We start from the raw sequence: 57,671 nt of genomic DNA on the forward strand, positions 1-57,671 counted from the left end.
TCGCGGCGATGCACGACCATGTCGACCATGCCGTGATCCTTCAGGTACTCGGAGCGCTGGAAACCGTCCGGCAGCTTCTCGCGGATCGTCTGCTCGATCACGCGCGGGCCGGCGAAGCCGATCAGCGCGCCGGGCTCGGCGATGTGGATGTCGCCAAGCATCGCGTAGGAGGCGGTAACGCCGCCGGTGGTCGGATTGGTCAGCACCACGAAATAGGGCAGGCCCGCCGCGCGCAGGCGCCGAACCGCGACGGTCGTGCGCGGCAACTGCATCAGCGAGAGGATGCCTTCCTGCATGCGCGCCCCGCCGGACGCCGCGAAGACGACATAGGGCGTCTTCTTGTCGAGCGCGGTCTCGGCGCCCTTCACGAAGGCTTCGCCCGCGGCCATGCCGAGCGAGCCGCCCATGAAGTGGAAATCCTGCACGGCCAGCGTCATCGGCAGGCCCTTGACCCGGCCATAGCCGATCTTGAAGGCGTCCTGCGCGCCGGTCTTGGCGCGGGCGTCCTTCAGCCGGTCGACATAGCGCTTCTCGTCGCGGAACTTCAGCGGATCGGTCGCGACTTCCGGCAGCGCGACGTCGAGCCATTTGCCGTCGTCGAAAGTCAGGCGCAGGCGCTCCGGCGCGGTGACGCGCATATGGTGCTCGGAGCCGGGGATGACATAGCCATTGGCCTCGACATCCTTGTGGAACACCATCTGCCCGGAATCGGGGCACTTGATCCAGAGGTTCTCCGGGCTCTCGCGCTTGAACAGCGTCTTGATGCGCGGCCGGACGACTTCGGAAATCCAGTTCATCGGATGAATCCCTGATGGGCTTGTCAGCGCTCGCGCGCCGTCACGCCGAAAATGGGGTCGCGCCTGCCGGCGGGCAAGCGACGCGACCGTTGAACGAAACCGGGCTCAGGCCGCCTTGGCGACGGAGCGGATGCCCTGGGCGAGCTCGCTGACCAGCGAGGTGACAGCCGAAACCGTCTTTTCCGTGGCCTTGCCCTGGTCATCGAGCGAAAGGCGGACCCGCTCGACAAGGGCCGAGCCGACGACGACGCCATCCGCCCGCCTGGCGATGGTGGCGGCGTCCTCGGCGGTCTTGACGCCGAAGCCGACCGCGACGGGCAGGTCGGTGTGGCGCTTGATCCGCGCGACGGCATCGCCGACCGCGCCGTAATCGGCGATGGCGCCGCCGGTCACGCCGGTGACCGAGACGTAATAGACGAAGCCGGAGGTGTTCTGGAGAACCTTGGGCAGGCGCTTGTCGTCGGTCGTCGGCGTCGCCAGGCGGATGAAGGAGACGCCGGCTTGCAGCGCCGGCAGGCAGAGCTCCTCGTCCTCTTCCGGCGGCAGGTCGACGACGATGAGGCCATCGATGCCGACGCGGCGGGCATCGGTCAGGAAGGCTTTGACGCCATAGGCGTAGATCGGGTTGTAATAGCCCATCAGCACGATCGGCGTGTCATGGCCGGCCTTGCGGAAGCTCTCGACCATGGCGATGGTCTTGCGCAGCGTCTGGCCGGCCTTGAGCGCGCGCTGGCCGGCGAGCTGGACGGGCACGCCGTCCGCCATCGGGTCGGTGAAGGGCACGCCGAGCTCGATCACGTCGGCGCCGGCTCCGGGCAGGGCCGCGAGGATCGCGCTGGAGGTCTCGAAATCCGGGTCGCCGGCGGTGACGAAGGTCACGAGCGCCGCCCGGCCCTCGCGGGCGCAGGCCTGGAAGCGGTTCTGGATGCGGGTCTGGCCGGTCTCAGTCATGCCGCTGCGGTTAGCATGATGCGTGCCGGCTGGCGAGTGGCTTGCGCGAAGGCTGAGCCTGCGCCACATCGGCCGGGCATGCGCACCTTCGACACGCCCCTTCCGATCGACGCTGTTCTCGGCGATCTCGTTGCCGCCCTGAGGGCGCGGCCGAACGCCGTGCTGGTCGCTCCGCCCGGCGCTGGCAAGACCACGCGCGTGCCGCTCGCGCTGCTCGACGAGCCCTGGACGAAAGGCGGCAAGCTGATCGTGCTCGAACCGCGCCGCCTGGCGGCGCGCGGCGCCGCGAACCGGATGGCGCAGACGCTGGGCGAACGCGTCGGCGAGACCGTGGGCCTGCGCGTGCGCCTCGGCTCCAAGATCGGCCCGAAGACGCGCATCGAGGTCGTGACCGAAGGCGTCTTCGCCAGGATGATCCTCGACGATCCCGCGCTGGACGGTGTCGCGGCGGTGCTCTTCGACGAGTTTCACGAGCGCTCGCTTGATGCCGATTTCGGCCTCGCACTGGCGCTCGATGCGCAGGGCGGCCTGCGCGAGGACCTGCGCATCCTCGTGATGTCCGCGACGCTCGACGGCGCTCGCGTCGCGAAACTGCTCGGCGAGGCCCCGGTGATCGAGAGCGAAGGCCGCGCCTACCCCATCGAGACGCGCCATCGCAGCCGCGACCCGCTGAAGCGCATCGAGGATCAGGTCACCGAGACGATCCTGCTGGCGCTCAACGAGCAGCCGGGCTCGCAGCTCGTCTTCCTGCCGGGCCAGGGCGAGATCCGCCGCGTCGAGGAGCGCCTGCGCGAAAGGCTGCGCGATCCTGTGGTCGAGATCGCTCCGCTCTACGGCGCGCTCGACCAGCGCGAACAGGACCGCGCCGTACTGCCGGCTCCGGCGGGCCGGCGCAAGATCGTGCTCGCGACCGCCATCGCCGAGACCTCGCTGACCATCGAGGGCGTGCGCGTCGTCATCGATTCCGGCCTCGCCCGCATTCCCGTCTACGAGCCCGATATCGGCGTGACCCGGCTGGAGACCCGCCGCGTCAGCCGCGCCGCCGCCGACCAGCGCCGGGGCCGCGCCGGCCGTACCGAGCCGGGAATCTGCTACCGGCTCTGGGAGGAGGCCGCGACCGGCGCGCTCGAAGCTTTCGCCCGGCCGGAAATCCTCTCGGCCGATCTCAGCCCGCTGCTGCTCGATTGCGCCGCTTGGGGCCTCAGTGATCCGACGACGCTGGCCTTCCTCGATCCCCCCCCGGCGCCCGCTCTCAAGGAAGCCCGCGCGCTCCTGAGCAATATCGGTGCGCTCGATGCCGACGGGCGGATCACGCCGGATGGACGCGCCCTGCAGGCGCTGCCGCTGCCACCGCGCCTCGCCCGCATGGTCGTGGCCGCCGCCCGCTTCGGGCAGGCGAACATGGCCGCCGATCTCGCCGCCGTGCTGGTTGAGCGTGGCCTCGGCGGCGACGCCATCGATCTCGCCGAGCGGCTGGAGCGCTTCAATCGCGAGCGCGGCGGGCGGGCCGGCGACATGCGTCGCCTCGCCGAAGGTTGGGCCCGAACTGCGGAGCGCAGCATCGGCAAGGATCAGGCTTCGGCCGGTGAAGCCCTGTCGTCCGGCCTCCTGCTCGCCTTCGCCTACCCTGACCGGATCGCCAAGGCGCGCGCGCTGGGCTCCGGCCAGTATCTCCTCGCCAATGGCCGCGGCGGCGCGCTGGAATCCTCGCAGCGCCTGGCACGCGAGCCCTATATCGTCGTGGCCGAGATGACCGGTGCGGCCCAGCAGGCCCGTGTCATGGCCGCTGCTGCAATCACCGAAGCTGAGATCGCGATGCTCGTCTCTCACGGTCTTGCTCCCTTCGCCATCGCGGAGCGCGAGGAAGCGAGTTTCGACCGCGCGGCGCGCGCCTTGCGTGTCCGGGCCGTGCGCCGCTACGGCGCGCTCTCGCTGTCGGAAAGGCCGCTTTCGGTGGCTGATACTTCGGAAAACGCGGAAGCGCTGGCCAGGGGCATCGCCGCGCTCGGCATCGGCCTCCTGCCCTGGACCAAGGGGCAGAACCAACTGCGCGAGCGCGCTGCCTTCCTGCGCAAGGCCGAGCCTGAGGCTGGCTGGCCCGACCTCTCCGATGAAGGCTTGGCACAAGAGCCGGAACTCTGGCTGGCGCCGCATCTCCTCGGCCGGACCTCGCTCGCCTCGATCCAGCCTCCCGATCTCGATTCGGCGCTGGCGAGCTTCCTGCCCTGGGAGATGAAGCGCCGACTTGATCAGGAGGCGCCGACCCATTTCACCGCCCCGACGGGCTCCTCGCTCGCGGTCGACTACGCCGCCGAGGCCGGCCCGACCATCTCGGTGCGCGTGCAGGAGCTTTATGGCCTCGCGACTCATCCCGCTCTCGCAGGCGGGCGGGTGCCTCTGGTGCTGGAGCTGCTTTCGCCAGCGCATCGGCCGATCCAGGTGACGCGCGACCTGCCGGGCTTCTGGCGTGGCTCATGGGCCGCCGTGAAATCCGAGATGAAGGGCCGCTATCCCCGCCATCTCTGGCCGGACGATCCCGCTGCCGCCCTGCCGACGACGCGGGCGAAGCCGAGGGGGACGTAAATCAACGTACTCGGCCGGTATTCGTTCTCTCCCTTCTCCCCTTGCGGGAGAAGGTGCCGGCAGGCGGATGCGGGGTCGCGCGACGCTATCCGTCATTGCGAAGAGCGAAGCGACGAAGCAATCCAGGGAGACCGGGTGAAACGCTTCGAGCCAGTCCTCCTGGATTGCCTCGCTACGCTCGCAAAGACGGTAAAGGTTGCGCGACCCCTCATCCGTCTCGGCTGCGCCGAGCCACCTTCTCCCGCAAGGGGAGAAGGGAGGCGGCCTCTCAATTCCCCATCCGGTCGCGCCATTGCCGCTCGCCGGCGAGGCAGGTGGCGTTGCTGCCGGCCTGCGCCTTGTGGACGGTCGCATCGGCCGGCGCCTCGGCGATTTCGCGGAGCAGCTTCGATTTCGTCGCCTCGACGAACTGGTGCTTCTCGCGGATCGGGATGACGAAGGCGCCGATGCCGGTGATGACGCAGTCGGTATAGTAGGCGTCGAGGTTGTCGATGTCGAAATAGCCGGCCTGTTTCAGCATCACCGGCAGGCCGTTGATGGCGATGCCCTTGGCGCCGGCTTCGTCGCGCGCGGTCGTGACCGGGCGTCCGTCATTGTTGGCGCCGTCACCGGAAATGTCGATCACGCGGCGCATCGCGGTGACGTTGGATTGTTCGAGCAATTGCATGCCGAGATCGATCGCGCCCGAGATCGAGGTCCGCCGGCCGCGCCGTGTCGGCGCCTCGGCCAGTTCCTCGGCGAAGGCGATCGCAGCAGCAGGGCCGTCGATCACCTTCCAGGGCCGGACGATGTGCTGGAAGCTGCTGCCGGCCCATTCGAAATAGGTCACGGCGATCTTGCCGACCGCCCCCTTGTTGATCGCGTCATGGAGCTGCTTCGAGCGGAAGGCCTCGATATAGCCGTTGCGCTGCAGGGCGAGCTCGTCGAGATCCATCGAATAGGAGATGTCGACCGCCAGCACGAGCGCGACATCGACCTCTTCGGGCGGCGCCCCCGCGGTCTGGGCTCGCGGCAGGGCAGGCTGCCAGAGCGCCGCCGCTGCCAGACATGAGAGACCGTACAGCCAGCGCCGCATTGCCACCTCCGCCATCCCTTTGCGAGACGCAGTGTGCGCTTGGCCGGGACGAGCGCCAAGCCGGAAAATCCGGCTAAGGGCGCCTGTTTCGATAGCAAATTCGCGAGCAGATGGGCTTGGAGCAGATTGATCTCCCTCAGAAACACCGGGTCATCCCGGCGACCGTAGGGAGACTCGGGATCCATTCCGGAGCGTTTCCTACGAAGGTTCCGGCATGGATCCCGGCTCTTCGCTCCGCTCCGGCCGGGATGACCCGCGTTTCTCGCGAAAATCTGTGGCCGCGGGCTCAGGCCGCCCGGCTGCCTTCGACGATGCCGATCGCGGCGGCAGCCGCCTCCTCGACGGTCAGTGCCGAGGTGTCGAGCACCACCGCATCCTCGGCGGCCTTGAGCGGGGCGTCGCTACGGCCGGAATCGCGGGCGTCGCGCCTGCGGATATCGGCGAGGATGCCGTCGATGGTGACGGCCTCGCCGCGTCCGACCAGTTCCTTGTGGCGTCGCGCCGCGCGCACCTCCGGCGTTGCCGTGACGAAGAGCTTGGCCGACGCCTCCGGGCAGATCACCGTGCCGATATCGCGCCCGTCGAGCACGGCGCCGCCGGGTTGCGCCGCGAAGCGCTGCTGTCGGGTCAGCAGCCCAGCGCGCACGGCCGGCATGGCCGCGACCACGGAAGCCGCCTCGCCGATCTCGCGGCCGCGCAACCGCTCCTCGGGAAAGGCGGTCTCGTCGAAGCTGCCGACGATTGCCTCGGCGGCTGCGGCGTCATGGATGTCGTGGCCGGCATCGAGCATGGCGCGCGCCACCATCCGGTAGAGCAGGCCGGTATCGAGATAGGGCAGGCCGTAATGCGCGGCGAGCCGGCGCGCGAGCGTGCCCTTGCCGGAGGCGGCAGGGCCGTCCACGGCGATGACGAGTCGGCTGGGGCGCGCCGCCGCGCTCATCCGATCTGGCCTCCGAGCCCGTTCATCAAGGACACGAAGCTCGGGAAGCTCGTCGCGATCATCAGCCCGTCATCGACCACGACCGGCTGCTCTGTCGCCAGCCCCATGACGAGGAAGCTCATCGCGATGCGGTGGTCGAGATGGGTCGCGATCGGCCCGCCGCCACGCACCGGCCCGCCGCCCGAACCCTCGACGATGAGGTCGTCACCCTCGATCCGGCAGGTCACGCCGGCAGCCTTCAATCCGGCCTCGACCGCGGCGAGGCGGTCGGATTCCTTGACGCGCAATTCCTGCAGGCCGCGCATCCGCGTCGTGCCGGTGGCGAAGGAGGCGGCCACCGCCAGCACCGGGTATTCGTCGATCATCGCCGGAGCCCGCTCCGGCGGCACCGTCACGCCCTTCAGGCTGGAGGCACGCACGCGCAGGTCGCAGACCGTCTCGCCGCCCTCGTTGGCCTCGCGTTCGACGGTGATGTCGGCGCCCATCTCGCGCAGCGTGGTCAGGAGCCCGGAGCGCAGCGGGTTGGTCATCACGCTCTCGATCAGGATGTCCGAGCCCGGCACGATCAGCCCCGCGACCAGCGGGAAGGCGGCCGAGGACGGGTCCGCCGGCACGACGATAGGCGCTGCCTTCAGCTCCGGCTGGCCCTTCAGCACGATACGCCGGCCATGTTCGCCTTCCGGCGTCACCGTGATCTCGGCGCCGAAATGCGCGAGCATCTTCTCGGTGTGGTCGCGGGTGGCTTCGGCCTCGATCACCGTGGTCTCGCCGGGCGCGGCGAGCGCGGCCAGCAGCACGGCCGATTTGATCTGCGCCGAGGCGACCGGCGGGCGGTAGGTGATCGGGATCGCCTCCTTCGGCCCGCGCAGGGTCAACGGTACGCGGCCGCCCTCCTGCTGCGAGACGACGACGGTGCCCATCTGCTCGAGCGGATCGAGAATGCGCCGCATCGGCCGCTTGCGCAGCGAGGCGTCGCCGTCGAAGGTCGTGGTGATCGGGTGCGAGCCGCAGACGCCCATCATCAGGCGCGAGCCGGTGCCGGCATTGCCGAAGTCCAGCACATCGGCCGGTTCGCGCAGGCCGCCGACGCCGACGCCCTGCACGCGCCAGGCGCCCGGCCCGTCATGATGGACGATGGCGCCGAGCGCGCGCGCCGCCGCGGCCGTGCGCATCACATCCTCGCCTTCGAGCAGGCCGGTGACCTTGGTCTCGCCGATCGCCAGCAGGCCGAAGATCATCGCCCGGTGCGAGATCGACTTGTCGCCGGGCACGCGGACGCGGCCCTTCAGCGGGCCCCCAGTGCGGGCGGTGAGGGGAACGGGTTCATGGTCGTGGGACAAGGGGAGCGGTCTCTGCGGGCTGGCCGAAAGGAATGCGCTGAAGGCCGTAGCACGCCCGCGCGCGGCACGCCAAGGCGGGCCCGCGGCGGCGCGCCGAATCGCCGTTCCGGGCGCTTGCGAGGCCGCCTCATGCAAATCAGTATTTGACAGCGCCGCTTACCCCGACTAACGGACGCGCCTGCTTTTCAGATAGATGATGATTGAAGGGTCCGACGCAGTGGCGAAACCGGAACTCGGAACGAAGCGCGTTTGCCCGGTCACGGGTCGCAAGTTCTATGATTTGAACAAGGATCCCATCGTCTCGCCCTATACGGGCCAGGCTTATCCGCGGGCGATGTTCGAGCCGCAGGCCAAGGCCGCTGCGCCGAAGCCGGAAGCCGACGAGGAAGAGGAGACCGAGGCCGCCGATGGCGCCGTCGAGCTCGTCTCGCTCGACGAGGCCGATGCCGAGGCGTCGGAGAAGGATGCCGTCGTCACCAGCGAGGACGATATCGAGGTCGAGGATGTCGGCAGCGATGACGAGGACGACACCTTCCTCGAGGAAGACGAAGAAGGCGACGACGACGTTTCCGACCTGATCGATGGCGACATCGAGGGCGACGAGGACAACTGATCCACAGCCTCGAAAAAAGATGACGACACGGCGACATTAAGCGCTTGTGTCTTCCGTCCGAGCCGCCTATAGAGCGCTTCGTCGCCGGCAGGGCGGCCCGGACGGAACCGCCGAGGCGGTAAAAATCCGGTTGGTGATCGGTCCCCAAGCCGATCATCGCGAGTGGGGCCATAGCTCAGTTGGGAGAGCGCTTGAATGGCATTCAAGAGGTCGGCGGTTCGATTCCGCCTGGCTCCACCAAATTTCCTCCTAAGTGGCTGGGTTCAACAGCTTTTCGGAGCGGCGCTTGAGCGCTACCCTACTTTTACCCAAACGGCTTGCCCAATTCTGATCGGACCGGATCGAGTTGGAATGACAATCTGTCGCCCCTCCAGTGATTCGCGTCGACGGCGCAGAGCCATCGCGGGTCTTGGGCGGTGCGCCCCGGCTGAGCGAGCTGGGGAGATAGGAAACCGCAATGGCCAAGCGTACGAAGTCCAAGGCACTCGATGCCGAGTTCACGATGTTCGATGTCGTCTATGAGGATGGCTCCCGTACATCCAATCGGCGTGTTCCGACTGAGCTGCTCGGCGGTCTCGATGGAGACGATCCAGCTCGCGATGCCATAGCCGAGCAGGATCGAATCATCTCCGAAAAATCGGGCAAGCCGCCGCTGGCGATTGCGACCATCAGCCGTTCGACTAAGGCGGCTGTAGAGCCAGCGAAGGATGATCGAAAGAAGCGGGGCTCCAAATAAGGGCGCCATCTATCGATCGATTGCGAAGGTTGCCGTTTCGCCGGCGTCTTCGCGCAGGCCTTTGAACGATGCGTACCGCAGCTTGCCCGGCTGGTGCGCGGATTCGTTTAATTCGGTCGCGGCGGCCAAGAGACATTTGGCGAGGCATTCGCGTTCTCGGCGGCGTGAATCGCTAGGGCATCGGCCCGAAAAGCGGCATGTCGCTATCGAGAAAAATCGATGCAATATCAAAGAGTTGGAGCATCGAGCTGAATACGATATTCAGCCCGATGCTCCAGGGCCTGGCGAGCGTGGCTTGTGCCCTATTCCGGGAATTTTCGGGTCGCCCGGCCTGCCGCGACGGGCTGTCCGCCGGCATCCAGAGCCGTGACCGTCCATTGATAGTCATGGATCTGAGGCGGCGGCGGGTTCGGCCCGGTGTAGGAGCCGCTCAAGCCGCCGCACGGAATGGTTTGGGTCGCCTTTCCAGAAGCCGGCACGGTTCCGCCGCCATGATTGTAGCCGGGGGCTTGCTGATCGATCATTCGGAAGCTCAGCATCTTCGCTGTCGCCGGGATGTTGCCGATGGTGAAGGCGGGCGTGCCCGAACACCATGTGAAGGCCACGTTCATCGCGGGCAAGTTGGCGTTCGGTGCACCGCCGCCCGCATTGCAGCCTGCCAGTCCGATACAGGCCGCGGCCAGAAGAAAAGCCCTGGTCATTGTCGCTCCTCAAGCATGCGCGGGGACCGCGCCTGCTGACGCTACGCGGTTTTCACGCGCAATGACGAGCTGGCCTTTCGGCGGTGGAAATCTGCCGGGCCACCGTGCCGCCGATAGGCCGTGCATCCGAACGCAATGGCTGTTCGTCCCAGCGCGTTGCCCCGAGGGGGCTTGAATTTCCCTGTGCGGTAGGCACGCATGCGCTGCATGGTCGCGCGCCCCGCCAGCTGGGTGCGATCGGGAGAGTGGATGGCCTGATGTCGGATTTGCAAAGCATCCTGCGCGAGCCGCGCTACGATCTCGTCAAGATGCCGACGCCGTTGCAGCGGCTCTCCGGTTTCGAGCGGAAGCTCGGGCGCTCCGGTCTCTATGCGAAGCGCGACGACCTGATGGAGATCGGGCTCGGCGGCAACAAGCTGCGTAGCCTCGAATTCTGGCTCGGAGCGGCCTTGCAGCAGCGTGCCGACATCGTTCTCGTCGCGGGCGGAGCGACGTCCAATCTCTGCCGCCTCACCGCGGCGGCGGCCTCGATGGCGGGGCTGGATTGCCTGATCATCCACAATGCCGCGGATAACCCCGCGAATCGCGAAGGCTCCTTCCTGAACCGGCTCTTCGGCGCGCAGACCCGGTTCATCGGTCCCGTCGGCGAGGATGAGCGTGGAGCGGCGACGAAGGCCGCCGCCGCGGAGCTGACGCAGCAGGGACGAGTGCCCTACATCGTCGGCGACGCCGTTCTGGGCGCCCTCGGCTATGTCCTGGCCGCCTTCGAACTGCACGAGCAGTCACAACGCGAATCGGTGCCGCTGCGCCATGTCTTTCTGGCGGGCTCGATGGGGCCGACCGAGGCCGGCTTCATCTTCGGCAATGCCATGCTCGGCCACCCCTTCCAGGTCCATCTCGTCAGCGTCGAATACGAGCAGGCCGAGCTGGAGGCGCGCCTCCAGCGGATCTACGATGGCATAGCCCAGCGGACGGGGCTTTCAGTCGGCGGACTCGATCGGGCGCCGCTGCATTATCACATGGACCATCTCGGCGGCGGCTGGGGCGTGCCCACCCCCGAAGCGGAGGCGGCGATCGTCGCCTTCGCCCGCACCGAGGGCATCCTGGTCGAGCATGTCTATACGGCGAAGACCTGCGCCGGTTTCCTCGATCTGGTCGCGAGCGGGGGCATTCCGGCCGATGAGCCGGCCTGCATCATCCATACCGGCGGCACGGCTTCGCTGTTCTCGCAGCGCGAGCAGTTCCGGACCGTGAGCTGAGGGCACCGCTCCTGTTCCATCGGCTTTCGACCGACGGAACGGCTCATTCCATGCAGGAATGCAGGCGGGCTGTCGCGACAGCGTGGCTCAGGCCGCGCCGATCGCGTTCGACGGCGTCTGCCGGTCGGTGATCTGCTGGCCGAACAGGCTGCCGGCGAGCTCCACTGCGAGGCGGGCGGTCTGGCCGCGATCGTCGAGGAAGGGGTTGAGCTCGACGATGTCCATCGAGCGCACCAGTCCGGAATCGTGCAGCAGCTCCATCACGAGATGCGCCTCGCGATAGGTCGCGCCGCCCGGAACGGTGGTGCCGACGCCCGGGGCCAACGGCGGATCGAGGAAGTCGACGTCGAAGGAGACGTGCAGCACGCCGTTCGCCGCGCGCACCTTCTCGATGACCTGCCGGATCAGGACGCCAACGCCATGCTCGTCGATGGCGCGCATGTCGGCGATATCGATACCGCGGGCCTTCACCGCCGCCTTCTCCAGCGGGTCGATCGAGCGGATGCCGAACAGGCTGAGCTGTTCATGCGCGATCGAGGCGCGCGGTTCGCTGCCGAGCAGGTCGTCGAGCCCGGCCTCGCCGCAGAGGAAGGCCGAGGACATGCCATGCATGTTTCCGGAAGGCGAGATCGCCGGCATGTTGAAATCGGCATGAGCATCGAGCCAGAGCACGAAGAGCTTGCGGCCCTGCTCCTGCCAGTGGCGCGCGACGCCATTGACAGAGCCCATCGACAGGCTGTGGTCGCCGCCGAGGAAGATCGGCGTGTCGCCGGAGCGGGCGATCTCATAGGCGCGGGCGCTGAGCGCACGCATCCAGGCGGCGATCTCGTTGTAGAAGCGGGCATTGGCCGGCGCCGGGCCATCGACCGGGGTCAGGTCGCGCGGCAGGATGTCGCCGTGGTCGCGGACCGTGTAGCCGAGGCTTTCCAGGACGCTAACGAGGCCGGCGGTGCGCAGGCCGGCCGGACCCATCAGCGCGCCGCGGCGCGAGGCGCCGACCTCGATGGGCGCACCGAGCAGGGCGATGCGGCCCTGGGAGGCGGGGGCGTTCGCGGAGGAGGCGGTCATGCTGGCGATCCGTTCGTGGGATTTCGATGGGCGTCATGCGCCGACGCGCCGTCCATGGCGCATCGGCCCGCCCCTGTCGAGTGCCGTGCTCAGCGGCGCTTGAGCAGGATCATCTTCTCCTGCGTCATGTCGTGCATCGTGTAGGGGATGCCGCCTGTGCCGTAGCCGGAGACGCGCCGCCCGGCGAAGGGCATCCAGTCGGTGCGGAAGGTGGTGGGGTCGTTGACCATCACGGCGGAGGCATCGAGCCGGTTCGCCGCCCGCATCGCGACATCGATATCCCCAGCGAAGATGCTGGCCTGGAAGGCGACGGGGAGCGAATTCGCCCGCGCGATCGCGTCGTCGAGCTTGCTGTAGCGGTAGATCGCGACGACCGGGCCGAAGACCTCCTCGCTGGATATCCGGGCTTCGGGATCGGGATCGATCAGCACGGTCGGCTCCAGCACCGTCTCCGACAGGCGCTTGCCGCCGGTGGCGATCCGCGCGCCGCCCTTCACCGCCTCGTCGATCCAGGAGGCGACGCGGTCGGCCTCCTTGGGGACGATCAGCGGGCCGACTTCGGTGTCCTTCAGTGTCGGATCGCCGGTGCGCAGCGTCTTCACCCGCGTGACAAGGCGCTCCGTGAAGTCGTTGATGATCGCGTCATGGACGTAGATGCGCTGCGTCGACACGCAGACCTGGCCCGCATGGTAGTAGCCGCCCTTCACGATCGGCTCGATGATCCCGTCGAGATCGGCGCTCCTGTCGACGATCGCCGGCGCGACGCCGCCATGTTCGAGCGCCGAGCGGGCGCCAGGGCTAAGCTTGGAATGCAGGTACCAGCCGACCTTGGCCGAACCGATGAAGCTGAGGAAGGCGATGCGCGGATCGGTCGCGAGCTTCTCGGCCAGCGCCGTCTCGGTCGGGATGAAGGTCTGGCACCAGGCTTCCGGTAGTCCGGCCTCATGCACCAGCTTGACGAAATCGATGCAGGAGAGCGGGGTCGTTCCGGCCGGCTTGACGATGACCGGGCAGCCGACCGCGATCGCCGGCGCGACCTGATGCACGATCAGGTTGAGCGGATGGTTGAAGGCCGAGATCGCCGCGACGATGCCGATCGGCTCCTTGGTGGTGAAGGCCCAGCGATCGGCGGCGGCGGCCGAGAGACCCATCGGGATCTCGCGCCCGGCGAAATTCCGGAGCTCTTCGGCGGCATTGTAGACGCCGTCGACCGCCCGGTTCGCCTCGACGATCGCATCCGGCAGCGGCTTGCCGCCCTCGCGCGCGATCTGCATGGCGAAATGGTCGCGCTTCGCTTCGAGGAGCCCCGCGAGCTTGCGCAGGATCGCGATGCGCTGATGCGGCTTCAGCCAGTTGTCGCGGTCCTTGAAGACGGCCTGCGCCGTCTGGAGCTTGCGTTCGAGCGCGGCCTCGTCGTCGGTCTCGATCTCGGTGATCGGGGCGCGGTCATAGGCCTGAACAACCTGGAGCATGATTTTTCTCCCAGAAAGGCGCGTGTCATCCCGGATGCAGCGAAGCGGAGATCCGGGATCCATGCCGGAACGCATATCGGAAACGCTCCGGCATGGATCCCGGGTCTCCTTGCGGTCGCCCGGGATGACCCGCGGTGAGCGATGAATCGTGGCTTAAGCCAGATCGACGTCCGGCACCTTGTTCCTGAGTTCCTCGACGAGGACGCGGGTGTTCTCGGAATAGTCGATCGGGCAATCGACGAGATGGACGCCGCCGCCCTTGAACGCCGCTTCCAGCGTCGGCACCAGCGCCTCGGCCGAGGTCACGCGCGAGCCCTTGGCGCCATAGGCCTTGGCATAGGCGACGAAATCGGGATTGCCGAAGGTCATGCCGTAATCCGGGAACTGGTCGACGGCCTGCTTCCAGCGGATCATGCCATAGGCGCCGTCATTGAGGACGAGCACGACGAGGTTGAGCCCGAGCCGGACCGCTGTCTCCATCTCCTGCGAGTTCATCATGAAGCCGCCATCGCCGCAGAGGGCCATGACGCGCCGCTTCGGGTGCAGCATCGCCGCCATCATCGCCGAGGGGAGGCCGGCGCCCATCGTCGCCAGCGCATTGTCGAGCAAGAGCGTGTTGGCGACATGGGTGCGGTAGTTCCGCGCGAACCAGATCTTGTACATGCCGTTGTCGAGGCAGACGATGCCGTCCTCCGGCATCGCCGCGCGCACGTCATGGACGAGCCGCTGCGGCGTCACCGGGAAACGATCCTCCTCGGCGCGGGCATTGATCTTGGCCAGGATCTTCTGGCGCCGCTCCAGCATCTGCGTCTGCGCCGGCAGCTTGCCTTCCAGCCGGTCGGCGAGCCCCGTCATCGTGACGCCGATATCGCCGATCACCTCCGCATCGGGATGGTAGACCTGCTCGACATTGGCCGATTGGAAGCCGAGATGGATCACCTTCGGCCCGCCGGCATTGCGCATCAGGAAGGGCGGCTTCTCGATCGTGTCGTGGCCGACCGCGATGATCAGGTCGGCAGCGGCGACGGCCTCATGGACATAGTCGCCCTCGGAGAGCGCGGCGGTGCCGAGATAGAGGTTCGAGCCGCCGGTGACTGCGCCCTTGCCCATCTGCGTGTTGAAGAAGGGCAGGCCGATGCGGCGCACCGCAGCCGAGAGCGGCTCGACCAGGCGCGGCCTGTTGCCGGCGGCGCCGATCATCACCAGCGGGCGCTTGGCGGCGAGGATCATCGCGGCCGCGCGGTCGAGCGAGACGGCTGGCGCGACCGGGCGGTCGAGCGGATGGACCGGGATCAGCGGGATATCCTCGATCTCCTTGGCCGCGATATCCTCGGGCAGTTCGAGATGGACAGGGCCCGGCCGCTCCTCCATCGCGACGCGGAAGGCATCGCGCACCACGGAGGGGATGCTGCCGGGGCTGACGATCTGGCGGGTCATCTTGGTCAGCGGGCGCATCGAGGCGACGACGTCGACGATCTGGAAGCGCGCCTGTTTGGCGGTCATGATCGCCTTCTGCCCGGTCAGCAGGATCATCGGCATCGCGCCGAGATGGGCATAGGCCGCGCCGGTCGAGAAATTCAGCGCGCCGGGGCCGAGCGTCGCGATGCAGACGCCGGGCTTGCCCGTCAGACGGCCATGCGTCGCGGCCATGAAGGCTGCGGCCTGCTCATGCCGCGTCAGCACCAGCTCGATCTTCGACGTGCGCAGGGACTCGACGACGTCGAGATTTTCCTCGCCGGGAACGCCGAAGACGCGGTCGACACCCTCGTTCTCAAGCGCTTCGACCAGAAGATCGGAACCCTTCTTCATCGCCTGTGCCTTTCCCGGAGATAGCCTCGCCGGGAAGCAAGGCTAGGCCTTCGACGTAGGAAGACAACCGGTGGCGTGTCAGGGCGCGCGGCACATGGCCGTCCTGCCCGACCGCGGCTTGAAGCGAGCGCTCCGATGCTGGCTCAGGCCGCCTGTTTCAGCGCGATCTCGAAAGGTGTGAAGGTGACAGCGCCGCCTCGCACCGCGACCAGCGTGTTGCAGGGCAGGGCTTGCCAGCATTCGCGGGCGGCGTCGACCGGCTCGGAGGCGACGACGACGCTGTCCGGCCGCTCGCAGACATAGAGGCTCGGCGGCTTCGTATCCGAGGACCAGCGGACCGCGTGGATGCCGTCGCCATCGGCGAGCGCCGCGGCGCAGCGCAGCGGCTCGCGGATGCCGGCCTGCTGCATCAGGGAAAACGCGTCGGAGAGCGCAGCCGCCAGAGCGTCGTCCGGTGCCATGCCATCGGCCAGATGAGCGAGAGTCAGCAGGAAGAGAGCCTCCGAATCGGTTGTGCCGGCGCGGGCGCCGTAAAGCGAGTCGGGGATCAGCGCTTCCAGCCGCCGGCGGATCGTGCCGTAGCCGCCGATCTGGCCGTTATGCATGAAGAGATAGCGGCCATGGACGAAGGGATGGCAGTTCGCCCGCGTCGTCGCGGTGCCGGTTGCGGCCCGGACATGGGCGAAGAACAGGTGCGAGCGCACCTGCCGCGCGATCGAGAGCAGGTTCTCGTCCGACCAGGCGGGGCGCACCTCGCGATACTGGCCGGGCTCCGGTCGCTCGCCATACCAGCCGACGCCGAAGCCGTCGCCATTGGTGCCGGTCTTGGCTTCCTCGGCATGAAGCGACTGGTGGATCAGCGAATGGCAGGGCGAGGCGACGAAATCCTCGAGGAAGACGGGAACGCCGGAATAGGCGAGGAAGCGGCACATCGGCGCCTCGAATCGAGCGTGGAAAGCGGGTCGGAGAATAATGTTCTCCGAAGATGAACGCCAACATAACGATTATTCGCCGGGCGGGCGAGGCAGGGAGCGCGGCCACAATTTGCTGCCGCAAAAACAGGCAGTCGTGCGCTCCGCCTTTCGTCCAATGGATAAGACCCGCACAGTCTTGCGTGGAGCGCAGCCCTCCTATACCGATCCTGCCGACAAAGGGGCGGAAACGGCGCAGAATTGCGCCCTCACGGGAGCGGGAATGTGAAGGGTCTCCTTGCCATCAGCCGGGTCATCGACGCGGTCAACGGCCAGATCGGCAAGAAAGTCGCCTGGCTGATCCTGATCGCGGTGATCGTGGCGGCGGTCAACGCCATCGTCCGCAAGGTCTTCAACGTCTCGTCGAATGCCTGGCTCGAGCTGCAATGGATGCTGTTCGGCGCGGTCTTCCTGATGTGCGCCTCCTGGACGATGCAGGTGAAGGAACACATCCGCATCGACATCGTGAACGCCGCGCTGCCGAAGCGCGTCCGCCAATGGATCGAGCTGCTCGGCCACCTGCTCTTCCTGATGCCGTTCTGCCTGCTGATCGTCTACCATTCCTGGCCGTTCTTCATGCGCTCCTATGCGATCAACGAGCAGTCGCTCTCGGCCGGCGGCCTGCCGCAATGGCCGGCCAAGGGCCTCGTGGTCGTCGGCTTCGTGATGCTGAGCTTCCAGGGCATTTCCGAGATCATCAAGACGATCGCGATCATGCGCGGCGATCTGGAGGATCACGAGGCGGCGCTCGGCCATGCTGCCGCAGCCGAGGCGGAAGCCCAGCGTCTGCTCGACCAAGCCAAGGAACAGGGCCTCGCTTCGTGAGCGGCCCGCAAGAAGTCCGGAACCGTCCCATGCACGCTCATCGCCTTCCGCGCGTCGCCGGCCTGCTGCTCGCGCTCACGATCCTCGCCTTCTTCGGCCTTCATACCGGCGACGCCTTCGCGGCGGGCGGCGGCATCGGCGATTTCCTGCGCGTCAACATGGCGCCGGTGATGTTCGCGACGCTCGTCGTCTTCCTGCTGCTCGGCTATCCCGTCGCCTTCGCGCTCGCGGCCAACGGCCTGCTCTTCGCGCTGATCGGCATCGATCTCGGCCTGTTCCAGGAGAACTTCCTGCAGGCGCTGCCCGAGCGCATCTACGGCACGATGAACAACGACGTCCTGCTGGCCGTGCCGTTCTTCACCTTCATGGGGCTGGTCCTCGAACGTTCCGGCATGGCCGAGGACCTGCTCGACACCATCGGCCAGCTCTTCGGGCCGGTCCGCGGCGGCCTCGCCTATGCGGTGATCTTCGTCGGCGCGCTGCTTGCCGCGACCACCGGCGTCGTCGCGGCTTCGGTGATCTCGATGGGCCTGATCTCGCTGCCGATCATGCTGCGCTACGGCTATGACCGGCGCCTGGCTTCCGGCGTCATCGCGGCATCCGGCACGCTGGCGCAGATCATCCCGCCCTCGCTCGTGCTGATCGTGCTCGCCGACCAGCTCGGCCGTTCCGTCGGCGATATGTACGAGGGCGCCTTCATTCCGGGCCTCGTGCTCTCGCTGCTCTATGCCGGCTACGTCTTCCTTGTCACCATCATCTGGCCGCAGCGCGCGCCCGGCCTGCCGCCGGAAGCACAGACCTTGCGGGATGCGGACGGCAAGACGCGCCGCTTCTCGTTGCTCGTCGTCGCGATCATCTCGCTCGCGCTGGCCTATGCCTATATGAAGCTGTTCACGCAGGTGAAGGCCGGCTCCGATTTCGTCGTGCTGACGATGTCGCTGATGGTCGCGATCTCCTTCGTCATTGCACTTCTGAACAAGCTGCTGCGCCTCAACCTGCTCTCGCGCATGACCGAGCAGGTGATCTTCGTCATGGTGCCGCCGCTGGCGCTGATCTTCCTCGTGCTCGGCACCATCTTCATCGGCGTCGCGACGCCGACGGAAGGCGGCGCCATGGGCGCGACGGGGGCGATCTTGCTCGCCTGGGGCAAGCGGCGCATGACCTTCGACCTGCTCAAGCAGGCGACGGAATCGACCGCCAAGCTCTCGGCCTTCGTGCTCTTCATCCTGGTCGGCGCGCGCGTGTTCTCGCTGACCTTCTACGGCGTCAACGGCCATCTCTGGGTCGAGCATCTGCTGGTCGGCCTGCCGGGCGGCGCGACGGGCTTCCTGATCGTCGTCAACGTGATGGTCTTCCTGCTCGCCTTCTTCCTCGACTTCTTCGAGCTGGCCTTCATCATCGTGCCGCTGCTCGGGCCTGCGGCGGAGAAGCTCGGCATCGATCTGATCTGGTTCGGCGTCATCCTCGGCGTGAACATGCAGACCTCGTTCATGCACCCGCCCTTCGGTTTCGCGCTGTTCTTCCTGCGCTCGGTCGCGCCGAAGAATTCTTACAAGGATCGCGTCACCGGCCGCATGATGGAGCCGGTCACCACCGGCCAGATCTACTGGGGCGCGGTGCCCTTCGTGGTGATCCAGTGCATCATGGTCGCGCTGGTGGTGATCTTCCCGAGCATGGTCATGCATTACAAGGCTTCGGCCGTGCAGCTTGACCAGAAGGCGATCGACAAGCAGTTCGACTCGATCCAGATTCCCGGCCTCGGCGGTACGGGTCTGCCGGGCGGATTCGACCTCAACGCGCCGCCGGTCATCGGCACGCCGCCCAAACCGTAAGGCGGGCCGCGTCGTGGCAGTGGCGGCCGGCAGGCTGATCGCGGTGGCGTCGCTCGCGCTCGTGGCGGTGCCTGGCACCGCCTGGGCGGCGGGCGATATCGGCGGGGCGACCATGGGCGCCGGCTGGGCCTTGCCCTTCGCCGGCATGCTGCTCTCGATCGCGCTCGGTCCCGTGCTGTTCCCGCATCTCTGGGAGCATCACTACGGCAAGTTCGCCGGTTTCTGGGCCGCGCTGACGCTGGTACCGCTCGTCCTGCTGCGCGGCTTCGATCCCGCGCTCGGCGCGTTGCTGCACACCGCGCTGCTCGACTATATCCCCTTCATCATCCTGCTCTTCGCGCTCTTCACCATCGCGGGCGGCATCCTGATCTCGGGCAATCTGCGCGGCACGCCGGCGACCAACACGGTGCTGCTGGCGATCGGCACGGTTCTCGCGAGCTTCGTCGGCACGACCGGCGCCTCGATCATCATGATCCGGCCGGTGCTGCGGGCGAATGACGACCGGCGCTTCAACGTCCATGTCGTCGTCTTCTTCATCTTCCTGGTCTCGAATATCGGGGGATCGCTGACTCCGCTCGGCGACCCCCCGCTCTTCCTCGGCTTTCTGCGCGGCGTCGATTTCTTCTGGACCACCACGCATCTGCTGCCCGAGACGGCTTTCGCCGTCGCCGTGCTGCTCGGCCTGTTCTACGCGCTCGACAGCTGGTTCTTCCGCAAGGAGGAAGGCTTTCCGAAGCTCAAGGACCCGACGCCGGACCGCGCCATCAAGCTCTGGGGCAAGGTCAACATCCTGCTGCTCGCCGGCGTCATCGTCGCGATCCTGATGTCGGCGAACTGGAAGCCGGGCGTGGCCTTCACGCTGCACGGCGTTCCCGTCGAGGGCCAGAACCTGCTGCGCGATGTCATCCTGCTCGCCCTCGCCGGCCTGTCGCTCAAGCTGACGCCCGGCCCCGTCCGCGCTGGCAACGAATTCAGCTGGGGCCCGATCAAGGAGGTCGCCAAGCTCTTCGCCGGCATCTTCATCTGCATCATCCCGGTGCTGGCGATGCTGCAGGCCGGCAAGGCGGGGGCTTTCGCGCCGCTGGTCGCGCTGGTCAGCAATGCCGACGGCAGCGCCAACACGGTGGCCTATTTCTGGCTGACGGGTGCGCTCTCCTCCTTCCTCGACAATGCGCCGACCTATCTCGTCTTCTTCGAGCTGGCGGGCGGCGATCCGAAGGCGCTGATGACGACGGGGGCGCTGACGCTGGCGGCGATCTCGGCGGGTGCCGTCTTCATGGGCGCCAACAGCTATATCGGCAATGCGCCCAACTTCATGGTCTACGCCATCGCCAAGGACCGGAAGGTGAAGATGCCGAGTTTCTTCGGCTACATGCTCTGGTCCGGCGCGATCCTGATCCCGCTCTTCGTGGTGCAGACGGTCCTGTTCTTCCGGTAGACCCCAAGTGTCATCCCGTGCGCGCTGCAGCATGTGAATGCTGCCGCGCAGACACGGGACCGCCTTCCGAAGAGGGCGTCTCTTTCTGCGCGCTTTCCGAAAAGGCGCCCTATCCTGCGCGCGGTCCCGTGTTTGCGCAGCGGCACTGCGCGCCGCGGCGCGCACGGGAAGACAGCGGTGTTACGGCCGCCCGGTCGGCACGCCCTCCCGGATCTTCGCCGAGAACTGCGGATCGTCCAGCGAGAGCGTGCGCGCGTGGTCGCCGATGCGCGCGGTCCGGACCAGTTCCTCCAGCGGGATATCCTGCCGGATCGCGCCGATCTGCTGGAGATAGCCGGGCAGATAGCCCGAGAGCAGCACGCGCGGGTCGAGCGGTAGCGAGAACTTCCAGCCCGGCGCGACGCTGGAGACGAGGTGGTAGACCACCGTCGTGCAATTGGTCGTCAGCGTGTTGTACCAGCGCGGCTTGGCGGCGAGGTCATTGATATCGGCCGCATAGGCGAGAAGCAGGTCGCGGGCCTGGGTGGCCGAGGCGCTGAGGCGGAAGAGCCGTGCGTCCTCGCGCCGCGCATGGGTGCGCAAGCCGACGATGTCGCGCTCGTCGGCGGCGACATAGGCCATCTCGTAGCTGCGGAAGAAGCCGGCCAGCGCCGACCACTCCTCGCCCTTCTCGCGCCGGACCTCGATCGAGAAGGTCAACGGCACCGAATCCGAGAAGGTGAAGCTGACGAGGAGATGCGCGATCGCCTCGCCCGACCAGTAGGTCAGGAAGATATCGGCGCCGGTGACGGACGCGAGATTGAAGCGCCGCGTTTCCCAGACCTGATCGTAATCCGCCTCCGTGCGCCAATGGAAATGACGCAGGTTGGACACGGTGATCGCATCGCCCTCGCGTGCGATGGTCGGTAGCCGTGCGAGCTCGGGAATCCAGTCGCGGTCATGCGAGGGCTGGAAGCTGCTCCACCATCCGAGTAGGGCGAGGAAGACGGTGGCGAAGCCGAGCGGCAGGCGCAGATCGCTCGTCCAGACGCCGACGAGGCCGGCAAGCGCGGCGATGCCGAAGCCGATCGCCGCGATGGTGGCGGTCGCGCCCGACAGGCGGAACAGCAGGAAACCCGCGCCCCAGATGGCGGTACCGAGAAGGACGAGGGTGAGGAGAAGCTTCAGCACAATGAAAAAGAGGCGGCTCATGGCCGCCTCTCGTAGCATAGTCCGGAGGGTTTGGCCTCAGGCCGCGAGCGAGCTCGACGGCGCGGCCGCCTTCACGGCGTCGTCGACATGGTCCTCGAACTTCGCGAAGTTCTTGGCGAACATGCCGATGAGGTCCTTGGCCGTTGCGGCGAAGGCGGCTTTGTCGGCCCAGGTCTTCACGGGATAGAGGATATGCGGCTCGACCCCGGGGACCGAAGTGGGGACGGCGAAACCGAAATACGGATCCCGGCGGAAATCGGCGCGGTTGAGCGAGCCGTCCAGCGCCGAGGAGAGCAGGCGGCGGGTCACGCGGATCGGCATGCGCCGGCCGGTGCCGTATTTGCCGCCGGTCCAGCCGGTGTTCACCAGCCAGCAATCGACATGGTGCTTGGCGATGAAGTCGCGCAGCAGGTTGGCATATTCCGACGGATGCCGCGGCAGGAAGGGCGAGCCGAAGCAGGTCGAGAACTCGGGCTCTACGCCGACGAGACCGCGCTCCGTACCGGCGACCTTGGCGGTGTAGCCGGAGAGGAAGTGGTACATCGCCTCGGCAGGCGTCAGCTTCGCGATCGGCGGCATCACGCCGAAGGCGTCGGCGGTCAGCATCACGATGTTCTTCGGGATGCCGGCGCGGCCGGTGCGCGAGGCGTTGGGGATGAAGTCGAGCGGATAGGCCGAGCGGGTGTTCTCGGTCTTGGACTGGTCGTCGAAATCGACCTCGCGGGTCAGCGGGTCCATGACGATGTTCTCGAGCACCGTGCCGAAGCGCAGCGAAGCCGCGTGGATCATCGGCTCGGCCTCGGCCGAGAGGCGGATCGTCTTGGCGTAGCAGCCGCCCTCGAAGTTGAAGATGCCATCCTTCGACCAGCCATGCTCGTCATCGCCGATCAGCGTGCGCTCGGGATCGGCCGAAAGCGTGGTCTTGCCGGTGCCGGAGAGGCCGAAGAAGATCGCGGAATCGTCCTTGGAGCCGACATTGGCCGAGCAGTGCATCGGCACCACCCCCTTGGTCGGCAGGACGTAGTTCAGATAGGTGAAGACCGATTTCTTCATCTCGCCGGCATAGGCCGAGCCGCCGATCAGCACGATCTTGCGGGTGAAGTCGATGGCGACGACGGTCTCGCTGCGGCAGCCATGGCGCTTCGGATCGGCCTTGAAGCTCGGCAGGTCGACGATCGTCATCTCCGGCACATAGGCGCTGATCTCGTCGCGCGACGGGCGGATCAGCAGGTTGCGGATGAACAGCGAGTGCCAGGCCATCTCGGTGAAGACGCGGGCCTTGACGCGATGGACAGGGTCGGCGCCGCCATAGAGATCCTGCGCGAACAGCTCCTTGCCCTCGGTATGGGCCAGGAAATCGCCGAGCAGCGTCTCGAAATGCTCAGGGCTCATCGCCTGGTTGTTGGCCCACCAGACGGTGTTTTCGGTCAGCGCGTCGCGCACCGTGAACTTGTCCTTCGGCGAGCGGCCGGTATGGGTGCCGGTATCGGCGCAGAGCGCGCCGCCGCGGGCGAGCCGGGATTCACCCCGGTCGAGCGACGCTTCGTAGAGCTGTGACGCTTCCAGGTTCCAGTGCACGGCCTTCAGCTTGCGGAAGCCGAAGCCCTCGGCGCCTTGGGCGGCGTTGAACTGACCGATATTGTCCACTGAATTCCTCCGGAGGCCGCCATGCTGTCGGCGGCCTGTTGTCTTCACGAATGCGCTTGGACCGGTGGCAGGGCCCAGCGTCGAAGGCGAGGCCCTAGAGGCCACGATGGGTCTTTACGGCGATGCGGCCCCTCGCTCAAGTCATTGAAAAGGCCCGTCACCGCTGCAAACTTCTCTAAATCGATTGAATTTCAACCTGTGGTAAATGGCCGCGCGTCCCTGCGACGGCTCGGTCTGCAAGGCGATTTTCGAGGCGTCAGGCCGCTTGGGCGCGTGCCTTGGTGGCGAGTTCCGCCAGGACGCGCCGCAGGGCGCCGGGGCCATCTACCGAGGCCGGGAAGGGCAGGCGCAGCACCGTGCTGCCGAGACCGATGTCGAGCCCGTCGGGGTCGAGCCCGATGGCCCGCCAGTCCCCGGCCTTCGCGCCGAGCAACTGCGTGGCGTAGAGGCCGATCGCCTCGGCATGATCCTCGTTCATATGCGCGACGGCGCCGGCTTCCACGTCCGCGAGTGCGGCGGCGTGTGCCGGATCGCTCATCAGGTCGGCCGGCGTCGGCGCGAAGGCGCGGGCGAAGCCGCCATTGAGGCTCGCACCCTCGATCTCCAGGGCGAAGAAGGAGAAATCCGGGAAATCGGCATAGAGTGCCGATTTCGGCTGGCGCGCGAGATAGCGGCGGCGGATGCGCGCGCCCTCCTCGCTCTCGCGGTCGATTTTGCGGGCGTGGACCTTCAGCGTGATCCGCGCATGGGCGAGCGGATCGCCCTTGCCGCCGGGCGAAATCAGCAGCGAGGCGCGTGGATCGTTGGCGAGGTTGCCGGTATGGGCGGCGAGCCCCGAGATCAGGATGATCGGCGTGCCCTGGATATCGGTGGCGAGCCCGACCAGGCTCGCGGAAGGGTGACCGTCGGGGCCGAGCGTGGCGAGCGCGGCCGAACGCGCCTCGCGCAGCAGATTCTTGGCCTCCAGGCGCACAGCCTCGTCCATCGGCTGGATCACGTCTTTGGCGGCCTTGGCCATGGAACCTTACTCCGATTTCCAGCTTGCGCTACGGAGACATAGGCAAATCGCCACGCCCCGGCTAGATTGCCGCCACGCTTTGGCCTCTCTCGCGCGAGAGGGGAACCGTTTATTGCAACGTGACAAAGAGACGAAAGCCTTATGCCAACGATTGCGCTGGTCGACGACGACCGCAACATCCTGACATCGGTTTCGATCGCCCTCGAGGCCGAGGGCTATCGCATCATGACCTATACGGACGGCGCCTCGGCGCTCGACGGGTTGAAGCAGAACCCGCCGGACCTTGCGATCTTCGACATCAAGATGCCGCGCATGGACGGCATGGAGCTGTTGCGGCGGCTGCGCCAGAAATCGGATCTGCCCGTCATCTTCCTCACCTCCAAGGATGAGGAGATCGACGAGCTCTTCGGCCTGAAGATGGGCGCCGACGACTTCATCCGGAAGCCGTTCTCGCAGCGCCTGCTGGTCGAGCGCGTCAAGGCGATCCTGCGCCGGGCCGGCGCGAAGGACGCGACCGCCGCCCCCCGCCCCGAGGACGCCAAGGCGCTGGAGCGCGGCCTGCTGCGCATGGATCCCGAGCGCCATACCTGCACCTGGCGCGGCGAGCCGGTGACGCTCACCGTCACCGAGTTCCTGATCCTGCAGTCGCTGGCGCAGCGCCCGGGCGTGGTGAAGAGCCGCAATGCCCTGATGGACGCCGCCTATGACGACGAGGTCTATGTCGACGACCGCACCATCGACAGCCACATCAAGCGCCTGCGCAAGAAATTCAATCAGGTCGACGCCGAGTTCGACATGATCGAGACGCTCTACGGCGTGGGCTATCGCTTCAAGGAAGTCTGAGGCAAGGAAGGCGAGGGCGCGCCGGATTCGCCGTCGCCGTCATTCCGAGCGGGAAGCAAGCCGCAGCCATGGCAACCGTCGACAACGAGGCCAGAACGCCCGCGCCGCCCTCCGGCTGGCGCGCCGGGCTGCGCCGCCGCGTCGGCATCGCCTGGCGGCGCATGGCGCGCGCGGTCTCGCTGCGCGCCGCCTCCAGCCTGACCCGGCGCATCCTCGTCCTCAATCTCGGCGGGCTCGTCGCGCTGCTGATCGGCTTCCTCTACCTCAACCAGTTCCGCGAGGGGCTGATCGAGGCGCGCGTCCAGAGCCTGCTGACCCAGGGCGAGATCATCGCCGGCGCGATCGCGGCTTCCGCCACGGTCGAAATCGACACGATCACCATCGATCCCGACAAGCTGCTGCAGCTCCAGGCCGGCGAGAGCGCCGGCATTGCCGAGGATCCGCTCGATTTCTCGATCAATCCCGAGAAGGTCGCTCCGCTCCTGCGCCGGCTGGTGATGCCGACCAAGACCCGCGCGCGGGTCTACGACAAGGACGGCATGCTTACCATCGACTCGCGCAGCCTCTATTCGCGCGGCGACGTGCTCCGCCTCGACCTGCCGCGCGTCGGCGAGCCCGATGAGCCGCCGCTGCTGGAGCGCACCTGGAACATGCTGCGCAACCGGCTCGGCAAGGCCGATGTCCCGACCTACGACGATTTCGAGAACGCCAACGGCAAGTCCTATCCGGAGGTCGCCCGCGCCCTGAACGGCGCCCCGGCCAGCGTCGTGCGCGTCAACACCCGCGGCCAGACCATCGTTTCGGTTGCCGTGCCCGTGCAGCGCTTCCGGACCGTGAAGGGCGCGCTGCTGCTCTCGACGCAAGGCGGCGACATCGATGCGGTGATCGCCGCCGAGCGCTTCGCGATCTTCCAGGTCTTCGCCGTCGCAGCCGGCGTGATGATCGTGCTCTCGATCCTGCTCGCCGGCACCATCGCCGAGCCGATCCGCAAGCTCTCGGAAGCAGCCCAGCGCGTGCGGCGCGGTGTCAAGTCGCGCGAGCAGATCCCGGATTTCAGCAGCCGCCATGACGAGATCGGCCACCTCTCGGGCACGCTGCGCGACATGACCAAGGCGCTCTACAGCCGCATCGAGGCGATCGAGAGCTTCGCCGCCGATGTCGCTCATGAACTGAAGAACCCGCTGACCTCGTTGCGCAGTGCGGTCGAGACCTTGCCGCGCGCCAGGAACGAGGATTCGCGCGAGCGCCTGCTCGCCGTGATCCAGCACGATGTTCGCCGGCTCGACCGGCTGATCTCGGATATCTCCGACGCCTCGCGGCTCGATGCCGAGCTCGCGCGCAACGATTCCGCGCCGGTCGACGTGGCGCAGGTGCTCGGCGCCGTCGTGACGATCCAGAACGAGACGCGGCGCGAGGGGCAGGCGAAGATCGAGTTGAGCAGCGACCGCCGCAGCCAGCGTCTCGGCGACGACGCATTCCTCGTGCTCGGCCACGATTCCCGCATCGGCCAGGTCCTGGTCAACCTGATCGACAATGCCCGTTCCTTCTCGCCGGCGGACAAGCCGGTGAAGGTCGTGCTCTCGCGCGTTGCCAACGACGTGCTCGTCACCGTCGAGGACGAGGGGCCGGGCATCGAGCCCCATGCCCTGGAGCGCATTTTCGAGCGCTTCTACACCGACCGCCCGAACGAGGGTTTCGGCCAGAATTCCGGGCTCGGCCTGTCGATCTCGCGCCAGATCGTCGAGGCGCATCGCGGCTCGATCCGGGCCGAGAACCGGCTTGGCCCGGCCGGCCCCGATGGCGAGGCGTCGCGCCTCGGCGCCCGCTTCATCGTCTGCCTGCCGGCAGCCTATGCCCATGCGGCCTGAGGCCAGAATGGCTGCCGTGCCCCTGCAGGAGCAGACCCGGATCCACGCGACCGTGATTGCCGTCGGCGAGGCCGGCATTCTGATCCGCGGCGCGTCCGGCAGCGGCAAGTCGACGCTCGCGCTCGCGCTGATCGCCCTCGCCTCGCAAGGGGGGCGCTTCGCCAGGCTCGTCGCCGACGACCGCACCGAACTCGTCGCCGCTGGCAATCGGCTGGTGGCGAGGCCGGTCGCGCCGCTGGAGGGCATCGTCGAGCGGCGGGGGCTAGGCCTCACACCTGAACCCCATACCGGAGCGGTCGTGGTCCGGCTCATCGTCGACCTTGCGGCCGAGGAGCCGGCACGGATGCCCGAGCCCGAGGATCTCGTCGACAGCCTCGCCGGGGTCGACCTGCCGCGCCTGCGCATGACAGGCCGCGCCGGTGACGAGAGGCTTGCGCTGAATGCCTTGGACTTATTCACAGAGGCCGGGCACTGATCGCGATTTTGACAAGTTTGACGGTTGACGGCTTGCGCATATCTCGCTCCTGCCGCATAAACCGCGACCTTGTCCGGGCGCTGACGGCGCTCTCCGGTGCTGGATTGAATGATCGGACTGGTCCTCGTGACACATGGGCATTTGGCGACGGAGTTCCGCGCTGCGCTCGAACACGTCGTTGGCCCCCAAAGGAACCTTGCGACCATCGCCATCGCGCCCGATGACGACATGGAGAGCCGGCGCCGCGACATTATCGCCGCCGTCGAGCAGGTCGAGACCGACCGCGGCGTCATCATCCTGACCGACATGTTCGGCGGGACGCCCTCGAACCTGGCGATCTCGGTCATGGAGCCGGGCCGCATCGACGTCGTCGCCGGCGTCAACCTGCCGATGCTGATCAAGCTCGCCAGCGTGCGCGAGGAGAAGACCCTCGACGAAGCGGTCACCAGCGCGCAGGATGCGGGCCGGAAATACATCACGGTCGCCAGCCGCGTGCTGGCCGGCAAGTAACGGCGCCGAGAGGGGCGGATGGACGAAGACTGCGACTGCCCCGAAGTCGAAATCCCCAACGGTGCCCTCTACGGCGAATTCGAGATCGTCAACAAGAAGGGTCTGCACGCCCGCGCCACGGCGAAATTCGTGCAATGCGCCGCCCGCTACGAGGCCGATATCACGGTAAGCCGCTGCGGCGAGACCGTGGGCGCCACCTCGATCATGGGCGTGCTGACGCTCGGCGCCGGCATCGGCTCGACGATCACCATCGTCGCCAGGGGCGCCGAGGCGAAGCCTGCGCTGGATGCGCTCGCGGCCCTCATCGCCGACAAGTTCGGCGAGGGGGAATAAGCACCATGCCGGCGATCTTCGGCTGGATCGAGATCGTCGCCGGAATTGTTTCGCTTCTGCTTGTTGGCTGGTTCTTTATCGAGCTTCTGCGCGGCCGGGTATCGCTGCGGCGCTTGCGTGGCAGCGGGTGGCTTTGACGAATCCAATCCGACTCGCGCTAATCATATAAAGACATCTTTATATCTTTGATTGCCTTTCGCTCCGGGCGCTGCTAGAGAGCGCGCCATCATTCAGGTTGAGCGATTGGAGCCCCCCGTGTCGGATTACATCGTCAAGGACATCTCGCTTGCGGATTACGGCCGCAAGGAAATCAACATGGCCCAGGACGAGATGCCGGGCCTGATGGCGGTCCGCGCCGAGAACAAGGGCAAGGCCCCGCTCAAGGGCGCCCGCATCGCCGGCTGCCTGCACATGACCATCCAGACCGCCGTGCTGATCGAGACGCTGAAGGATCTCGGCGCCGACGTCCGCTGGTCGTCCTGCAACATCTTCTCGACCCAGGACCATGCCGCCGCCGCGATCGCCGCGACCGGCACCCCCGTCTTCGCCATCAAGGGCGAGACGCTGGAGGAGTACTGGGAGTACGTGCTGAAGACCGCGACCTGGGGCGACGGCGGCACGCCGAACATGATCCTGGACGATGGTGGCGACCTGACCATGCTGATCATCCTCGGCGCCGAGGCCGAGGCCGGCAACGCCGCCTTCCTCGACAAGCCGGGCAATGAGGAAGAGACGATCTTCTTCGCGCTGATCAAGCGCCAGCTCAAGGCCAACCCGGGCTGGTTCACCAAGACCCGCGCCGCGATCAAGGGTGTCTCCGAGGAGACCACCACCGGCGTGCACCGCCTCTACGAGCTCGCCAAGGCCAACCGCCTGCCGTTCCCGGCGATCAACGTCAACGACTCGGTCACCAAGTCGAAGTTCGACAACCTCTATGGCTGCCGCGAGTCGCTGGTCGACGCCATCCGCCGCGGCACCGACGTGATGATGTCGGGCAAGGTCGCGGTCGTCGCCGGCTATGGCGACGTCGGCAAGGGCTCGGCCGCCTCGCTGCGCCAGGCCGGCTGCCGCGTGCTCGTCACCGAGATCGACCCGATCTGCGCCCTGCAGGCGGCGATGGAAGGCTACGAGGTCGTGACCATGGAAGACGCTGCCCCGCGCGGTGACATCTTCTGCACGGCCACCGGCAACCTCGACGTCATCACCGTCGACCACATGCGCGCGATGAAGCACCGCGCCATCGTCTGCAACATCGGCCACTTCGACTCGGAGATTCAGGTCGCCGGCCTGAAGAACTTCAAGTGGGACAACGTCAAGCCGCAGGTCGACGAGGTCGAGTTCCCCGACGGCAAGCGCATCATCCTGCTCTCGGAAGGCCGCCTGGTGAACCTCGGCAACGCCACGGGCCATCCGTCCTTCGTGATGTCGTGCTCGTTCTCGAACCAGACGCTGGCCCAGATCGAACTCTGGAACCACCACGCCAACTACCAGAACAACGTCTACACGCTGCCGAAGCATCTCGACGAGAAGGTCGCGGCGCTCCACCTCGCCAAGGTCGGCGCCAAGCTCACCAAGCTCAACGACGCCCAGGCGAAGTACATCGGCGTGCCGCAGGCTGGCCCGTTCAAGCCCGAGCACTACCGCTACTGACAAGGCGCTCGAGCGCTGACGATCGGAAGGCCCGGCATCCGCCGGGCCTTTTTTCATGGCTGTGCCTTCCGGGAATCACATCCGAAGACACTACAAATTGTGCCTCTCTGATTTTCTGCCTCTATTGGTTGATGATCTCTCGCCGTGCCCGAGTCTGTCCGGATAATCGAACGATTTACCTGCCATTAAGCACTTCCTGACGGAGTCCAGCGATGATTAGAGTGGGACTGATTCGGCTGCCGCGATGCGCGGGCCGGGTCGAAAGCTCTGATGTGATTGGCGTGGTGGCGAGCGTGGATCGGCCCCCCGGAGATGGCAGCCCTGCCAGCTCCCCCGGCCGATTCCGACGGGCCCGATGGACAGGGCGGCTTGAAGGCCGCCGGAGAGGCGACGGACGTTGAGGATGGCACGGGCGAGGCGACAGGGGCGAGATGGCGGCTGGCGTCCGCGCGCGTTGCTGCCTGGGCTGGCCGTCGCCTCGGTCACCGTTCCGACGATGGCGCGCAGCGAGTGGCTGGCGCCGTTATCCTCGGATGCCATGAGCTCCGGCGGGGTGTCGCTGTTTCTCGCGGGGCTCACCGTCTTTGCCGCGACGACATCGCTGATCTATGTGCGTGAGCGGACGCGCTGGCAGAAGCGCGAGGCCAGGTTCGCGGCGGATCTCGAAGCGGCGCGCAGCCATCAGGAGCGGCTCTCGATCCTGCTCGCGGCCGATCCGCAGGTGGTCGTGAGCTGGAAGGGGCGCGATGCCGAGCCCGTCTTCGAGGGCGATAGCGGCTTTCTCGGCGCTCCCGGCGCGACGCTGGCGCTGGCCTATGGCAGTTGGGCGCCGCCGGCCGATGCCAAGCGCCTGGAGCTGGCGACCGATGCGCTCAAGCGGCGCGGCGAGGCCTTCAATTTTACCCTGCGCAGCAAAGCTGGTCCCTTCATCGATGTCGAAGGGCGCCCTGTCGCCGGGCGCGCGGTGATCCGCTTCCGCGAGGTGACGGGCGAGCGGGCGCAGGTCATGACCCTGCGCGGCGAGCTCGAACGGGTGACGGCGGGCCATGCGGCGCTGTCCAGCCTGCTCGCCGGGCTGCCGCACCCGGCCTGGATGCGCAATGCCGATGGCCGCCTGACCTGGGTCAATGCGGCCTATGCCCGCGCGGTCGAGGCTGCCGATCCAGCCGCCGTCGCGAAGGGTGGGCTCGAACTGCTCGATCGCACCGAGCGTGACGCCGCCGCACGGGCCCGTCGCGAAGGCGCGACTTTCGCCGTGCGGGCGCCGGCCGTGGTCTCGGGCCAGCGGCGCACGCTCGACATCATGGAATTGCCGACCGCGACCGGCTATGCCGGCTTCGCCATCGACATGAGTGAGCTGGAGGCGATCCGTGCCGATCTCCAGCGCCAGATGGACGCCCATGTCGGCACGCTCGATCGGCTGAAGACGGCGGTTGCGGTCTTCGACCGCGCCCAGCGGCTCGTCTATCGCAATTCCGGCTTCGAGGCGCTCTGGTCGCTGGAAGCGGGCTTCCTTGACGGCCAGCCCACGGATGGCGAGATTCTCGACAGGCTGCGCGCTGAGCGGCGCCTGCCGGAACTCGGCGACTACCGCAGCTGGAAGGCGGCGGCGCAGGCCGCCTATACGGCGACGCGCGCCAGCGAGGACTGGTGGTATCTGCCGGACGGGCGCACTGTCCATGTCGTTGCCAGCCCCAATCCGCAAGGCGGCGTCACCTATCTCTATGACGACGTCACCGAGCGCTTCACCCTGGAATCGCGCTTCAACGCGCTCTCCCGCACCCAGCGCGAGACGCTCGACTCGCTGCGCGAGGGCGTCGCCGTGTTCGGTTCGGACGGGCGGCTCAAGCTCTCCAATCCGGCCTTCGCCCAGTCCTGGCGCATCCAGGGCGGCGATCTTGCCGCGAGCGCACCGCATATCGACGAGGTCATCCGGCTCTGCCGGCCGCTCTTCCCGCAGGACGAGGTCTGGAGCGAATTGCACAGCGTCGTCACCGGCGTGCGCGATGCGCGCGAGGATTACAGCAGCCGCATCGAGCGGCGCGACGGCACGGTGCTCGACATGGCCGCCGCCCCGCTGCCGGACGGCGCGACGCTGATCTCCTTCGCCGACGTCACCGCCAGCGTGAATGTCGAGCGGGCGCTGACCGAGAAGAACGAGGCGCTGGAGACGATCTCGCGGCTGCGCGAGGATTTCGTCCACCACGTCTCCTACGAATTGCGCTCGCCGCTCACCAACATCATCGGCTTCGCCCAACTGCTGGGCACCGAGACGGTCGGTGCGCTCAACGAGAAGCAGCGCGACTACACCTCCCATATCGTGCGCTCCTCGGGCGCGTTGCTCGCCATCATCAACGACATTCTCGACCTCGCCACGATCGACAACGGCGCGCTGACGCTCGAGATCCAGGATGTCGACGTCGCCGACGCCATCGCGCAGGCGGCGTCCGGGCTGCAGGACCGGCTGACCGACAGCAAGCTCGACCTCAAGGTCGAGATCGATGCCCGCACCGGCCCGCTGCGCGCCGACGGCAAGCGCCTGCGCCAGGTGCTGTTCAACCTGCTCTCCAACGCCATCGGCTTCTCCTCCCCCGGCCAGACCGTCACGGTGAATGCGACGCGCACGGGCGGGGACATCCGCATCACCGTCGCCGATCAGGGCCGCGGCATTCCGGCCGAAGTCATGGAGAAGGTGTTCGAGCGCTTCGAGAGCCATTCGCTCGGCTCCAGCCATCGCGGCGTCGGCCTCGGCCTCTCCATCGTCCGCTCGATCGTCGAACTCCATGGCGGCCATGTCGAGCTCGATTCCGCGCCCGGCCGCGGCACGCGGGTGACAGCCGTCTTTCCGGCACAGGGCGTGCCGCTCTCGGATGCCGCTGAATGACGGAAGAAGCCCGCAAGGCCGGCACGCACCGGCTTCTGCTGGCGGACGAGGCGGCGACGCTGCGCCTCGCCGCCGATATCGCCGCCATCCTGAAGCCCGGCGATATCGTCGCGCTCTCCGGCCATCTCGGTTCCGGCAAGTCGCTGCTGGCGCGCGCCATTCTGCGCGAGCTTGCCCGCGACCCCACGCTTGAGGCGCCGAGCCCGACCTTCACGCTGGTCCAGAGCTACGAGACGGCGCACGGCGCCGTGCTCCACGCCGATCTCTACCGCGTGCGCTCGCCCGACGAGCTCGACGATATCGGCTTGGTCGAGGATATCGACCGCCTGATCCTGCTGGTCGAGTGGCCGGACCGGGCCGGCACGCGCCTTCCCGCGGCCCGGCGCCTCGACATCGTGCTCGACGTCGATCCCGACAATCCCGAGACCGGCCGCATTGCCGATCTCTCGGGCGGCGTCCTCTGGAAGCAGCGTCTCGCCATCGCGGTCGCCTCGCGCCGCCTCCTCGATGCTGCCGGCTGGGGCGAAGCGCGTCGCGACTTCATGCTGGGTGACGCCTCGACGCGCGCCTATGAGCGCCTGACCCGGCCGAATGGCGAGAGCGCGGTGCTGATGATCTCGCCGCCGCGTCCGGACGGCCCGCCGATCCGCCTCGGCAAGCCCTATAGCGCGCTCGCCCATCTCGCGGAGAATGTCGAGGCCTTCGTCGCGATGGATCGCGGTCTGCGCTCGCTCGGCTATGCCGCGCCGGAAATCCTCGCCGAGGATCTGACGACCGGCCTGCTCATCCTTGAGAACCTCGGCAACGAGGGCGTGATCGACGCCGAGCGCCAGCCGATCGCCGAGCGCTACGAGGCGGCTGCGAGGCTCCTTGCCGATCTCCATCGCCACACGCTGCCGGCGATCCTGCCGGTGGCCGAGGGGATCGACCACGCGATCCCCGAATATGACCGCCAGGCCATGGCGATCGAGACCGAGCTGATCCTGGAATGGTATGCGCCGCATATCGCCGGGGCGACGCTGCCGGCCGTGACGCAGGCCGAGTTCGCCCGGATCTGGAGCAAGCTCTTCGACGAGATCCTCGCCCAGCCGGCGACCTGGACGCTTCGGGACTACCATTCGCCGAACCTGATCTGGCTGGAAGGGCGCGAAGGCCATGCCAGGCTCGGCCTGATCGATTTCCAGGACGCGGTGCTCGGCCATCCCGCCTATGATCTCGCCTCGCTCGGCCAGGACGCGCGCGTCGATGTCCCGGCCTCGCTGGAACTGCGGCTGCTCGCGGCCTATGGCGCGGCGCGGCGGGCCGACACGCCGGATTTCGACCTGGCCGGCTTTGCCCGCGCCTATGCGATCCTCGGCGCCCAGCGCAACACCAAGATCGCCGGCATCTTCGCTCGCCTCGACAAGCGCGACGGCAAGCCGGACTACCTCAAGCACCTGCCGCGCATCGAGGGCTATCTGCGCCGCAATCTCGATCACCCCGCCCTCGAAGAGCTGAAGAGCTGGTATCAGGCGCATATGCCGAAGCTGTTCGAGACCGAAGCGGCGGATGAGAGCAATCCGCGACCTGACTGAACCGTCATTGCGAGGAGCAGAGCGACGAAGCAATCCAGGAGGGCGTAGAGCTCTTCCGCCCCTGGATTGCTTCGCTGCGCTCGCAATGACGATGGGGCGGACGCGAAGGCCGTTGGTATCGGATCGCAAACCACTCTAATCTTAAGCTGATCGATACGGAGATTCGCGTGACCACAACCGCTTCGCCGCCGATCCGCCGGGCGATCGTGCTGGCGGCCGGCCTCGGGCAGCGCATGCGCCCGATCACCGACACGTTGCCCAAGCCGCTGGTCAAGATCGGCGGCAAGGCGATGCTCGACCATGCGCTCGACCGGCTGGCCGAAGCCGGCGTCGAGGAGGCGGTCGTCAACGTCCATCACCTCGCCGGGCAGGTCGAGGCGCATCTGGCTGGCCGGACGCGCCCGCGCATCGTGATCTCGGACGAGCGTGACGAACTGTTCGAAACCGGCGGCGGCGCCAAGAAGGCCTTGCCGCTGCTCGGCGACGGGCCGTTCTTCAGCGTCAACTCGGATTCGCTCTGGAGCGAGCACGGCGTCTCGAATTTCGGCGCGATGGCCGCCGCCTGGAACGGCGAGACCATGGACATGCTGCTGCTGCTGGCGGAGCGCGAGAGCAGCGTCGGCTTCAACGGCCCTGGCGACTTCTTCCGTGACGAGGCCGGGCGCCTGACGCGGCGCGGCGCTGCGGCGACCGCGCCTTATGTCTATGCCGGCATCGGGATCGTGACGCCGGAATTCTTCGCGGATACCCCGGCATCCTTCTCGTTCAACCTGCTCTACGACCGGGCCATCGCGCGCGGGCGCCTCTCCGGACATGTCCTCCAGGGCCGCTGGCTGCATGTCGACCGGCCGGAGGCGATCGCGCCGGCCGAGGCCGCCTTCGCCGCTGCCTGGCCGGTCGATGCCTGAGCTCAACCTGTTCAGCATCCCGGCCGGCGCGCCCTTCCTGGAGGTGCTGGCGCAGGCGATGCTGGATGGCAGGCTGGGGCCGGTCCATGACCCTGCCGATCCCGCTGCGATGGCGCGCGCGACGCTCTACCTGCCGACGCGCCGCGCCGCCCGCGCCTTTTCCGCGATCCTGGCCGGAAAGCTCGGTGGCCGGCCGCTGCTCCTGCCGCGCATCGTCCCGCTCGGCGATGTCGACGAGGCCGAGACGGCGCTGATCGGCGCCGGCGCCTGGGCGGAGGCACGCGTTGCCCCGATTGCGACGCTCGAACGCCGCATGCTGCTGACGCGCCTCGTCGATGCTTGGGGCCGTACGGCCAATCGCAGTCATCTCCGGCTCGATCCGAATGAGCCGGCCTTGGTGCCGGCGACGCTGGCCGAGGCCTATGGGCTCGCCGGCGACCTCGCTGCCTTGCTTGACCAGATGCAGACCGAAGGCGTCTCGGTCGAGCGATTGGCGTCGCTCGACGCCGCCCGTTTCGACCGGGTCTGGCAGCTCAATGCCGGCTTCCTCGCCATTCTCGGCGAGGCCTGGCCGGACATCCTGGCCGAGCGCGGCGCCTGCGATCCGGCCACCTTCCGCAACCGCATGCTCGCGGCGGAACGCGATAGGCTCATCGCAGGCGGCGCGACGGGGCCGATCATCGCCGCAGGCTCGACCGGCACGGTTCCCGCGACGGCGCGCCTTCTCGCCGCCATCGCACGCCTGCCGCACGGCGCGGTGGTCCTGCCGGGCATCGACCTCAGCCTGGATCAACGCGCCTGGGACGCGATCGCTCGCGAGCCGGCGCATTCGCACCCGCAGGCCGCCCTGCATCACCTGATGGATACGCTCGAAGCGGTCCGCGACGACGTGCGCGAACTGTCGCAGCCGGATGCCGCGCGGGGCGCGCGGGCGGTGCTGTTGCGCGAGGCGATGCTCCCGGCCTCGGTCACCGAGCTCTGGTCCGAGGTCGGCGCGCGTGTTCCGGACGCGATGGCGGCGGAAGGCTTCGAGGGCCTGCGCGTCGTCGAGGCGGCCGACGAGCGCGAAGAGGCGTTGATCGTCGCCATCGCCCTGCGCGAGACGCTGGAGCGGCCGGGTGCCCATGCGGCTTTGGTGACTCCGGATCGCGGCCTCGCCGAGCGCGTCGCCGTCGAGCTCAAGCGCTGGGGCGTCGAGGTCGACGATTCCGCAGGTTTGCCGCTGGGGCGCTGGCCGGCCGGTTCGCTGCTGCGTCTCATCCTCGAAGCGGTGCTGGCCGAGATGGCGCCGGTCGCTCTGGTGCCGTTGCTCGCCCATCCGCTCTGCCGCCTGGGCCTGGGCCGGGATGCATTGGCAAGGGGCGCCGCCGCGCTCGACATCGGGACATGGCGCGGCCAGACGGTGGGGCGCGGCATGGCCGGGCTGGAGGCCGCGCTCGCGAATTGGGAAGCGATCCGCGAGAGCGGGCATGTCCCGCGGCCGCGCAAACGATTGACGGCTGAGGATCAGGCCGCCGCCGCCAAGGTGCTGCAGGCGCTGGGCGCGGCAAGCGCCATCTTGCGAGAGGCTTTCGCCGCCGAGACGCCGACACTGGCTGCGGTCGTCACGGCGGCGCGCGCGGCGGTCACCACCTTCAGCCTGAACGAGGCGGGCACGCCGCTCGCCCTCGTCGGTCCGGATGGCGAGGCGCTCGCCGGGCTCTTCGACGATCTCGCCGGAGCCGAGGCCGTCATGCCGTCCGGCGGCACGGCGCGGGATTTCGTCGCCATCCTCGACGGTCTGCTGGCGGAAACCGTGGTCACGCGCAAGGCGCCCGGCTACCCGCGCGTCGCGATCTGGGGCCTGCTCGAAGCGCGCCTGCTGGAGGCCGACCATGTCGTGCTCGGCGGCCTGAACGAGACCGTCTGGCCGCCGCAGACGACCACCGATTCCTTCATCAACCGGCCGATGCGCGCTGAACTTGGCCTCTCGCCGCCCGAACGGCGCATCGGCCAGACCGCGCATGATTTCATCATGGCCGCTCTGGCGCGCGAGGTCACGCTGACGCGCCCGCGCAAGGCCGGCGAGGCCGAGACCATTGCCTCGCGCTTCTGGCAGCGCCTGCAGGCGGTGACGCCTCCGCCGATCTGGACGAAGGCCGTGGATGAAGGTGCAAAGCTGCGGGTCCTGGCCGGCCTGTTGAGCGCGCCTGCGGATGTGAAGCCGATCGGCCGCCCGGAGCCGTACCCGCCACGCGATCTCCAGCCGCTGTCGCTCAGCGTCACCGAGGTCGAAACGCTCTATCGCGACCCCTACCAGATCCATGCCCGCAAGATCCTGAAGCTCGACGCGCTCGACGAGCTGGTGGCGGATCCGACCGCGCAGGATCGCGGCAAGCTGCTGCACGGCATCGTCGAGGAATTCACCACGACCTATCCTGAAGGGTTGCCCGCCGATGCGCTCGGCCAACTGGTCGGGATCGGCGCCAGGCTCTTCCGCGCCTATGACGACGTACCGGAGGTCAAGGCTTTCTGGTGGCCGCGCTTCCTGCTGACCGCCGGCCATTTCATCCGCTGGGAGGAACGCCGCCGGGGCGACATCGCCAAGATCGGCGTCGAGCTCTTCACCGGCGCGAGCTTCCCGCTCGCCGACGGCAGCAGCTTCCGCCTGAGCGGCCGCGCCGACCGGATCGAACTGACGCGCGAGCCGGCGCTCCGCATCGTCGATTTCAAGACCGGCGCGCCGCCGAGCAAGGCGCAGGTCGAGAAGGGCTTTGCCCCGCAATTGACGCTGGAGGCGGAACTCGCCGCCCGCGCCGGCTTCGAGGGGCTCAGCGGGCCGACGCCGGTCGCGGCGGTGCTCTACATGAAGCTCCACCATGACGCGAAGGGCTGGGCCAAGGACAAGCCCCTCGATTTCGATGGCGAGCCGCTGGCCGATGTCGCCGCGCGCCATCTCGAGAGCCTGCTGAAATATTTGGATGGCCTGCGCTCCGGCCGCGAGCCTTTCGTCTCGCGCCGCGCGCCCGACTACATCCGCTATGCCAGCCCCTATGACCATCTCGCCCGCGTCAAGGAGTGGTCGGCCGCGCCCGGCGGTGACGACGGAGGCGAGGCATGAAGCCCGGCTGGATCGTCCCGACGCTGACCAACCAGCGCCAGGCGCAGGCCGCCGATCCCGGCCTCTCCGCCTGGGTCTCGGCCAATGCCGGCTCGGGCAAGACCCATGTGCTGGTCAACCGCGTGCTCAGGCTCCTGCTCGACGATGTCGCGCCCGGCCGGATGCTCTGCATCACCTATACCAAGGCGGCGGCCGCCAATATGGCGAACCGCATCTTCAAGGCGTTGAGTGCCTGGGCGACGCTCTCCGACGAGGCACTGGGCCGCGAACTCACGAAGCTCACCGGCCGGGCGCCGGCGATGGCCGAGCGCGCCAAGGCGCGCCGGCTCTTCGCGCAGGCGCTGGAGACGCCGGGCGGCCTGCGCATCGAGACGATCCACGCCTTCTGCACCCGCGTGCTGCAGGCGGCACCCTTCGAGGCCAATGTGCCGCCCCGCTTCGAGGTCGCCGACGATCTGGCGCAGGCCGAGATGCTGCGCGCCGCGCGCCGGGAATTGCTGGCTCTCGTCGCTGCCGAGCCGAACGGGCCGGAAGCGCGCGCGCTCGACCTGCTCGCCCGGCTTGCGGCACAGGACAGTTTCGAGACCATGTTCCAGGAGGCGCTGCGCCAGCGCGCCTTGTTCAGCGACGAGAACGGCCGGGCTCGCGACGCGGGCGCGGTGGAGGCCGGCATCGCGGCCTTTCTCGGCATTGCGCCTGACCTGTCGGCCGATGCGGTCAGGGTGCGTTTTCGCGCCGATCTTGCAGCGCTGCCGGGATTGCATGCCCTGATCGAGGCGCTTCAGGCGGGCACCGCCACGCGCCAGAATTTCGCAGGCGTCCTGCGCACCCTGCTTGCCGGACAGGATGACGGCGATCCCGTCGCCTTCTGCCGGCGCGGCTTCATCACCGAGGCCGGCACGATCAACGCCAATATCCGCGGCAAGGGCAAATCCGAGTTCGACGGTGCCTTGCTGTCGGCGCTGGAGGCACTTGCCGCTTGCCTGCTGACAGCCGCCGAGCAGTTGAACGCCGTCGCGATCCGCGACCGCAGCGCGGCGCTCGCCCTGCTGGTGACGCGCATGCTCGCCTCCTACCAGCGCCAGAAGAGCCTGCGCTCGCTGCTCGACTATGACGACCTGATCGCGCGCACCCGCTCGCTGCTGGAGCGGGTCGAGGCCGCCTGGGTGCTCTACAAGCTCGATGCCGGCATCGACCACATCCTGCTCGACGAGGCGCAGGATACCGGCGAGGCGCAATGGGCGATCCTGCGCAAGCTGGCTGAAGAATTCACCAGCGGCGGCGATCTCCGGGCCAAGCCCCGCACCATCTTCGTCGTCGGCGACGAAAAGCAGTCGATCTATGGCTTCCAGGGCGCGGCGCCCTCCGCCTTCGGCGAAGAGCGCCGCGCGCTCGGCCAGCGCATCCGCGCGGCGGAGCGGGATTTCGAGGCGATCAGCCTCAACACCTCCTTCCGCTCGGCGCCGGACATCATGCAGGCGGTCGATGCCGTCTTTGCCTTGCCGGAGCACGCGCGTGGCCTCGTCTTCGACGGCGCGGCGCGGCCGGAGATCCACGACACCGTCCGCCGCAACGCGCCGGGTACCGTCGATATCTGGCCGCTCGCCGCCAATGACACCGGCGAGCCGCCCGATGCCTGGACGACCCCGGTCGACGCGCCCGAGCGGCGCAGCGGCACGGTGAAGCTTGCGGAGCGCATCGCCTACACCTTGCAGCGCTGGCATCGCGACCGCCGTGACGATCTCGGCCATCCCTTCGCGGCCGGCGACGTCATGATCCTGCTGCGTCAGCGCGGCGCGCTGTTCGAGGCGATCGTCAAGGCGCTGAAGGATGCGGATGTTCCCGTCGCGGGCCGAGACCGGTTGACGCTGGCCGAGCATCCGGCGGTGGAGGACCTCGTCGTGCTCGGCCGCGCCCTGCTCCTGCCCGATGACGACCTGACGCTCGCGACCGCGCTCAAGACGCCGTTGATCGATCTCGACGACGACGATCTCCTGCGCCTCGCGCCCACCCGCAAGGGCTCGCTGCGCGCGGCCCTGCAGGCGGCCGCCGCCAGCGAACCGCGCTATGCCGCCGCCGAGGCGAAGCTCGTCCGCTGGACGCAGCAGGCCGGGCGGCAAGGGCCGTTCCGTTTCTTCGCCGAACTGCTCGGCCCCGGCGGCGGGCGCAATCTCGCGCTTGCCCGGCTCGGTGCCGAGGCGGGCGATGCGCTCGACGCCTTCCTCAACGCCGCGCTCGATCATGAGCGTCGCTATGGCCCCTCGCTTGCCGGCTTCCTCCAGCATGTCGCCGGCAGCGCTGCCGATGTGAAACGCGATCTCTCGGCCAGCGCTGGCGAGGTCCGCGTCATGACCGTGCACGGTTCGAAGGGCCTTGAGGCGAAGATCGTCATTCTCGCCGATCTCGGGGTCGAGCCCGGTGCGAGGCGGCTGCCCAAGATCCTGGCCGTGCCGACGCCATCGGGCGGCCGCGTCCCGCTCTGGCCGCCGGCCTCTGCGGAGGATGTTGCTGCCACCGAGGCAGCGAAGAAGGTGGTCGTCGAGCAGATGGTCGAGGAGCATCACCGCCTGCTCTATGTCGCGATGACCCGCGCCGAGGATCGCCTGATCGTCTGCGGCACCCAGGCCAAGGGCGAGGCCCCACCGGGAAGCTGGTACGCGATGATCGAGCAGGGGTTGATGCAGTCGGACGCTGGCCTGCAGCAGCTTGGCGAAGGCGGCGAGGCGGTACTGCGCTTCATGGTCTCGGCCCCGTCTCCGGCCGAGGAGGGCAACAGCGGCGTGGAAGCAGTGGCTGCTTCCGTCTCCGCCCCACATTGGTTGCGGGAGAGGGTTGTGCGCGAGGCCGAGCCCTTGCCGCCGTTGAAGCCGTCGAGCGCGCTCACCGCCGCAGATGGTGAGGAGCGGCCCGGCGATGGCCCCTTCCTTGCCGAAGCAGCGGCGGCCGGCCGTCTGGCACATCTTCTCCTCCAAGTCCTGCCGGGCGTGCCCGCGGCGCGTCAGCTCGCGACGGCGGAAGCCCTCGCGGCAGCGCGCGGGGGTGCCCTGCGCCCCGAACGGAAGGCCACCATCGTGGCCGACGCCCTGCAATTGCTGGCGGCGCCTGCCTTGGCAGGGCTCTTTGCGGCGGACGCCTTGGCGGAGGTCCCCGTGGCGGGCTCGATCCGCTTGCCGGATGGCGAGTTGCGCGCCGTTTCCGGGCGGATCGACCGGCTGGCGGTGACGGCGGAGAGCGTCATCGTCGCCGATTTCAAGACCACGGCGCGGCCCCCGCAGGCGATCGATGCGATCCCTGTCACCACGGTCGCCCAGCTTGCTGCTTATGCCGCGCTGATGCGGGAAATCTATCCGGGCCGTACCGTGCGGGCGCTGGCGATCTACACGGCGAGCCTGACCTGTTTCGAACTGGATGCCGGCCGGCTCAATGCGGCGCTCGTAGCGCTGGCGACCGGAGCGGAAACGGGTTCTGCCGAGGGAGCGTTCAGGCCATGAGATTCGTGCCGCATTCCCTGTCTCTGCGCCCACGCCTGCTTGTCGCCCTGGCCGCGGGAGCCTTTCTCGCGCTGCTGCTTCCGGGCGACTGGCGCTGGGCGACACGCCTTCTGGTCGCCTGGGATGCGGGCGCTGCCCTCTATCTCGGCTTGCTGGCGACGACGATGTTCACCGAGGGCGCTGCCGAGATTCGGGCGCGGGCGGAGCAGCAGGACGAGGGCGCCGTCGCCATCCTCGTGATCTCCTGCCTCGCGGCAAGCGCGAGCCTTGCCGCCATCGCGGTCCAGCTTGCCGGCATCGGCTCTGTTCCGGAGGGCGAGCGCGGCATCCATCTCGCGCTCGGCGGCGTCACGATCCTGTGTTCCTGGACATTGCTGCATGCGTTTTTCACGCTGCACTATGCCGGCATCTATTATCGCGGCGGCAGGGCCGAGCCATGCCTCGATTTTCCCGGCAAGGGAGAGCCCGACTATGTCGATTTCCTGTATTTCTCCTACACGATCGGCTGCACTTCGCAGACTTCCGACGTTGGCGTGAGCACCCGCCAGGCACGCGGCATCGTGTTGGCGCACTCGGTCCTGACCTTCATCTTCAACACCTCGATCCTGGCGATGGCGATCAATGTCGGTGCGAGCCTGGTCTCGGGCGGGTCGTGACGCGCCGGCTTCGCTTCTGTCCTGCTGTGCACACGCCTTGACCCGGGGGGCCGGCATTCATAGCTTCGCTGGCGAAGGGTGGCATTGCCTCCCATTGAAACCGAAAGGCGGCCAGTCATGGCAACGAGCAAGGTAACCGATCAGAGCTTCGAGGCCGACGTCCTGAAGTCGTCCGAGCCGGTCGTGGTCGATTTCTGGGCGGAATGGTGTGGTCCCTGCCGCATGATCGGCCCGGCGCTCGAGGAAATCGCGACCGAGCTCAACGGCAAGGTCAAGATCGTCAAGATGAATGTCGACGAGAATCAGCAGATCCCGGCCCAGTTCGGCATCCGCTCGATCCCGACGCTGATGCTGTTCAAGGACGGCAAGCTCGCCTCGCAGAAGGTCGGCGCCGCCCCCAAGAGCGATCTCTCGCGCTGGATTTCCGCGGCGGTCTGATTCGCCTGGCTCAGGTATGAAAAAAGGCCCGCTTCCGGTGAGGGAGCGGGCCTTTCCTGTTTTTCGGCTTCGTCGGGGCGTCAGCCCTTGCGGGATTCCACCGCGAAGGCGCCGGGGCCGGCCGTGGCGATGTAGAGGAAGATGAAGCAGAACAGCATTGCGGCTTCGCCGCCGTTCAGCAGCGGGAAGAGGCCCTGCGAGCCATGGGCCATCCAGTAGGCGACGGCCATCATGCCCGACAGCACAAAGGCGGCAGGGCGGGTGAAGAAGCCGACGAGGACGAGGGCGCCGCCGACGATTTCCAGCACGCCGGCAGTCCAGGGCAGGCTCATCGCCGCGGGCAGGCCCCAGGACGGAGCGGCCGGGAACCCGAACAGCTTCTGCGTGCCGTGCGAGATGAAGCTCAGCGCGGTGAAGATGCGAAGCAGGCCGAGAGCATAGGGCTGGAAGCGCGACAGAAACTGCATGCGGTGGTCCTTGGTTGGGAAATCGGCGGATCGGCGATCGAGAGTTGCGGGCCCAGCTTCTAGGCGAGCCAGATGATTTTGCGCAATATCCCAATCGATGACGATTCCGTTTGCGTCCATGCAAGTTTGGTCACGTTTGCGCGACCAGCTCAACCCTTCCGCCGCATTGCACGCTTTACGAACCCTTAAAAGCGCCATGTTTGAATCCTGTGTGACCTGACCGCATTTGCGAGGCGGCGTGGCGGCCGAAAACGGGGCAGGATGAACGACCGGATTGCACGAGGCGAGCGGCGCGAGCCCTCCTTTGGTTATGAGCGTGGCGAGAGCCGCGTGGACGGTGACATGCGCCTTTCTCCAGACGATCGCCCCTCCCGCTTCCGGAATGCGCCGGAGCGGCCCGAGCCGAGCCGGCAGCTCCGCAATCCGCCGAAGCGCGACAAGCGTGGTAGCAGCGGCGGTGGTGGGGGCGGCAAGCGTCGTGGGCGCCGGCGGCGCTCGCTGCTCGGCGGCCTGTTCTACTGGTCGATGGTGCTCGGCCTCTGGTGCGTCATCGGTGTCGGCGGGTTGATCGCCTATCACGCCGCGCAATTGCCGCCGATCAACCAGCTCACCGTGCCGAAGCGGCCGCCGAACATCGCGATCCTCGCCGCCGACGGCTCGCTGCTGGCCAATCGCGGCGAGACCGGCGGGCGCACGGTCACCATCGGCGAAATCCCCCCCTATCTGCCGAAGGCTTTCGTCGCCATCGAGGATCGGCGCTTCTACGAGCATTTCGGCATCGACCCGGTCGGCATCAGCCGCGCCGTCGTCAACAATCTGCGCGGCCGCGGCGGCGTGCAGGGCGGCTCGACGCTGACCCAGCAGCTCGCCAAGAACCTCTTCCTGACGCAGGAACGTACCGCCGCCCGCAAGATCCAGGAGGCGATCCTGGCGCTCTGGCTGGAGCGCACCTACACCAAGGACCAGATCCTCGAGCTCTATCTCAACCGCGTCTATTTCGGTTCCGGTGCTTATGGCGTCGAGGCGGCGGCGCAGCGCTATTTCAACAAGTCGGCGCGCTCGGTGACGATCGCGGAGGCGGCGATGCTGGCGGGCCTCGTCCAGGCACCGTCGCGGCTCGCGCCCAACCGCAATCCCGATCTTGCCGAGAAGCGCGCCCAGCTCGTCATCGCTGCGATGGCCGACCAGGGCTTCATCACCCAGGCGGCGGCCAAGACCGCGCTGACCGCGCCGGCCGAGGTGCCCGAGCGCGTCGGCGCCGGCTCGGTCAATTACGCCGCCGACTACGTCATGGACGTGCTCGACGACTTCATCGGCGCGGTGGAGGGGGACGTCACCGTCCTGACCACGATCGATTCGAAGCTGCAGGCCTCGGCCGAGACGACGCTGGTCGATGCGCTCTCGGCGCAGGGCTCGAAGCTGAACGCGTCGCAGGGCGCGGTCGTCTCGCTCGCGCCTGACGGTGCGATCCGTGCCCTGATCGGCGGCCGGGACTATACCAAGAGCCAGTTCAACCGCGCCACGGCGGCGCGCCGCCAGCCGGGCTCGTCCTTCAAGCCCTTCGTCTATCTCACGGCGCTCGAGAAGGGCATGACGCCCGACACCATCCGCGACGACGCCCCGGTCTCGATCAAGGGCTGGGAGCCGGAGAACTATTCGCGCAGCTATCGCGGCCCGGTGACGCTGGCGACGGCGATGCAGCATTCGCTCAATACCGTCGCCGCCCGGCTGATCCAGGAGGTGACGCCCAAGGAGGTCATCCGCACCGCCCAGCGCCTCGGCATCACCTCGGCCCTGCAGCCGAACCTGTCGCTGGCGCTCGGCACCTCGGAGGTGACGCCGCTGGAGATGACCGCTGCCTACGCGACGTTCGCCAATGGCGGCCAGTCGGTGCTGCCCTATGTCATCCGCGAGGTGCGCCAGACCAATGGCAAGGTCGTCTATGCCCGCAAGGCCGCGGGCCTCGGCCAGGTCATCCAGCCGCAGCAACTCGCCATGATCAACACCATGTTCAACGGCGTGATGAACGGCGGCACCGGCAGCAAGTTCAACATCCAGGGCTGGCAGGTCGGCGGCAAGTCCGGCACGACGCAGGATTACGGCGACGCCTGGTTCGTCGGTTTCACCGCCAAGCTCGTCACGGCCGTCTGGGTCGGCAACGACGACAATTCGAAGATGAAGCGCGTCACCGGCGCAGGCCTGCCCGGCGAGATCTGGGGCAAGTACATGAAGGCGGCCCATGTCGGCGCGCAGCCGATCCCGCTGCCGGGAGGCCTCTGGCAAGGCGCGCCGCGGCAGCTCGACCAGGGAGCGCCGGTCGCCGATGCCCGCCAGCCGGAAGCGCCGCCGCCGACCAGCGATCGTGCCTGGGTGCGGCCGGCACCGCAGGAGAAGAATTTCTTCGAGCGTCTTTTCGGGGGCTGAGGGGCCTCGGCGTCATTCTCGGGCTTGATCCGGGAATCTCTCCCACAGAGCAGGCGCCTTCTCGGCTTGAGATGCTTGGGGCAAGCCCGAGCATGACGGCAAGGCGAACCCCTAGCTCTTCGCCGCTCGGATGCGCCCCGTCGCGCGGAACAGCACCAGCGCCGTCACGCCCAGCGCCGACATCACCAGCGGCAGGGGCAGCGCGGCGTTCTTCAGGAGATGGCCGACGAGGAGCCCGACACAGGCCGAGAGCAGCATCTGGCAGAGCCCGTTGAAGGAGGAGGCCGCGCCCGCGCGGTCCGGGAAGGGCATCATCGCCGAGGCCTGGGCCTGCGGCATGGTGAGCCCGACGCCGCAGGCATAGAGCGCCATCGGCACGACGACGGCGGCTGCGCCGCCGAAACCGGTCAGGACCCCGATCAGCATGGCCAGCCCGCCGCCGGCAAGACAGGCGACGCCGAGAGAGATCACGCCGTCCATGCCGCGCCGCCCGACGAGGCGCTGCGCTATGATCGTCCCGAGGATGAAGCCGAGCACGCCGAAGCCGAAGGAGAAGCCGTATTCGATCGGCGTCAGCCCGTATATGCCGATCAGCACGAAGGACGAGCCGGAGATGAAGGCGAAAAGCCCGGCATAGGCCAGCGCCGTCAGCGCGACATAGACGCGGAAGGCACGGTTGCGCAGCAGCGTCCCGAAGCCCTTGAAGATGCTGACGAGGGAGAGCGGATGCGGCGAACGTGCTCGCAGCGTCTCCGGCATCACGGTGACGATGACGGTCGCGAGCGCCAGCCCGAACACCAACGAGGCGAGGAAGGTCGAGCGCCAGCCGAAGGCGACCTGCAGCACGCCGCCGACCACCGGCGCGATCGCCGGGACCAGTCCCATGATCATGCCCATCCGGGCGAGTTCGCGCCCGGCGCGCGGCCCGTCATACAGGTCACGCACCATGGCGCGGCCGAGCACGATCGGGCCGGAGGCGCCGAGCGCCTGGAAGGCCCGCGCCAGCGTGAGTGCGCCGATCGAGGGCGCGAAGGCGCAGGCCAGCGTCGCAAGCCCGAACAGGCTAAGGCCGGCAAGCAGGACGGGTTTGCGGCCGAGCCTGTCCGAGAGCGGCCCCCAGAAAATCTGCCCGGCGGCGAAGCCGAACAGGAATGAGGACAGCGTCGCCTGCGCGCCGGCGACATCCGTCTGCATCACCCGCGCGATCTCCGGCAGGGAGGGTAGGTAGAAATCGGTCGAGAGGGGGCCGAGCGCCGTCAGCATGGCGAGAACGGCGGTCATCGCCAGCGTATCGGGACGAAGCTTCATGGCGGCCTCCCGCGCGGCCGGGAGAGGGCCGCGCTGCCTGGCCCTGCTACGACGTCAACCGGTCATCCGGCAATGGCCTGCGCCGCCGGCCGGTCCTGCGTTTCGCCGTGATAGGCGGTCGCTTCCATCGAGGGGCGCGCCGAGAAGGCCTCGTACCAGCCCGTCAATCGCGGCCGGCCGGTGCGGAAATCCGGCAGATCACGGAATTCCAGCCAGGCCAGCGCCGTCGCCAGCCCGATATGGCCGATATGGACGGGCTCGTCGAAGCGTTCGCCGCGCTCCAGCACGTCGAAGCTCTCGACGAGCTTGGCCGTCTGTCCTTCCCGGAGCGGCGGGTAGCGCAGGTGCTCCGGCCGGCGCAGCGTCTCCCAGCGCAATGCGATGCCGGCATCGCAGAGCCCTTGCGCGATCGCATGGAGACGCAGGGCCTGCCAGCGTGCGCTGCCCTCGGCCGGAATCAATCGGCGCCCGCCATGGAGACCGTCGAGATAATCGCAGATCACCAGCGAATCGAAGATCGCGCCGGCTTCCGGCGTGACCAGAACCGGCACCTTGCCGAGCGGATTGATCGCGAAGACCTCGGGGTTGCGGTTGGTCGGGCTCGTCTCCTGATCGATGATCGCGAGCCGATCGGCAATCCCTGCCTCATGCGCGAAGACGATGGCCTTGCGCGCATAGGGCGAATGGCCCTGCGAATGGAGCGTCAGGCGCTCGCTGGTCTGCGTGCTCACGCGACCTCCTCCGGCTTCAGCCCGACGAGCTCGGTATAGCGTGCTGGATCGGTCGCGCCTTCGGTATTGACCAGGAAGACGCGCGATTGGCTGTCGAGCTTCAGCGCGGCGCGGGCCTGCGGGTCGCGCAAGGCCGCGAGCAGGCCGGCGAGCCCCGCCGATCCGCTCTCGCCGGCGACGATGGCCGGATCGCCCGCAGCCGGCCGCGCGAGACGGTTCATCGCATCGACGGCGTCGGAATCCTCGGCGGTCACGAAGGCGTCGGCGGCACGGTAGAGCACGCGCAGCGCCAAAGGCGAGGGATCGTAGCATTCGAGCATCGCCATGACGGTCGGGGCGCCATGCGGGATCTTGCCGGGCTTGCCGCGCTTGGCCGCCTCGAAGATGCAGGCCGCGCGCGAGGGCTCGACCACCGTGAAGAATGGCCGCTCTTCGCCAAAGCTCGTTTGCATCTGCGCGGCGAGCGCAGCGGCGATGCCGCCGACGCCGGCCTGCACGAAGACATGCGTCGGCGGCTCCGGCATCTGCGCCAACCCCTCGCGGGCGATGGCGGTGTAACCCTGCATGACCAGGCCGGGGATGCGCTCGTAGCCTTCCCAGGAGGTGTCGGAGACGATGGTCCAGCCGCGCTCGGTCGCGACGCGGGCGGCCTCGACCACGGAATCGTCATAGGTGCCTTCGACCCGCACCATCTCGGCGCCGAAGCGGGCGATCGCCGCGACGCGCTCGTCGCTGACGCCGCCATGCACGAAGATCACGGCCTTCGCGCCGAGCAGTTGCGCGCCCTGTGCAACGGAGCGGCCATGGTTGCCGTCGGTCGCGCAGGCGAAGGTCATGCCGGCCGCGGCCGTGCGCACGGCGGGGTCGTTCATGTCGGCATCGCTGAGCCGGCGCCCGAGCTTTTCGGAAGCGGCTTCCAGCGCGAGACGGATCACCGCATAGGCGCCGCCGAGCGCCTTGAAGCTGCCGAGACCGAGGCGCTGGCCCTCGTCCTTGATGAAGAGCGCGCCGATGCCGAGCACGGCGGCGAGGCCCGGCAGGCTGTGGAGCGGCGTCGGCACATGGTTAGGCCGCGCGGCCAGATGCGCCGCGATCGCGTCGGCGCCGGCCGGTCCCAGCGTCGCGACATCCTCCGGATGCAGGGCGGTGCGGTAATCCGGATGATGGTTGAGCAGGAACATGGCGGCCTCGTCTGGCTGGGTTGCCTGAATGGATATTGCATCCCAGGCGAAAAAGGCGCTGGATTTGGCCTGCGCGCTTGCAAGTTTGTTTCACAGGATGAGGCATGGCCGAGCCGACCGCTCATGATCTCGATGCTTTCGACCGGGCGATCCTCGCGATCCTCCAGCAGGACAACACCACGCCGCAGCGCGTGATCGGCGAGCGCGTCAACCTGTCGGCCCCGGCCGTGCAGCGCCGCATCCGCCGCATGGAGGCGAACGGCGTCATCCGCGCCAATGTCGCGGTGGTCGATCCCACGGCGCTCGGCCATCCGATCACGCTCTTCGTCGAGGTCGAGCTGGTCAGCGAGACCGCGGTCGATATCGACGCGGCCAAGAGTGCCTTCCTCGCCGCGCCGGAGGTGCAGCAATGCTATTACGTCACCGGCGAAGTCGATTTCATGCTGGTCGTGCTGGTGCCGAGCATGGCGGCCTATGAGGCGCTGACGCGACGCCTCTTCTTCGCCAATCCCAATATCCGCAAGTTCCGCTCCTTCGTCGCGATGGACCGGGTCAAGACCGGGCTTGCGGTGCCGGTGTGAGGATCGCCCTGATCCTCCAACGTCATCCCGGACAAGCCGCCTTTGGCGGCGCCGATCCGGGATCCATGCCGGAACCTTTATCGAAAGCGCTCAGGCATGGATTCCGGGTCTGCGCTTCGCTCCGCCCGGAATGACGCGCGGGGGATAAAGCTGTCTTGTTCCGGCCGCTTCGATATGCGACCGCGGGCTGACGTGACGAACGAGCCTGATGGGCCTTGCCGTGATCACCGTAAAAGCCACCGAAATGCCGGCCGCGACAGGCGATGCGCCGCAGGGCTGGCGCGCGCTCGTCCGCTCCAGCGAGATCGGCATCGTGGTTCTCGCCTCGGTCGTCGGCGTGCTCGCGGGGCTTACCGTGCTCGCGATGTCCTTCACCACGCAGCTCCTGCATGAACTGATCTTCGGGTTGGCCCATGGCCAGCGGCTCTCGATCGCCACCACGATCCCGCCCTGGCGGGCGATTGCCGGGCCGGTCCTCGGCGGCCTCGCCATCGGCTGCGCCTCCTGGCTGTTCTTCCGCCGCCGCAAGCAGCCGATCGACCCGATCGAGGCCAATGCCCTGCATGGCGGGCGCATGTCCTTCCGCGACAGCGTCTTCGTCGCGCTCCAGACCATGGGTTCCTCCGGTGCGGGTGCCTCGGTCGGGCTCGAAGCCGGCTATACGCAGGCTGCCAGCGGGCTCGCCTCGCATATCGGGCGGCGCCTGCGGCTGCGCCGGGCGGATATGCGCCTCATGGTTGGCTGCGCCGCCGGTGGCGCCATCGGCGCGGCCTTCGATGCGCCGCTGACCGGCGCCTTCTACGCCTTCGAACTTATTCTCGGCAGCTATTCGATCGCCGCCTTCGTGCCGGTCATGGCCGCGACCTTCATGGCGACCGTGACCCATAGCCTGCTCGCGCCCGCACTGCTTGCGGTCGAAGTCCCGCCGATCGGCACGATCACCATGGCGAACCTGCCCTTGGTCGTCCTGCTCGGCGCCGCCTGCGGGCTCGTCGGCATCGTCGTGATGCGCGCCGCCGCCTTCGTCGAGGCGGGCTTTAGACGCTCGCGAATCCCGACCTGGCTCCGGCCTGCCTTCGGCGGCCTCGTGGTCGGTGCGCTGGCGATCTGGATCCCCTCGGTCTTCTCGGCCGGCCATGGCGCGATCAATCTCTATGTCAGCATGGATGCCAACCTGCTGCTCTTTGCATTGGTGCTGGTCGCCAAGGCTTTGGCCTCTTCGGTCTCGATCGGTTCCGGCTTCCGCGGCGGCCTGTTCTTCGCCTCGCTGCTGCTCGGCGTGCTCACGGGGCGCCTCTTCATCGGTCTGCTCGGCCTGGCCTTCCCCAATCTTGCCGGGCACGAGACGCTGTTCGCGCTGGTCGGCATGAGCTCGCTCGCGGTCTCGGTCGTCGGCGGGCCGCTGACCATGACGCTGCTGGCGCTCGAGATGACCGGCGATCTCAAATTGACGCTTGCCGTCGTCGGCGCGGCCGGCGCGGCCTCGCTGGTGACGCGCCGCCTGTTCGGCTTCTCCTTCGCGACCTGGCGCTTCCATCTGCGCGGCGAGAGCATTCGCGGCGCCCACGATGTCGGCTGGATGCGCGACCTCACCGCCGGCAGCATGATGCGCATCGAGGTGCCCAGGATCGCCGCTGATGCCACCATCGCCGAAGCCCGGCTGAAATATCCGCCAGGCTCGACCAACTACCTCGTCGCCGTCGGCCCGGGCGACGCCTATGCCGGCATGGTGCCGCCGGGCGCGCTCTACGAGCCGGACCCGGCCCTGGACGAGGAGGCGGCAGCCGAGCCCGCGCCGCGCACCGTGCGCCATCTCCTGCGCAATCCGGACCGGATGTTGCTCGCCGACATGTCGGTGCGCGATACGCTGAAGCTGTTCGAAGCGGCCGAGAGCGAGGCTCTGCCCGTGGTCGCCGACCGCGACAGCCGTCGCCTCGTCGGCATCCTCAGCGAGGCCCATGCGATCAAGCGCTACAGCGAGGAGGTCAGCCGCCGCAATCGCGAGCTGACCGGGGAATAGCCGTCTCATAGCGCGAGGCTTGTAAGTTTCCTCGGAACCGCAGGGTCATCCCGGGCTTGACCCGGGATCCATTCCGGAGCGCTGCCTGTTCAAGTTCAGGCATGGATCCCGGATCTCCGCTTCGCTCCGTCCGGGATGACACGCAGTTCTGTGGCGCTGCTCAACTACGAGCGCAGCGCGACGCTCGCGACGACCCGCCAGTCGGCGATCGGCACGTCCTGGCCGGAGGTCACGATGCCGATCCGGTCGAAGCGGACGGCGCGGCCGGCCAGGCGGTCATTGATCTCCGCGATGGCCGCAGCCTTCGCATTGGCCTCGACCGGCCCGTATAGCAGCGAGACATGCGGCATGAAGCTCGCGAAGCCCTCGGGATCGAGCGCCTGTTTCAGCTTCGCCAAGGCTGGCGAGACGGCGAAACGGGCGTAGAATGAGCGGAAATAGGCATCGCTTCCTTCGACGACGGAGACGGGCTCCGCGAAGGCCTCGACCGCGCCGGCAGCCGCAGCGATTGCGCGCTCCAGCGCAGCAGGCGTCGTCTCGGTGTCGCCCTGCAATGTCAGATGCGGGGCGAAGAGGGGCGTGCCGAAGCGGCCTGACAATTCGCCGACGATGCCGGCCAGGATCGCCTCGTCCGCTGGCGCTGGCATCAGCCAGAGAGAATGAATCCGCACTGTCATCCGCCTTTCACAAAGCTCTTGCATAGACTGCGCCCCGTGCGTAACGTTTATTTCAACTGAGCTGATGATGGAAGAAATATTCCATTGCCGGACGATAAGAGCAGAACCGGGGAGTAGGCGCCTTGCAGCCGGAAACGCAAGCCAGAGCGGGTAGCGGCGCGGCCATCGGCGTGCGCGGCCTCAAGGTCGCCTATGGCGGCACGCGCGTGCTTCATGGCATCGATCTGGACTTCACGCCCGGCAGCTTCACCGCGCTCCTTGGTTCGTCCGGCTGCGGCAAGACCACGCTGCTGCGTTCGCTCTCCGGCTTCGTCCCGGTCGAGGATGGCTCGATCGTCGTCGGCGGCCGCGATGTCGCCGGCCTGCCGCCCGAAAAGCGCGGCATGGCCATGGTCTTCCAGTCCTATGCGCTCTGGCCGCATATGACCGTGCTCCAGAACATCGGCTACGGCCTGAAGCTGCGCGGCAAGCCCAAGGCCGAGATCGCCGCAAAGGTCGGCGAGATGCTGAATTTCCTCGGTCTCACGGGCTATGAGGACCGCAAGGTCACCGCGCTCTCCGGCGGCCAGCGCCAGCGCGTCGCGCTCGGCCGGGCGCTCGCCATCGACCCCGGCATCCTGCTGCTCGACGAGCCGCTTTCCAATCTCGACGCCAAGATCCGCATGGTGATGCGTCACGAGATCCGCGCCATCCAGCAGCGGCTCGGCCTCACCGCTGTCCATGTCACGCATGACCGCGAGGAGGCCATGACCATGGCCGACCGGCTGGTCATCATGCAGGCCGGTCGCGTCGCCCAGGTCGGCACGCCCGAGGAGGTCTATGACCGCCCGGCCAGTGCCTTCGTCGCCAATTTCATGGGCGCGGAGAACGTATTGCCGCTCAGCGTCAGCCGTGGCGAGAGCCAGGCGTCCGTCACCTCCGGCACAGCCCGCGCGACGCTCGCCGGCGAAGCTGCCGCGGCCCTGCCGAACGGCGAGGCGCTTGCCTATTTCCGCGACGACGTCGCGAGCCTCGACGCGCATGATGCGGCAGCGGCCGGCGGCGATCTCATCGTCCCCGGCACCATCGCTGCGCGCGCCTATCCCGGTGGCATCTACCGCTACAAGGTCGAAGCCGCCGGCCGCCAGATCACGGTCGACGATGTCGCCCGTCACGAACTCGGAACGAAGGTCGGGCTGCGCATTCCGCTGCAGCGCCTTCACATCTTCCCGGCGACCGAGGCCGGGATTGCCGCCTGACAGGGAGTCAGACACATGCGCATCCTCACGCTTGCCTGCTCGCTTGCCGCGTTGATCGTGGCATCGCCGCTATCCGCGCAGACCCTCAACGTCGCCTCCGCCGGCGACCAGAACATGGTCGACTACGTCAAGGACTATCTCGGGCCGATGTTCGAGAAGGCCCATCCGGGCGTGAAGGTCGTCTCGGTCGGCACCGGCCCGGGCGATTCCGGCTCGCAGAAGATCTACGAGAAGCTCGACGCCCAGAAGGGCGCCGCCTCGACCGATTTCGACGTGGTCGTCATCCACCAGAAGGCCGCCGGCCAGATGGTCAAGGAAGGACTGCTGAACAAGTACACGGCCAATGTCGAGACGGCCAAGCTTGCCACCGGCGATTCCGCCAGGAACTCGCTCGGCACCGATGTCGGCGGCTTCGTCATCCCGATGTTCCAGTCGCAGACCGCGCTCGCCTACAATGCCGACATGGTCAAGACGCCGCCGGCGACCTTCGCCGAGCTCGCCGAATGGGCCAAGAAAAACCCCAAGCAGTTCGGCTATAACGGCATCAAGGGCGGCATGTCCGGCGTCTCCTTCGTCGCCGGCTGGGTCTATGCCTTCGGCGGCGACGCCGACAAGCTGATGAAGGGCCCCTATGACGCGGCCACCAAGACGAGCTGGGACAAGGCCTTCGCCGATCTGAAGGAGTTCAACAAGAACGCCGTGATCACCCCCGGCAATGCCGGCACGCTCGACATGCTGAACCGCGGCGAGATCGCGATCGGCCCGGTCTGGGTCGACATGTTCTATTCCTGGCAGGCCGACGGCAAGCTGCCCCCGAACATGAAGCTGAAGCTCGTCTCGCCCGGCATGCCCGGCCAGCCGATGTACTACGCCGTGCCGGAGAAGTCGGCCCAGAAGAAGCTGGCCGAGGCCTTCATCGCGCTCGCGACCTCGCCCCAGGTGCAGGCCGACGGCATCGTCAAGAAGTTCAACTGGTATCCGGGCATCGACGCCAAGAACCTCGAAGGCAAGCTCGACAAGGCGGCCTGGGACAAGCTCTTCACCGACGTCACGCCGGCCGAGCTCGCCAAGAACGGCAAGCCCTTCCCGATCGCGCCCTATTTCAACGACATCCTCGAGGGCTACGAGAAGAAGGTCGCGAACTAATCCATTCGCGCCCGGGATGATGCGGAGAAACACCGCGTCATCCCGGGCGTAGCGAAGCGAAGACCCGGGATCCATGCCTGAACTGTTCCGGAATGGATCCCGGATCGGCGCGGCCGCGCCGCTTGTCCGGGATGACCTTGCGGTTCCGGATATCCATTCTGTCATCCGTCGCGGAGAGCGCCGCTCATCATGAGCCTTTCCCAACGCCAGCTCGCCTTGCTGCTGATCGCTCCGGGCCTCGCGCTCGTCGCGGCGCTGTTCCTCTATCCACTCTGCTTCTCGCTGATCTCGGCCTTCACCGGCCCGCAGGGCGGTTTCTCGCTGCAGGCTTTCGGCAAGGCCTGGGAACTCTATTCCGGCGACGTCGTCTTCACCGTCGTCATCGTGCTCGCCTCCTGCTTCTGCACCGGGCTCGCCGCGATCATCATCGCCGGCACGCTGACGCTCGGCGAGAACCGCTGGATCGTCGGCACGCTGAAGGCGCTCTATCGCTGGCCGCTCTTCATCCCCTTCATCGTCGCGGCGCAGTGCATGCGCACCTTCCTCGCCAAGAACGGCCTGATGAACAACACCTTCGTCTCCATGGGCCTGATGGAGCCGCTGCAGGCGATGAGCTTCCTCGACTGGCGCGGCATCATCGCGACCTTTGTCTGGAAGCAGACGCCCTTCGTCGCGCTGCTCCTGGCTGGCGCGCTCGCCGCGCTCGACCGCGCCACGCTGGAGGCCGGCCGCAACCTCGGCGCATCGCGGATGCGCGTCCTCGTCGAGCTCGCCCTGCCGCAGGTGATGCCGCAGCTCCTCGTCGCGCTCGTCCTTTCCTTCGTGACGATGCTCTCGGTGCTCTCGGTGCCGATGATGGTCGCGGGCTCGCAGCCGACCATGCTGACCGTCGACATGGCCTTCCGCATCAACGCCTATGGCGACTACGCCACGGCCAATGCGCTCGGCGTCATCACCTATCTGATCTCGGCCGGCGCGGCGATCATCTACCTCAAGCGCGGCATGGCCAAGGAGGGCACACCATGATCCGTGCCGTCTCCGGCCTGCGCATGGTCCTTGCGGCTTTCGCGCTCGCGGCCTTCGCCTTCTTCCTGATCGGCCCGCTGGTCAATCTGGCGCTTTGGTCCGTCGCCGAGCGCTGGTATACGCCCTACAAGCTGCCGGTCGTCTACGGCACGCGCTACTGGGAGCAGGTCTTCCGGCCGACCGGCGATGCGATGGCCTCGCTCGCCACCTCGGTCTGGATCGCGGTGCTGACTGTGCTCGTCGCGCTCGCGCTCTCGATCCCCGCCGGCTACGCGCTGGCGCGGTTGAAGCTGCCGGCGCGCGCCTTCTTCATGGTGCTGTTCCTGCTGCCGCAGGCGTTCCCCTCGGTCGCGATCTACATCAATGTCGCGCGCGTCTTCTACAATATCGGCATCAACGGCACCGTCTTCGCCGTGGTGCTCGTCCATGCCGCGCACGGGCTGGTCTATTCCGTCTGGATCGCGGCTGCGGCCTTCGCCGCCGTCGACAAGGACCTCGAGCTTGCCGCGCGCAATATCGGGGCCTCGCCGCTCAAGACCTTCTTCTCGGTGACGCTTCCCCTGGCGGCGCCCGGCATCATCGCCAGCGGCATTTTCGTCTTCCTGGAATCGCTCGACGAGTTCACCGGCACCTTCTTCGTCGGCGTGCCGCAGGTCACGACACTGCCGCTGCTGCTCTACAATGCGGCGATGGGCGGTAATTATCAGGTCGCCTCGATCACGGCGCTGATCCTGCTCGTGCCCTCGGTGCTGTTCATGCTGTTCATCGAGCGCTTCCTGCGCGCAGACGTGCTCGCCAAGGTCGGCGCCTGAGGCGAGGGCAGGCTTGCGCGCCCTCGGGCGATCCGCAAATCTGCCGACCCTTGCCTTGCCGTCATTGCGAGGAGCGAAGCGACGAAGCAATCCAGGAGGGCTGGGCGAGACGTTCAGCCCTCCTGGATTGCTTCGCTGCGCTCGCAATGACGGCGAGGCCTGATGGAAACTGTCTCCAGCTTGTAGCGGATCACTGATGTCGAACGGCGTTGTTTCCTCTCCCGTTGTCTTGCCGAAAGGCCGGCCGATCGTAGGACTCGTTCCCAGCCTGATCGGCTTCGGCGGCGCGCCGCTCGGCGATCTCTACGGACATCTCGACGAAGTCACGGCGCAGGACACGGTCCGCGCCGCGCTCGCGGCCGGGATCAATCTCGTCGACACCTCGCCGCTTTATGGTCACGGCCTGTCCGAGCACCGTATCGGCGCCGCCTTGCGCAGCGTGCCGCGCGAGAGCGTCATCGTCTCGACCAAGGTCGGCCGCTGGATGCAGGCCGGCGAGCCGAAGCGCGACGGTTCGGGCTATGCCGGCGGCCTGCCGCATCCGGCGGTGATCGACTATTCCTATGACGGCGCGATGCGCTCCTTCGAGCAGTCCCTGCTCAGGCTCGGCACGGATCATATCGACATCCTGCTGATCCACGACGTCGACGTCTGGACCCATGGCGACCAGATGGAGCAGCGCTTCACGGAGGCCATGGACGGCGCCTATCGCGCACTGGAAAAGCTGCGCGGGTCGGGCGCGGTCAAGGCGATCGGCGTCGGCGTCAACGAGGCCGAGATGTGCGCGCGCTTCGCCCGGTCAGGCGATTTCGACGTGATGATGCTGGCCGGGCGCTATTCGCTGCTGGAGCAGGGCGCGCTGCCTGAGTTCTTGCCGCTCGCGCTGGAAAAGAAGATCGCGGTGATGCTGGCCGGCGTCTTCAATTCCGGCATCCTCGCGACCGGTGCAAAGCCCGGCGCCTTCTACAATTACAAGCCGGCGCCGTCCGAGGTGCTGGCGCGTGTCGCCCGGATCGAAGCGGTCTGCGCGAGCCATGGCGTTGCCCTGCCGCAAGCGGCGCTCG

47 protein-coding genes and 1 tRNA gene (2 of these 48 only partly in view) are annotated in these 57,671 nt (G+C 67.6%); 30 read left to right on the forward strand and 18 right to left on the reverse strand.

Annotated features, from left to right (window positions below):
• Nucleotides 1-797: the 5' portion of an acetyl-CoA carboxylase, carboxyltransferase subunit beta gene (gene accD, locus Q0Q02_RS08655; RefSeq protein ID WP_293808514.1), read on the reverse strand. It extends 100 nt beyond the left edge of the window; 797 of the gene's 897 nt are visible here — the first part of the coding sequence; the start codon lies at nt 795-797; its stop codon lies off the left edge, out of view.
• A 105-nt stretch (nt 798-902) separates the two neighbouring features.
• Complete coding sequence (trpA, locus tag Q0Q02_RS08660) at nt 903-1,748, reverse strand: tryptophan synthase subunit alpha (RefSeq protein WP_293808516.1); 846 nt, start codon at nt 1,746-1,748, stop codon at nt 903-905.
• 78 nt (nt 1,749-1,826) lie between these two features.
• Between trpA and hrpB the strand changes: the two genes are divergently transcribed.
• Nucleotides 1,827-4,331, forward strand: a complete 2,505-nt coding sequence (hrpB, locus tag Q0Q02_RS08665; RefSeq protein WP_293808518.1) for an ATP-dependent helicase HrpB — start codon at nt 1,827-1,829, stop codon at nt 4,329-4,331.
• 268 nt (nt 4,332-4,599) lie between these two features.
• Here the strand turns inward: hrpB and Q0Q02_RS08670 are convergent, their stop codons facing one another.
• The 3 genes from Q0Q02_RS08670 to aroA all read right to left on the reverse strand — a co-directional run bounded on the left by Q0Q02_RS08670 (nt 4,600) and on the right by aroA (nt 7,686).
• Nucleotides 4,600-5,406 (reverse strand): DUF1194 domain-containing protein, encoded by an 807-nt coding sequence (locus Q0Q02_RS08670; protein ID WP_293808520.1) that lies wholly within the window; start codon nt 5,404-5,406, stop codon nt 4,600-4,602.
• A 286-nt stretch (nt 5,407-5,692) separates the two neighbouring features.
• Entirely contained in the window at nt 5,693-6,346 is a 654-nt protein-coding gene (gene cmk / locus Q0Q02_RS08675) for a (d)CMP kinase (protein ID WP_293808522.1), read from the reverse strand.
• Nucleotides 6,343-7,686, reverse strand: coding sequence for a 3-phosphoshikimate 1-carboxyvinyltransferase (gene aroA, locus Q0Q02_RS08680; protein WP_293808524.1), 1,344 nt, complete (start codon nt 7,684-7,686; stop codon nt 6,343-6,345). Before aroA ends, cmk begins: the two co-directional genes overlap by 4 nt.
• Nucleotides 7,687-7,903: 217 nt before the next feature.
• Here aroA and Q0Q02_RS08685 point away from each other — a divergent pair, with 217 nt between their 5' ends.
• The 3 genes from Q0Q02_RS08685 (at nt 7,904) to Q0Q02_RS08695 (ending at nt 9,035) form a co-directional block, all read left to right on the forward strand.
• Complete coding sequence (locus Q0Q02_RS08685) at nt 7,904-8,299, forward strand: TIGR02300 family protein (RefSeq protein WP_293808525.1); 396 nt, start codon at nt 7,904-7,906, stop codon at nt 8,297-8,299.
• Between the two features lie 164 nt (nt 8,300-8,463).
• Nucleotides 8,464-8,539 (forward strand) — tRNA-Ala (locus Q0Q02_RS08690).
• A 217-nt stretch (nt 8,540-8,756) separates the two neighbouring features.
• A complete protein-coding gene (locus tag Q0Q02_RS08695; protein WP_293808527.1) occupies nt 8,757-9,035 on the forward strand; it encodes a hypothetical protein in 279 nt (92 codons plus the stop codon).
• Between the two features lie 302 nt (nt 9,036-9,337).
• Here the strand turns inward: Q0Q02_RS08695 and Q0Q02_RS08700 are convergent, their stop codons facing one another.
• Nucleotides 9,338-9,736, reverse strand: coding sequence for a hypothetical protein (locus tag Q0Q02_RS08700; protein ID WP_293808529.1), 399 nt, complete (start codon nt 9,734-9,736; stop codon nt 9,338-9,340).
• A 257-nt stretch (nt 9,737-9,993) separates the two neighbouring features.
• On the opposite strand from Q0Q02_RS08700, the gene Q0Q02_RS08705 reads away from it, so the two are divergent.
• Nucleotides 9,994-10,995 (forward strand): pyridoxal-phosphate dependent enzyme, encoded by a 1,002-nt coding sequence (locus Q0Q02_RS08705; protein ID WP_293808531.1) that lies wholly within the window; start codon nt 9,994-9,996, stop codon nt 10,993-10,995.
• Nucleotides 10,996-11,082: 87 nt separating this feature from the next.
• Here the strand turns inward: Q0Q02_RS08705 and rocF are convergent, their stop codons facing one another.
• The 4 genes from rocF to Q0Q02_RS08725 all read right to left on the reverse strand — a co-directional run bounded on the left by rocF (nt 11,083) and on the right by Q0Q02_RS08725 (nt 16,276).
• A complete protein-coding gene (gene rocF / locus Q0Q02_RS08710) occupies nt 11,083-12,063 on the reverse strand; it encodes an arginase (RefSeq protein ID WP_293808533.1) in 981 nt (326 codons plus the stop codon).
• A gap of 89 nt (nt 12,064-12,152) precedes the next feature.
• Complete coding sequence (locus tag Q0Q02_RS08715) at nt 12,153-13,535, reverse strand: aldehyde dehydrogenase family protein (RefSeq protein WP_293808535.1); 1,383 nt, start codon at nt 13,533-13,535, stop codon at nt 12,153-12,155.
• Between the two features lie 153 nt (nt 13,536-13,688).
• Nucleotides 13,689-15,344: an acetolactate synthase large subunit gene (locus Q0Q02_RS08720; RefSeq protein ID WP_293808537.1), complete on the reverse strand. Its 1,656-nt coding sequence runs from the start codon at nt 15,342-15,344 to the stop codon at nt 13,689-13,691.
• Between the two features lie 143 nt (nt 15,345-15,487).
• Nucleotides 15,488-16,276 carry a class II glutamine amidotransferase gene (locus Q0Q02_RS08725; RefSeq protein WP_293808539.1) on the reverse strand — a complete coding sequence of 263 codons (789 nt, stop codon included), beginning with the start codon at nt 16,274-16,276 and terminating at the stop codon, nt 15,488-15,490.
• Nucleotides 16,277-16,540: 264 nt separating this feature from the next.
• Here Q0Q02_RS08725 and Q0Q02_RS08730 point away from each other — a divergent pair, with 264 nt between their 5' ends.
• From Q0Q02_RS08730 to Q0Q02_RS08740, 3 genes are all read left to right on the forward strand, one after another.
• A complete protein-coding gene (locus Q0Q02_RS08730) occupies nt 16,541-17,140 on the forward strand; it encodes a TRAP transporter small permease subunit (protein ID WP_293808541.1) in 600 nt (199 codons plus the stop codon).
• A gap of 134 nt (nt 17,141-17,274) precedes the next feature.
• On the forward strand, nt 17,275-18,972 hold the full coding sequence (locus tag Q0Q02_RS08735) for a TRAP transporter large permease subunit (RefSeq protein WP_293808617.1): 1,698 nt from the start codon (nt 17,275-17,277) through the stop codon (nt 18,970-18,972).
• A gap of 19 nt (nt 18,973-18,991) precedes the next feature.
• Nucleotides 18,992-20,410: a sodium:proton antiporter gene (locus tag Q0Q02_RS08740; RefSeq protein ID WP_293808619.1), complete on the forward strand. Its 1,419-nt coding sequence runs from the start codon at nt 18,992-18,994 to the stop codon at nt 20,408-20,410.
• A gap of 180 nt (nt 20,411-20,590) precedes the next feature.
• On the opposite strand, the gene Q0Q02_RS08745 is transcribed toward Q0Q02_RS08740, so the two are convergent.
• The 3 genes from Q0Q02_RS08745 to Q0Q02_RS08755 all read right to left on the reverse strand — a co-directional run bounded on the left by Q0Q02_RS08745 (nt 20,591) and on the right by Q0Q02_RS08755 (nt 24,266).
• The gene (locus Q0Q02_RS08745; RefSeq protein WP_293808543.1) at nt 20,591-21,601 is read right to left on the reverse strand and encodes a DUF4105 domain-containing protein; all 1,011 of its coding nucleotides are present in this window, start codon (nt 21,599-21,601) and stop codon (nt 20,591-20,593) included.
• A 36-nt stretch (nt 21,602-21,637) separates the two neighbouring features.
• On the reverse strand, nt 21,638-23,248 hold the full coding sequence (locus Q0Q02_RS08750) for a phosphoenolpyruvate carboxykinase (protein ID WP_293808545.1): 1,611 nt from the start codon (nt 23,246-23,248) through the stop codon (nt 21,638-21,640).
• Between the two features lie 256 nt (nt 23,249-23,504).
• Complete coding sequence (locus tag Q0Q02_RS08755) at nt 23,505-24,266, reverse strand: HugZ family protein (protein ID WP_293808547.1); 762 nt, start codon at nt 24,264-24,266, stop codon at nt 23,505-23,507.
• Nucleotides 24,267-24,407: 141 nt separating this feature from the next.
• Here Q0Q02_RS08755 and Q0Q02_RS08760 point away from each other — a divergent pair, with 141 nt between their 5' ends.
• From Q0Q02_RS08760 to trxA, 14 genes are all read left to right on the forward strand, one after another.
• Nucleotides 24,408-25,109 (forward strand): response regulator transcription factor, encoded by a 702-nt coding sequence (locus Q0Q02_RS08760; RefSeq protein WP_293808549.1) that lies wholly within the window; start codon nt 24,408-24,410, stop codon nt 25,107-25,109.
• Nucleotides 25,110-25,177: 68 nt separating this feature from the next.
• On the forward strand, nt 25,178-26,977 hold the full coding sequence (locus Q0Q02_RS08765; RefSeq protein ID WP_293808550.1) for a sensor histidine kinase: 1,800 nt from the start codon (nt 25,178-25,180) through the stop codon (nt 26,975-26,977).
• Between the two features lie 7 nt (nt 26,978-26,984).
• Entirely contained in the window at nt 26,985-27,452 is a 468-nt protein-coding gene (locus Q0Q02_RS08770) for a serine/threonine protein kinase (protein ID WP_293808552.1), read from the forward strand.
• Between the two features lie 108 nt (nt 27,453-27,560).
• The gene (locus Q0Q02_RS08775) at nt 27,561-27,962 is read left to right on the forward strand and encodes a PTS sugar transporter subunit IIA (protein WP_293808554.1); all 402 of its coding nucleotides are present in this window, start codon (nt 27,561-27,563) and stop codon (nt 27,960-27,962) included.
• Between the two features lie 18 nt (nt 27,963-27,980).
• Nucleotides 27,981-28,295: an HPr family phosphocarrier protein gene (locus Q0Q02_RS08780; protein WP_293808556.1), complete on the forward strand. Its 315-nt coding sequence runs from the start codon at nt 27,981-27,983 to the stop codon at nt 28,293-28,295.
• Between the two features lie 5 nt (nt 28,296-28,300).
• Nucleotides 28,301-28,432, forward strand: coding sequence for a hypothetical protein (locus tag Q0Q02_RS08785; RefSeq protein ID WP_293808558.1), 132 nt, complete (start codon nt 28,301-28,303; stop codon nt 28,430-28,432).
• 118 nt (nt 28,433-28,550) lie between these two features.
• Nucleotides 28,551-29,945, forward strand: a complete 1,395-nt coding sequence (gene ahcY / locus Q0Q02_RS08790; protein ID WP_293808559.1) for an adenosylhomocysteinase — start codon at nt 28,551-28,553, stop codon at nt 29,943-29,945.
• 403 nt (nt 29,946-30,348) lie between these two features.
• Nucleotides 30,349-32,829, forward strand: coding sequence for a PAS domain-containing sensor histidine kinase (locus Q0Q02_RS08795; protein ID WP_293808560.1), 2,481 nt, complete (start codon nt 30,349-30,351; stop codon nt 32,827-32,829).
• A complete protein-coding gene (tsaE, locus tag Q0Q02_RS08800; RefSeq protein WP_293808562.1) occupies nt 32,826-34,403 on the forward strand; it encodes a tRNA (adenosine(37)-N6)-threonylcarbamoyltransferase complex ATPase subunit type 1 TsaE in 1,578 nt (525 codons plus the stop codon). Before Q0Q02_RS08795 ends, tsaE begins: the two co-directional genes overlap by 4 nt.
• Nucleotides 34,404-34,570: 167 nt before the next feature.
• Nucleotides 34,571-35,311 carry a nucleotidyltransferase family protein gene (locus tag Q0Q02_RS08805; protein WP_293808564.1) on the forward strand — a complete coding sequence of 247 codons (741 nt, stop codon included), beginning with the start codon at nt 34,571-34,573 and terminating at the stop codon, nt 35,309-35,311.
• A complete protein-coding gene (gene addB, locus Q0Q02_RS08810) occupies nt 35,304-38,411 on the forward strand; it encodes a double-strand break repair protein AddB (RefSeq protein ID WP_293808566.1) in 3,108 nt (1,035 codons plus the stop codon). The genes Q0Q02_RS08805 and addB overlap by 8 nt, the downstream gene beginning before the upstream one ends.
• Nucleotides 38,408-41,902, forward strand: a complete 3,495-nt coding sequence (addA, locus tag Q0Q02_RS08815) for a double-strand break repair helicase AddA (RefSeq protein ID WP_293808568.1) — start codon at nt 38,408-38,410, stop codon at nt 41,900-41,902. The genes addB and addA overlap by 4 nt, the downstream gene beginning before the upstream one ends.
• Complete coding sequence (locus tag Q0Q02_RS08820; protein WP_293808570.1) at nt 41,899-42,558, forward strand: DUF1345 domain-containing protein; 660 nt, start codon at nt 41,899-41,901, stop codon at nt 42,556-42,558. The genes addA and Q0Q02_RS08820 overlap by 4 nt, the downstream gene beginning before the upstream one ends.
• Before the next feature lie 117 nt (nt 42,559-42,675).
• A complete protein-coding gene (gene trxA, locus Q0Q02_RS08825; protein ID WP_038366779.1) occupies nt 42,676-42,996 on the forward strand; it encodes a thioredoxin in 321 nt (106 codons plus the stop codon).
• Nucleotides 42,997-43,076: 80 nt separating this feature from the next.
• Here trxA and Q0Q02_RS08830 read toward each other — a convergent pair whose 3' ends face one another.
• Complete coding sequence (locus Q0Q02_RS08830) at nt 43,077-43,463, reverse strand: DoxX family protein (protein WP_293808572.1); 387 nt, start codon at nt 43,461-43,463, stop codon at nt 43,077-43,079.
• A gap of 342 nt (nt 43,464-43,805) precedes the next feature.
• Between Q0Q02_RS08830 and Q0Q02_RS08835 the strand changes: the two genes are divergently transcribed.
• Nucleotides 43,806-45,887 carry a PBP1A family penicillin-binding protein gene (locus Q0Q02_RS08835; protein WP_293808573.1) on the forward strand — a complete coding sequence of 694 codons (2,082 nt, stop codon included), beginning with the start codon at nt 43,806-43,808 and terminating at the stop codon, nt 45,885-45,887.
• Between the two features lie 111 nt (nt 45,888-45,998).
• On the opposite strand, the gene Q0Q02_RS08840 is transcribed toward Q0Q02_RS08835, so the two are convergent.
• The 3 genes from Q0Q02_RS08840 to Q0Q02_RS08850 all read right to left on the reverse strand — a co-directional run bounded on the left by Q0Q02_RS08840 (nt 45,999) and on the right by Q0Q02_RS08850 (nt 49,107).
• Nucleotides 45,999-47,195, reverse strand: a complete 1,197-nt coding sequence (locus tag Q0Q02_RS08840) for a multidrug effflux MFS transporter (RefSeq protein ID WP_293808575.1) — start codon at nt 47,193-47,195, stop codon at nt 45,999-46,001.
• 62 nt (nt 47,196-47,257) lie between these two features.
• Nucleotides 47,258-47,902: a glutathione S-transferase family protein gene (locus Q0Q02_RS08845; RefSeq protein ID WP_293808621.1), complete on the reverse strand. Its 645-nt coding sequence runs from the start codon at nt 47,900-47,902 to the stop codon at nt 47,258-47,260.
• A gap of 20 nt (nt 47,903-47,922) precedes the next feature.
• Entirely contained in the window at nt 47,923-49,107 is a 1,185-nt protein-coding gene (locus Q0Q02_RS08850; RefSeq protein ID WP_293808577.1) for a diaminopropionate ammonia-lyase, read from the reverse strand.
• Nucleotides 49,108-49,211: 104 nt separating this feature from the next.
• Here Q0Q02_RS08850 and Q0Q02_RS08855 point away from each other — a divergent pair, with 104 nt between their 5' ends.
• Both Q0Q02_RS08855 and Q0Q02_RS08860 read left to right on the forward strand, forming a co-directional pair.
• On the forward strand, nt 49,212-49,688 hold the full coding sequence (locus tag Q0Q02_RS08855; RefSeq protein WP_293808579.1) for an Lrp/AsnC family transcriptional regulator: 477 nt from the start codon (nt 49,212-49,214) through the stop codon (nt 49,686-49,688).
• A gap of 208 nt (nt 49,689-49,896) precedes the next feature.
• Nucleotides 49,897-51,708, forward strand: coding sequence for a chloride channel protein (locus Q0Q02_RS08860; protein ID WP_293808581.1), 1,812 nt, complete (start codon nt 49,897-49,899; stop codon nt 51,706-51,708).
• Nucleotides 51,709-51,872: 164 nt separating this feature from the next.
• Here the strand turns inward: Q0Q02_RS08860 and Q0Q02_RS08865 are convergent, their stop codons facing one another.
• Nucleotides 51,873-52,379: a 2'-5' RNA ligase family protein gene (locus Q0Q02_RS08865; RefSeq protein ID WP_293808583.1), complete on the reverse strand. Its 507-nt coding sequence runs from the start codon at nt 52,377-52,379 to the stop codon at nt 51,873-51,875.
• Between the two features lie 128 nt (nt 52,380-52,507).
• Here Q0Q02_RS08865 and Q0Q02_RS08870 point away from each other — a divergent pair, with 128 nt between their 5' ends.
• From Q0Q02_RS08870 to Q0Q02_RS08890, 5 genes are all read left to right on the forward strand, one after another.
• The gene (locus tag Q0Q02_RS08870; RefSeq protein ID WP_293808585.1) at nt 52,508-53,623 is read left to right on the forward strand and encodes an ABC transporter ATP-binding protein; all 1,116 of its coding nucleotides are present in this window, start codon (nt 52,508-52,510) and stop codon (nt 53,621-53,623) included.
• A gap of 15 nt (nt 53,624-53,638) precedes the next feature.
• Nucleotides 53,639-54,769 carry an extracellular solute-binding protein gene (locus Q0Q02_RS08875; RefSeq protein WP_293808587.1) on the forward strand — a complete coding sequence of 377 codons (1,131 nt, stop codon included), beginning with the start codon at nt 53,639-53,641 and terminating at the stop codon, nt 54,767-54,769.
• Nucleotides 54,770-54,958: 189 nt separating this feature from the next.
• A complete protein-coding gene (locus Q0Q02_RS08880; RefSeq protein WP_293808589.1) occupies nt 54,959-55,795 on the forward strand; it encodes an ABC transporter permease subunit in 837 nt (278 codons plus the stop codon).
• On the forward strand, nt 55,792-56,607 hold the full coding sequence (locus Q0Q02_RS08885; protein WP_293808591.1) for an ABC transporter permease subunit: 816 nt from the start codon (nt 55,792-55,794) through the stop codon (nt 56,605-56,607). The genes Q0Q02_RS08880 and Q0Q02_RS08885 overlap by 4 nt, the downstream gene beginning before the upstream one ends.
• A 196-nt stretch (nt 56,608-56,803) precedes the next feature.
• A protein-coding gene (locus tag Q0Q02_RS08890) for an aldo/keto reductase (protein ID WP_293808593.1) crosses the window boundary here: on the forward strand, nt 56,804-57,671 show its 5' portion. The gene runs 170 nt beyond the window's last position; 868 of the gene's 1,038 nt are visible here — the first part of the coding sequence; its start codon is at nt 56,804-56,806; its stop codon lies off the right edge, out of view.

Origin of the sequence: uncultured Allobosea sp. (genome assembly GCF_945956895.1) — a bacterium.
Classification (GTDB): Bacteria; Pseudomonadota; Alphaproteobacteria; order Rhizobiales; family Beijerinckiaceae; genus Allobosea.

Bases quoted from the DNA above. Each gene is read 5' to 3' on its own strand.
- Q0Q02_RS08695 (WP_293808527.1), top strand. From the start codon at position 8,757: ATGGCCAAGCGTACGAAGTCCAAGGCACTCGATGCCGAGTTCACGATG.
- Q0Q02_RS08700 (WP_293808529.1), bottom strand. From the start codon at position 9,736: ATGACCAGGGCTTTTCTTCTGGCCGCGGCCTGTATCGGACTGGCAGGC.
- hrpB (WP_293808518.1), top strand. From the start codon at position 1,827: ATGCGCACCTTCGACACGCCCCTTCCGATCGACGCTGTTCTCGGCGAT.
- Q0Q02_RS08795 (WP_293808560.1), top strand. From the start codon at position 30,349: ATGGCACGGGCGAGGCGACAGGGGCGAGATGGCGGCTGGCGTCCGCGC.
- trxA (WP_038366779.1), top strand. From the start codon at position 42,676: ATGGCAACGAGCAAGGTAACCGATCAGAGCTTCGAGGCCGACGTCCTG.
- Q0Q02_RS08765 (WP_293808550.1), top strand. From the start codon at position 25,178: ATGGCAACCGTCGACAACGAGGCCAGAACGCCCGCGCCGCCCTCCGGC.
- Q0Q02_RS08875 (WP_293808587.1), top strand. From the start codon at position 53,639: ATGCGCATCCTCACGCTTGCCTGCTCGCTTGCCGCGTTGATCGTGGCA.
- Q0Q02_RS08855 (WP_293808579.1), top strand. From the start codon at position 49,212: ATGGCCGAGCCGACCGCTCATGATCTCGATGCTTTCGACCGGGCGATC.
- tsaE (WP_293808562.1), top strand. From the start codon at position 32,826: ATGACGGAAGAAGCCCGCAAGGCCGGCACGCACCGGCTTCTGCTGGCG.
- cmk (WP_293808522.1), bottom strand. From the start codon at position 6,346: ATGAGCGCGGCGGCGCGCCCCAGCCGACTCGTCATCGCCGTGGACGGC.
- Q0Q02_RS08720 (WP_293808537.1), bottom strand. From the start codon at position 15,344: ATGAAGAAGGGTTCCGATCTTCTGGTCGAAGCGCTTGAGAACGAGGGT.
- Q0Q02_RS08885 (WP_293808591.1), top strand. From the start codon at position 55,792: ATGATCCGTGCCGTCTCCGGCCTGCGCATGGTCCTTGCGGCTTTCGCG.
- Q0Q02_RS08880 (WP_293808589.1), top strand. From the start codon at position 54,959: ATGAGCCTTTCCCAACGCCAGCTCGCCTTGCTGCTGATCGCTCCGGGC.
- rocF (WP_293808533.1), bottom strand. From the start codon at position 12,063: ATGACCGCCTCCTCCGCGAACGCCCCCGCCTCCCAGGGCCGCATCGCC.
- trpA (WP_293808516.1), bottom strand. From the start codon at position 1,748: ATGACTGAGACCGGCCAGACCCGCATCCAGAACCGCTTCCAGGCCTGC.
- Q0Q02_RS08670 (WP_293808520.1), bottom strand. From the start codon at position 5,406: ATGCGGCGCTGGCTGTACGGTCTCTCATGTCTGGCAGCGGCGGCGCTC.
- addB (WP_293808566.1), top strand. From the start codon at position 35,304: ATGCCTGAGCTCAACCTGTTCAGCATCCCGGCCGGCGCGCCCTTCCTG.
- Q0Q02_RS08860 (WP_293808581.1), top strand. From the start codon at position 49,897: ATGGGCCTTGCCGTGATCACCGTAAAAGCCACCGAAATGCCGGCCGCG.
- Q0Q02_RS08770 (WP_293808552.1), top strand. From the start codon at position 26,985: ATGGCTGCCGTGCCCCTGCAGGAGCAGACCCGGATCCACGCGACCGTG.
- addA (WP_293808568.1), top strand. From the start codon at position 38,408: ATGAAGCCCGGCTGGATCGTCCCGACGCTGACCAACCAGCGCCAGGCG.
- Q0Q02_RS08780 (WP_293808556.1), top strand. From the start codon at position 27,981: ATGGACGAAGACTGCGACTGCCCCGAAGTCGAAATCCCCAACGGTGCC.
- Q0Q02_RS08775 (WP_293808554.1), top strand. From the start codon at position 27,561: ATGATCGGACTGGTCCTCGTGACACATGGGCATTTGGCGACGGAGTTC.
- Q0Q02_RS08725 (WP_293808539.1), bottom strand. From the start codon at position 16,276: ATGTGCCGCTTCCTCGCCTATTCCGGCGTTCCCGTCTTCCTCGAGGAT.
- Q0Q02_RS08715 (WP_293808535.1), bottom strand. From the start codon at position 13,535: ATGCTCCAGGTTGTTCAGGCCTATGACCGCGCCCCGATCACCGAGATC.
- Q0Q02_RS08840 (WP_293808575.1), bottom strand. From the start codon at position 47,195: ATGAAGCTTCGTCCCGATACGCTGGCGATGACCGCCGTTCTCGCCATG.
- Q0Q02_RS08830 (WP_293808572.1), bottom strand. From the start codon at position 43,463: ATGCAGTTTCTGTCGCGCTTCCAGCCCTATGCTCTCGGCCTGCTTCGC.
- Q0Q02_RS08705 (WP_293808531.1), top strand. From the start codon at position 9,994: ATGTCGGATTTGCAAAGCATCCTGCGCGAGCCGCGCTACGATCTCGTC.
- Q0Q02_RS08760 (WP_293808549.1), top strand. From the start codon at position 24,408: ATGCCAACGATTGCGCTGGTCGACGACGACCGCAACATCCTGACATCG.
- Q0Q02_RS08745 (WP_293808543.1), bottom strand. From the start codon at position 21,601: ATGAGCCGCCTCTTTTTCATTGTGCTGAAGCTTCTCCTCACCCTCGTC.
- Q0Q02_RS08755 (WP_293808547.1), bottom strand. From the start codon at position 24,266: ATGGCCAAGGCCGCCAAAGACGTGATCCAGCCGATGGACGAGGCTGTG.
- Q0Q02_RS08835 (WP_293808573.1), top strand. From the start codon at position 43,806: ATGCGCCTTTCTCCAGACGATCGCCCCTCCCGCTTCCGGAATGCGCCG.
- Q0Q02_RS08785 (WP_293808558.1), top strand. From the start codon at position 28,301: ATGCCGGCGATCTTCGGCTGGATCGAGATCGTCGCCGGAATTGTTTCG.
- Q0Q02_RS08820 (WP_293808570.1), top strand. From the start codon at position 41,899: ATGAGATTCGTGCCGCATTCCCTGTCTCTGCGCCCACGCCTGCTTGTC.
- Q0Q02_RS08850 (WP_293808577.1), bottom strand. From the start codon at position 49,107: ATGTTCCTGCTCAACCATCATCCGGATTACCGCACCGCCCTGCATCCG.